At 68.4% G+C, this 40,374-nt stretch carries 40 protein-coding genes and 2 pseudogenes; 23 read left to right on the top strand and 19 right to left on the bottom strand.

All coding sequences use genetic code 11. The features are described from left to right. The 5 genes and pseudogenes from A9W96_RS19645 to A9W96_RS19625 all read right to left on the bottom strand — a co-directional run. Positions 1-181 (bottom strand): annotated as a pseudogene (locus A9W96_RS19645) (hypothetical protein); the annotation flags it as partial. Further along, positions 178-1,281, bottom strand: coding sequence for a 3-oxoacyl-[acyl-carrier-protein] synthase III C-terminal domain-containing protein (locus A9W96_RS19640; protein WP_082972493.1), 1,104 nt, complete (start codon positions 1,279-1,281; stop codon positions 178-180). The pseudogene A9W96_RS19645 and the gene A9W96_RS19640, both read right to left, overlap by 4 nt. Positions 1,282-1,378: 97 nt before the next feature. Beyond that, a complete protein-coding gene (locus A9W96_RS19635; protein ID WP_067142271.1) occupies positions 1,379-3,610 on the bottom strand; it encodes a molybdopterin-dependent oxidoreductase in 2,232 nt (743 codons plus the stop codon). 52 nt (positions 3,611-3,662) lie between these two features. Then, positions 3,663-4,088 carry a PPOX class F420-dependent oxidoreductase gene (locus tag A9W96_RS19630; protein WP_066866456.1) on the bottom strand — a complete coding sequence of 142 codons (426 nt, stop codon included), beginning with the start codon at positions 4,086-4,088 and terminating at the stop codon, positions 3,663-3,665. Between the two features lie 97 nt (positions 4,089-4,185). Then, entirely contained in the window at positions 4,186-4,419 is a 234-nt protein-coding gene (locus tag A9W96_RS19625) for a general stress protein CsbD (RefSeq protein WP_066866528.1), read from the bottom strand. Between the two features lie 148 nt (positions 4,420-4,567). On the opposite strand from A9W96_RS19625, the gene A9W96_RS19620 reads away from it, so the two are divergent. The 4 genes and pseudogenes from A9W96_RS19620 (at position 4,568) to A9W96_RS19605 (ending at position 8,065) form a co-directional block, all read left to right on the top strand. Beyond that, positions 4,568-5,008, top strand: a complete 441-nt coding sequence (locus A9W96_RS19620; RefSeq protein ID WP_066866527.1) for a nuclear transport factor 2 family protein — start codon at positions 4,568-4,570, stop codon at positions 5,006-5,008. 80 nt (positions 5,009-5,088) lie between these two features. After that, positions 5,089-5,517 (top strand): DoxX family protein, encoded by a 429-nt coding sequence (locus tag A9W96_RS19615; protein ID WP_067142269.1) that lies wholly within the window; start codon positions 5,089-5,091, stop codon positions 5,515-5,517. Between the two features lie 210 nt (positions 5,518-5,727). After that, a pseudogene (locus A9W96_RS19610) lies at positions 5,728-7,109 on the top strand (wax ester/triacylglycerol synthase family O-acyltransferase). A 74-nt stretch (positions 7,110-7,183) separates the two neighbouring features. Next, positions 7,184-8,065 carry an alpha/beta fold hydrolase gene (locus A9W96_RS19605; RefSeq protein WP_067142266.1) on the top strand — a complete coding sequence of 294 codons (882 nt, stop codon included), beginning with the start codon at positions 7,184-7,186 and terminating at the stop codon, positions 8,063-8,065. A 7-nt stretch (positions 8,066-8,072) separates the two neighbouring features. Here A9W96_RS19605 and A9W96_RS19600 read toward each other — a convergent pair whose 3' ends face one another. From A9W96_RS19600 to A9W96_RS19590, 3 genes are read right to left on the bottom strand one after another with little or no spacing between them, the layout of a single operon-like run. Beyond that, positions 8,073-8,918, bottom strand: coding sequence for a mycofactocin-coupled SDR family oxidoreductase (locus A9W96_RS19600; RefSeq protein ID WP_066869801.1), 846 nt, complete (start codon positions 8,916-8,918; stop codon positions 8,073-8,075). Further along, positions 8,915-9,718, bottom strand: coding sequence for a mycofactocin-coupled SDR family oxidoreductase (locus A9W96_RS19595; RefSeq protein WP_066869804.1), 804 nt, complete (start codon positions 9,716-9,718; stop codon positions 8,915-8,917). The genes A9W96_RS19600 and A9W96_RS19595 overlap by 4 nt, the downstream gene beginning before the upstream one ends. Continuing rightward, positions 9,715-11,340, bottom strand: coding sequence for an NAD(P)/FAD-dependent oxidoreductase (locus tag A9W96_RS19590; protein WP_067142262.1), 1,626 nt, complete (start codon positions 11,338-11,340; stop codon positions 9,715-9,717). Before A9W96_RS19590 ends, A9W96_RS19595 begins: the two co-directional genes overlap by 4 nt. Before the next feature lie 233 nt (positions 11,341-11,573). On the opposite strand from A9W96_RS19590, the gene A9W96_RS19585 reads away from it, so the two are divergent. Genes A9W96_RS19585 through A9W96_RS19575 form a run of 3 tightly spaced genes read left to right on the top strand, consistent with a single transcriptional unit; the run spans position 11,574 to position 15,138 of the window. Then, complete coding sequence (locus tag A9W96_RS19585) at positions 11,574-12,758, top strand: acyl-CoA dehydrogenase family protein (RefSeq protein ID WP_066869810.1); 1,185 nt, start codon at positions 11,574-11,576, stop codon at positions 12,756-12,758. A gap of 8 nt (positions 12,759-12,766) precedes the next feature. After that, positions 12,767-13,675, top strand: a complete 909-nt coding sequence (gene bphC / locus A9W96_RS19580; protein WP_066869813.1) for a biphenyl-2,3-diol 1,2-dioxygenase — start codon at positions 12,767-12,769, stop codon at positions 13,673-13,675. Then, on the top strand, positions 13,672-15,138 hold the full coding sequence (locus tag A9W96_RS19575; protein WP_067142259.1) for an FAD-dependent oxidoreductase: 1,467 nt from the start codon (positions 13,672-13,674) through the stop codon (positions 15,136-15,138). The genes bphC and A9W96_RS19575 overlap by 4 nt, the downstream gene beginning before the upstream one ends. Here A9W96_RS19575 and A9W96_RS19570 read toward each other — a convergent pair. The 6 genes from A9W96_RS19570 to A9W96_RS19545 all read right to left on the bottom strand — a co-directional run bounded on the left by A9W96_RS19570 (position 15,099) and on the right by A9W96_RS19545 (position 20,370). Then, positions 15,099-15,698: a DinB family protein gene (locus A9W96_RS19570; RefSeq protein ID WP_231999747.1), complete on the bottom strand. Its 600-nt coding sequence runs from the start codon at positions 15,696-15,698 to the stop codon at positions 15,099-15,101. The two genes, A9W96_RS19575 and A9W96_RS19570, sit on opposite strands and share 40 nt — an antisense overlap. A 17-nt stretch (positions 15,699-15,715) precedes the next feature. Further along, positions 15,716-16,906 carry an NAD(P)-binding protein gene (locus A9W96_RS19565; RefSeq protein ID WP_067142253.1) on the bottom strand — a complete coding sequence of 397 codons (1,191 nt, stop codon included), beginning with the start codon at positions 16,904-16,906 and terminating at the stop codon, positions 15,716-15,718. Further along, the gene (locus A9W96_RS19560) at positions 16,899-17,564 is read right to left on the bottom strand and encodes a TetR/AcrR family transcriptional regulator (protein ID WP_067142250.1); all 666 of its coding nucleotides are present in this window, start codon (positions 17,562-17,564) and stop codon (positions 16,899-16,901) included. The genes A9W96_RS19565 and A9W96_RS19560 overlap by 8 nt, the downstream gene beginning before the upstream one ends. Before the next feature lie 74 nt (positions 17,565-17,638). Beyond that, on the bottom strand, positions 17,639-18,271 hold the full coding sequence (locus tag A9W96_RS19555) for a TetR/AcrR family transcriptional regulator (protein ID WP_197499576.1): 633 nt from the start codon (positions 18,269-18,271) through the stop codon (positions 17,639-17,641). Positions 18,272-18,337: 66 nt separating this feature from the next. Next, positions 18,338-19,561 carry a zinc-binding dehydrogenase gene (locus tag A9W96_RS19550; RefSeq protein ID WP_231999746.1) on the bottom strand — a complete coding sequence of 408 codons (1,224 nt, stop codon included), beginning with the start codon at positions 19,559-19,561 and terminating at the stop codon, positions 18,338-18,340. Beyond that, positions 19,558-20,370 carry an SDR family oxidoreductase gene (locus tag A9W96_RS19545; protein WP_067142244.1) on the bottom strand — a complete coding sequence of 271 codons (813 nt, stop codon included), beginning with the start codon at positions 20,368-20,370 and terminating at the stop codon, positions 19,558-19,560. Before A9W96_RS19545 ends, A9W96_RS19550 begins: the two co-directional genes overlap by 4 nt. Before the next feature lie 202 nt (positions 20,371-20,572). On the opposite strand from A9W96_RS19545, the gene A9W96_RS19540 reads away from it, so the two are divergent. From A9W96_RS19540 to A9W96_RS19515, 6 genes are all read left to right on the top strand, one after another. Further along, a complete protein-coding gene (locus A9W96_RS19540; protein WP_231999745.1) occupies positions 20,573-21,490 on the top strand; it encodes an alpha/beta fold hydrolase in 918 nt (305 codons plus the stop codon). 138 nt (positions 21,491-21,628) lie between these two features. Continuing rightward, the gene (locus A9W96_RS19535; RefSeq protein WP_066869834.1) at positions 21,629-22,576 is read left to right on the top strand and encodes an alpha/beta hydrolase; all 948 of its coding nucleotides are present in this window, start codon (positions 21,629-21,631) and stop codon (positions 22,574-22,576) included. 128 nt (positions 22,577-22,704) lie between these two features. After that, entirely contained in the window at positions 22,705-23,517 is an 813-nt protein-coding gene (locus tag A9W96_RS19530) for an IclR family transcriptional regulator (RefSeq protein WP_067142238.1), read from the top strand. Then, positions 23,514-24,437: an alpha/beta hydrolase gene (locus A9W96_RS19525; RefSeq protein ID WP_067142235.1), complete on the top strand. Its 924-nt coding sequence runs from the start codon at positions 23,514-23,516 to the stop codon at positions 24,435-24,437. Before A9W96_RS19530 ends, A9W96_RS19525 begins: the two co-directional genes overlap by 4 nt. A gap of 85 nt (positions 24,438-24,522) precedes the next feature. After that, positions 24,523-24,870 carry a hypothetical protein gene (locus A9W96_RS19520; protein ID WP_066869844.1) on the top strand — a complete coding sequence of 116 codons (348 nt, stop codon included), beginning with the start codon at positions 24,523-24,525 and terminating at the stop codon, positions 24,868-24,870. Next, positions 24,863-25,489 (top strand): Dabb family protein, encoded by a 627-nt coding sequence (locus tag A9W96_RS19515; RefSeq protein ID WP_067142232.1) that lies wholly within the window; start codon positions 24,863-24,865, stop codon positions 25,487-25,489. Before A9W96_RS19520 ends, A9W96_RS19515 begins: the two co-directional genes overlap by 8 nt. On the opposite strand, the gene A9W96_RS19510 is transcribed toward A9W96_RS19515, so the two are convergent. Both A9W96_RS19510 and A9W96_RS19505 read right to left on the bottom strand, forming a co-directional pair. Next, a complete protein-coding gene (locus A9W96_RS19510; protein WP_066869851.1) occupies positions 25,486-26,373 on the bottom strand; it encodes an SDR family NAD(P)-dependent oxidoreductase in 888 nt (295 codons plus the stop codon). The two genes, A9W96_RS19515 and A9W96_RS19510, sit on opposite strands and share 4 nt — an antisense overlap. Then, positions 26,370-28,310 carry an NAD(P)/FAD-dependent oxidoreductase gene (locus tag A9W96_RS19505; protein ID WP_067142229.1) on the bottom strand — a complete coding sequence of 647 codons (1,941 nt, stop codon included), beginning with the start codon at positions 28,308-28,310 and terminating at the stop codon, positions 26,370-26,372. The genes A9W96_RS19510 and A9W96_RS19505 overlap by 4 nt, the downstream gene beginning before the upstream one ends. A gap of 93 nt (positions 28,311-28,403) precedes the next feature. On the opposite strand from A9W96_RS19505, the gene A9W96_RS19500 reads away from it, so the two are divergent. From A9W96_RS19500 to A9W96_RS19460, 9 genes are all read left to right on the top strand, one after another. Beyond that, positions 28,404-30,002: an acyl-CoA synthetase gene (locus A9W96_RS19500; protein ID WP_082972491.1), complete on the top strand. Its 1,599-nt coding sequence runs from the start codon at positions 28,404-28,406 to the stop codon at positions 30,000-30,002. 34 nt (positions 30,003-30,036) lie between these two features. After that, positions 30,037-31,182, top strand: a complete 1,146-nt coding sequence (locus A9W96_RS19495) for an acyl-CoA dehydrogenase family protein (RefSeq protein ID WP_067142226.1) — start codon at positions 30,037-30,039, stop codon at positions 31,180-31,182. Continuing rightward, the gene (locus tag A9W96_RS19490) at positions 31,179-32,204 is read left to right on the top strand and encodes an acyl-CoA dehydrogenase family protein (RefSeq protein ID WP_067142223.1); all 1,026 of its coding nucleotides are present in this window, start codon (positions 31,179-31,181) and stop codon (positions 32,202-32,204) included. The genes A9W96_RS19495 and A9W96_RS19490 overlap by 4 nt, the downstream gene beginning before the upstream one ends. Positions 32,205-32,274: 70 nt before the next feature. Further along, the gene (locus A9W96_RS19485) at positions 32,275-32,754 is read left to right on the top strand and encodes a nuclear transport factor 2 family protein (RefSeq protein WP_066869866.1); all 480 of its coding nucleotides are present in this window, start codon (positions 32,275-32,277) and stop codon (positions 32,752-32,754) included. A 2-nt stretch (positions 32,755-32,756) separates the two neighbouring features. Continuing rightward, positions 32,757-33,629, top strand: a complete 873-nt coding sequence (locus A9W96_RS19480; protein WP_067142219.1) for an SDR family oxidoreductase — start codon at positions 32,757-32,759, stop codon at positions 33,627-33,629. 12 nt (positions 33,630-33,641) lie between these two features. Continuing rightward, positions 33,642-34,625 carry an alpha/beta hydrolase gene (locus tag A9W96_RS19475; RefSeq protein WP_067142216.1) on the top strand — a complete coding sequence of 328 codons (984 nt, stop codon included), beginning with the start codon at positions 33,642-33,644 and terminating at the stop codon, positions 34,623-34,625. Positions 34,626-34,669: 44 nt separating this feature from the next. Further along, complete coding sequence (locus tag A9W96_RS19470) at positions 34,670-35,746, top strand: hypothetical protein (protein WP_067142213.1); 1,077 nt, start codon at positions 34,670-34,672, stop codon at positions 35,744-35,746. Positions 35,747-35,763: 17 nt separating this feature from the next. After that, a complete protein-coding gene (locus A9W96_RS19465; protein ID WP_067142210.1) occupies positions 35,764-36,546 on the top strand; it encodes an SDR family NAD(P)-dependent oxidoreductase in 783 nt (260 codons plus the stop codon). Between the two features lie 16 nt (positions 36,547-36,562). After that, entirely contained in the window at positions 36,563-36,991 is a 429-nt protein-coding gene (locus A9W96_RS19460) for a nuclear transport factor 2 family protein (protein WP_067142274.1), read from the top strand. A 16-nt stretch (positions 36,992-37,007) separates the two neighbouring features. On the opposite strand, the gene A9W96_RS19455 is transcribed toward A9W96_RS19460, so the two are convergent. Both A9W96_RS19455 and A9W96_RS19450 read right to left on the bottom strand, forming a co-directional pair. Further along, positions 37,008-37,289: a ferredoxin gene (locus A9W96_RS19455; RefSeq protein WP_067142207.1), complete on the bottom strand. Its 282-nt coding sequence runs from the start codon at positions 37,287-37,289 to the stop codon at positions 37,008-37,010. Further along, on the bottom strand, positions 37,289-38,410 hold the full coding sequence (locus tag A9W96_RS19450) for a Rieske 2Fe-2S domain-containing protein (protein ID WP_067142204.1): 1,122 nt from the start codon (positions 38,408-38,410) through the stop codon (positions 37,289-37,291). Before A9W96_RS19450 ends, A9W96_RS19455 begins: the two co-directional genes overlap by 1 nt. Before the next feature lie 101 nt (positions 38,411-38,511). Here A9W96_RS19450 and A9W96_RS19445 point away from each other — a divergent pair, with 101 nt between their 5' ends. Further along, positions 38,512-40,230, top strand: a complete 1,719-nt coding sequence (locus A9W96_RS19445) for a 3-ketosteroid-delta-1-dehydrogenase (RefSeq protein ID WP_082972489.1) — start codon at positions 38,512-38,514, stop codon at positions 40,228-40,230. 18 nt (positions 40,231-40,248) lie between these two features. On the opposite strand, the gene A9W96_RS33390 is transcribed toward A9W96_RS19445, so the two are convergent. Then, positions 40,249-40,374 (bottom strand): hypothetical protein (locus A9W96_RS33390; RefSeq protein ID WP_369830853.1); only part of this gene is annotated, 126 nt, incomplete at its 5' end.

Below are 40,374 nucleotides of genomic sequence, written 5' to 3'. Positions count from 1 at the left end.
GCGAAATCAGCAGCAGGGCATGCATGCTGACCATCGCCGGGTAGTGATCGCGCCCGAACTCCTTGCCGCCGTGCGACATTGACCACCTGGCGTTTCGCCGGGCGATCATCAACTCGACGAGACGTTCGGCGCCGATGGCCAGAATGAAAAGGTAGTAGTACATCGCGTTGCCCCCCGTCACCACTGCAGCAGCAGCAGCTCGAAGCAGAAGCCCGGGCCCATCGCCAGCATCACGCCGAAGGCGCCGTCGCGCGGCGGCTGCGCAACCGTGCGGCGCAGCACGTCCAGCACGGAGACCGACGATACGTTCCCGTTCTCCCGCATGGAGTTTCGACTGTGAGCCAGCGCGTCGGCCGGCAGGCCGAGCGCGTTCTCGATCGATTCGAGGACCTTCGGACCCCCGGGATGACAGACCCACGCCGAGATGTCGGCGACCGTCAGCCCGTGGCCGGCCAGGAACGCGTCGACCTCGTCGCGCAGGTAGTCGTCGGCCATTTTCGGGACCTCGCGCGACATCACCAGCTGGAAACCGCTCGAACCGACGTTCCAGCCCATCACGTCAACGGAATCCGGGATGACCCGGCTGCGGGTCGCCAGAATGTGCGGACCGGTAGCGCTGTCCCCCAACGGAATTCGGTCTCCCCCAGCCACGACGACCTCGGCGGCGCCGTCGCCGAACAGCGAGACGCCGATGAGGGCAGGAATCGAGGTGTCGTCGCGCTGCAAAGTGAGCGAGCACAATTCGACCGACAGCAGCACCGCCACGTGGCCGGGGTAACCGTGCAAGTAGTCGTGCACCCGCGCCATGCCGGCGGCGCCGGCCACGCAGCCGAGCCCGAACAGCGGGACGCGCTTGACGTCGGGCCGCAGCCCGATTCGCGTCATCAGTCGTGCGTCGATGGTGGGCACGGCGATTCCGGTGCTGGAGACCACCACGATGCAGTCGACCTCGTGAGCGGCCACGCCGGCGTCCTCGAGCGCCGAATTGACCGCCCGCTCACCGAGATTGACGGCGACTTCGAGGTAGGCGTCGTTGGCCTCGGTGAATCCGCTCAGGCGCGGATACCGCGCCAGCGGCAGCGCGAGGCTGCGCTGGTCGACGCCGGCGGTCTGGGCGAAGCGCACGAATGCCGGATCGGTGAACTCGGTGAGTTCGCGCGCCACCTCGTCTTGGTTGTAACGGTGCGGCGTGAAAGCCACCGCGGTACCGGCGATCCGGGGAGCGCCGCACCCTCGGCCCGCGTCCCGATGCGCGGAAGTGGAATACGTTGTTGTAGTCATGCCTATGCGGACGACGCCCACCCCGCATATGGTTCACCGGATCGGTGCCGGGGTGAGGTGAACCACAGCGCGACATCGCCCGTTAACCAGGAGACGGTCAGGTTGGCGCGGGCCGGAATCGCGCTTGACCGTCGATGATCGTGACCGGGATGCCGTTGAGCACACCGTTGCCGGAGGGCTCGTCGATGAACGTCGGCGGGGAGAGCACATTGGTGTTCACGCCGGGTGAGTTGTTGGCCACCGACATCCGGGTGCCCGGCTTGCCGTGCCCCCAGCCATGCGGCATCGAGACGACACCGGGCTTGATGGAGTCCGTGACCTCGACGGGCACCGTGATCTCACCGGCCTCCGATTTCACCGTCACGATGTCGCTGTCGGCGATGCCGCACCGGGCCGCGTCGTCGGGATGGATCAGCAACGTGCACCGGTCCTTTCCCTTCATCAGCGCCGGCACGTTGTGTAGCCAGGTGTTGTTCGATCGCAGGTGGCGGCGACTCACCAGGACGAGCGGTTCGGCGGGCCGCTGCATGCGGGCGGCCAGCCGCGGCAGGTCGTCGAGCAGGTATTGCGGGGCGAGACGGATCTTCTTGTCGGAGGTGGCGAGCAGGTCGGGCAGCTGCGGCACCATGGGTCCGAAGTCGATTCCGTTTGGGTTGGCCTTGAGCAGGTCCAGCGTGAGTCCACCCGGATTCTTGCCGTACCGGTCGCCGAACGGCCCCGTTCGCAGGGTGAGGTCCAGCATTCGCTCGGGTCCCCCGTGCTCGTAGAGCTTGCGGATCTGCGCCCCGTCGAGGCCGCGGGTGAAGGCCAGGTAGTCGAAGAAGCCGTCGTCGATCGCCGCGACGTCCACGTCCTCGGCCGGGGTGCCGGTACACAGGCCGGTCAGCCGGATCAAAATCTCCCACTCGTGCGGGCGATCGCCCGGAGCGAACACCGGGGCCGAATAATTCGCGATGCTGTGGATGGCGAAGAGCAGGATCAGATCGTCGTGGTGCGGCTGCTCGAGCGGGGACAGCCCGGGCAGGAGCACGTCGGCGTGCCGCGTCGTCTCGTTCAGCCAAAGATCAACGGAGATCATCGCTTCCAGCATCGGCAGCACTTCGTCGAGCTTGTCGCCGGCGGGGGTGGACAACACCGGATTGCCCGCCACCGTGATCAGCGCCTTGAGTTGCCCATCGCCCGGTGTGGCGATCTCCTCGGCCATGCACGACACCGGTGCCTGACCGAGCACCTCCTTGGCGCCGCGCACCCGGGTGTGCCAGCGACCGAATTCCGGTGCGCCGTCTTCCAATCCGGGCAGCGGTGCGGTGGTGATGGACCAGGCCGCCGGAGCGGGGAACATCGCCCCGCCCGGGGTGTCGAAATGGCCGGTGAGGATGTTGATGACGTCGACCAGCCAGCTGGCGAGGCTGCCGAACTCCTGGTTGCACAGGCCGATTCGGCCGTAGACCACCGATCTCTCCGTACCCGCGAGCTCGCGGGCCAGCCGGCGGATGCGGTCCTCACCGATGCCCGTGACGGCACTGACCCGCTCCGGCGCCCACTCCGCCGCGGCCGCCCGCATGGTGTCGACACCGTCGACATGGGGACCGGGATTGATCAGCCCCTCGTCGAAGAGCGTGTGCGCGACGGCCAGCAACAGCGCCGCGTCGGTTCCGGGCACGATGGGCAGCCACTCGTCGGCGCGCGCGGCGGTCAGGGTGCGCACGGGGTCGATCACAATCACCTTGCCGCGCTTGCGAATCCCATCGATCAGGCCCATCACGTTGGGTGCGGCCAACAGTGAACCCTGCGATGCCGCCGGGTTGGCGCCCATGATCACCAGCAGGTCGGTGCGTTCGATGTCGGGCACCGGGAAGTTCCACCACAGCCCGTACATCAGATGCGACGACAGGTTCTTCGGCCATTGGTCGACCGTCCCCGGCGAATAGGTGACCGGCATGCCCGACATCCCCATCAGCACGCCGGCATAGCGGGCCAGCGAGAACGAGTGCGCCAGCGGGTTGCCGGTGTAGGCGGTCACCGCGCCGATGCCGTACTTCTCGATCACCGGGGTCAGCAACTCGGTGCAACGGCGAAACGCCGCGTCCCAGCTGACTTCCCGCCACTGGCCGTCGACCTTGATCATCGGCGCGCGGATGCGGTCCGGATCGTCGTGCAGCGCCGCAAGCGAGGTGCCCTTTGGGCACAGATGCCCGCGGCTCCACACGTCGTCACGGTTGCCGCGAATGCCGGTGACGTGGCCGTCCTTGACGTCAATCGCCAAGCCGCACATGGCTTCACACAACGGACACGTGCGCAGGTGGGTACCGTCCTCGCCGGGTTTCATCCACCCACTGTATTCCGCTACCGCGGGTAGCGGAAGTGAAGAATGTGCGGGGTCAGGCCGTCCAGGGCCCGATGCCACCGACCCTGTCGATACGGATGTGGGTGAGGTAGCCGGGCGGCGCGTTGTCCGGTGGAAACTTCGCGTTCGGATCACCCAGCACCGGGTTGAGCTCCGTCAGCAGTTCGGGGGCGCCGCCCTCGGTGATCCGGGCGGTGCCCGCGATGGACAGGTAGGGCCGCATCCCCTGCCCCGCAGCGTCCAGCGACACGATCGTCACGGCCACCCGGGGATCCCTGCGCACGTTGCGGACCTTCTTGTGTTCCGAAAGGTGGGCGCTGACGAGTTCGTCACCGTCCGGTGTCGACCGCAGCGCCACCCAGACCACGCTCACCTGGGGGCTGCCATCCGGATTGATCGTGACCAGGGTCGCATCGGCGCCCTTGCCGATGAGGCCGCGCGCGGCATCGTTGAGCTTCATGCGTGGTTATACAGCCAGGCGCGGAATTTCATTCCCAATCGGCTGCTCACACGCGGCGGCCCGGCCACGCCTGTGACCGGGCCACCCTCAGACGTCGCTACTGTTCGGCTTTTTGCCGAGCCTCGTTGATATCGGCGGCCTTGCGGGCGCTCTCGGCCTCGGCCTCTTTCTGGGCCGCCTCACGCTGCGCGTCGGCCTTGTCCTGCTGGGCCTGGCCCTCGCGCCTCAGGTCGTCACGGCCGGCGACCGCGCCGGCGACTTCCTTGACCTTGCCCTTGATGCCCTCGACGATGCCCTCGACGGCCTCCGCGGGACCACTCTTGTCCGACATGCGTTCTCCCTCCATGGCGTGCACGCGCCCGTGTCGTGCAATCGACTCCCTTATTGCCCAACGGGCGGATTCTCGAAACTTCGGCCAGACCGTGCAATACGCCTACGCTGTTGACCCAGAAGGGTCGGCGGGGCGAGGAGTCGTGACGGTGCAGATGTGGGAACTGGTCGCCCGCGAGCGGATTCGGGATACCCTGGCGCGCTACAACTGGTCCGGCGACGCCGGCCGCCTCGACGACCTGGCGGCGACGTTCTGCGCCGACGGCGTCCTCGAGATCCGGGGTTTCGAGCCACTGCACGGGCGGTCGGACATCGCGGCCTTCCTGGGCGGCGTCACGGGCCGGATCGCCGTCGACACCGACGTCAAACCGATTGTGCGCCATAACGTCGCAAACGTGTTGTTCACCGAGGTGACACCCGACCGCGCCCGGGTCGACTGCTACTTCACCGTGGTCACCCACATCGGCCTGGACCACTACGGCCGGTACCGCGACATCCTGGTTCCCGACGGTGGCGCCTGGCTGATCAAGCACCGCAAGGTCTCGACCGACTGGGCGGCTCCCGACTCCGCAATGGCCCGCCGGCCCTAGCGGCACCGCGATCGCTGGCCCCGCGAAACCTGTTGTTCGCGTGACGTTTCCGCGCCACGACCACCGAGAAAGGATCGACCATGGGGACATCCGACACCGACCGGGCCGTGGCCGAACAGCTGGTTCGGCTGAGCATCGGGGCCAGCCTGTTCGGCCACGGCCTGGTCCGGTTGCCGAAGCTGGGCGCGTTTCACGCCCAGCTGATGAGTGAGTTCACGAAGTCGATGCTGCCCGCCGTCGCGGTCTCGGGATGCGGTTACGCGCTGCCGTTCGCGGAGCTGACCATCGGAGCGCTGTTGCTGGCCGGTGTGCTGACCCGGACGGCCGCCATCGCCGGCGCACTGGTGATGGTCGGTCTGGTCCTGGGCGCCACGTCGATCGAGCACTTCAACGTGATCGGCGACCAACTCGTGCACGCGCTCTTTCTCGTCGGCGTGATTGCGTTCCGCGGGCACAACCGCTACTCCGTCGACCACCTGCTCACCGCCCGCCAGTCGACCAGCGCATAATCTCCACGCCCGTCGGCGCGCCGGGCGCCCGCGGTGGCGATTTCGTTAAATGTCTTGACGAAATGTTTGCCCCAAGCCCCTCAACGGCTACAGCTAGAAGTCACACACCAAAAGATTGCGGTCTCCCGATTGAGCGCGCTTGCGGAGCTCCGGGAATGACCGTGGGTCAGGTGACCAGCGGTCATGGCCGCACAACCGAGACGAGCAACGATGCAACGACTCAGCGGATTGGACGCATTCTTTCTGCACCTGGAATCGCCGACGCAGCCTTTGAATGTTTGCTGCGTGCTGGAGTTGGACCCGTCGACGATGCCCGGCGGCTACACCTTTGATCGCTTCAGTGCGGCGCTGCGCGAGCGGCTTGATGCGGTGCCCGAATTCCGCCTCAAGCTGGCCGACAACCAACTGAACCTCGACCACCCCGTGTGGGTCGACGACGACCGGTTCGACACGGCTCGCCACCTGCACCGCGTGGCCCTGCCGTCGCCGGGAGGCCCGAAAGAATTAGCGGACATCTGCGGCCACATCGCGGCCTGCCGCTCGATCGCGACCGGCCGCTGTGGGAGATGTGGGTGATCGAAGGCCTGCACGGCACGGACGCACTGTCCGTCGTCCTCAAGGTCCACCACGCGGTGGTCGACGGCGTGGGCGGCGCCCACCTGCTCTCGCAGTTGTGCAGCGACGTGCCCGACGCCCCGCCGCCGGAACCGGCCGAGCGCGCCGGCGCGGCGAATCCACTACAGATCGCCGCGAGCGGGCTGATCGGGGCGGCGTTGCGGCCGTGGCGGCTGGCCCGAGTCCTGCCGGCCACGGCGCTGACCGTGGCGGAGACGGTGCTGCGCGCCCGCGGCGGCGGCCAGACGATGGCGGCCCCGTTCGCGGCGCCGCCGACCGCGTTCAACGGCTCGTTCACCCGGCGCCGCAACGTGGCGCTGACCAACGTGGACCTCGAGGACGTCAAAACCGTCAAAAACCGGTTCGGGGTCACCGTCAACGACGTCGTGACGGCGCTGTGCGCCGGGGCGTTACGGCAGTACTTCCAAGACCGCGACGCGCTGTCCGACGTCCCCCTGGTCGCGAGCGTGCCGGTGTCGGTGCGCGGCAAGTCCACCCGCACGGGCCGCAACCAGATGACCTGGATGCTCTGCCGCCTCGAAACCCACGTCGACGACCCCGTACAACGGCTGGCGAGCATCGCCGAGGGAAACGCCGCGGCGAAGGACCACTCCGCGGCGCTGGGCCCGACGCTGCTGCACGACTGGACGCAAGTGGCCGGGCAGACCCTGTTCGGTGCGGCCCGACGGCTGCTGCCGCGACTCCCCCTGCCCGAGAACCCGCCGCACAACCTGGTGCTGTCGAACGTCGCCGGCCCGCAAGAACAGCTCTACTTCCTGGGGTGCCGCCTCGACGCGATGTATCCGCTCGGCCCGATCATCGCCGGCGCCGCGCTGAACATCACGGTGATGTCGCTCAACGGCCGGCTGGGCATCGGCATCATCTCCTGCCCGGACCTGGTTCCGGACCTTTGGGACCTCGCCGATGCGTTTCCCGCCGCGCTCAAAGAGCTGCTGAGTTGCGGCGAGCCGGCCTGATCTGCCCGGTCTGATCCGCCCGGTCAGCGGAACCCCGTCCATCCTCGCCGCCGCGGCATGGCAGGGTGACATCCGTGGCAGACACTTCGGAACCGACGAGCGTCGCGGCGCACGACCTGCGCGAAATCAGCACTGACAAGGGCGCTTTGCGCTACTACGACACCGGCGGATCCCATTCGGGGCCGGCGCTGCTGTTCCTGCACGGCTCCGGCCCCGGTGTCACCGGCTGGCGCAACTTCCGCGGCGTGCTGCCCGCCTTCGCCGAGCGGTTCCGCTGCCTGATCCTGGAATTCCCCGGCTTCGGGGTCAGCGACGACTTCGGCGGCCACCCGATGGTCGCCGCCTTCGGCACGGTGGCGCCCTTCCTGGACGCGCTCGGCGTGGACAAGGTGCACATCGTCGGCAACTCGATGGGTGGTGGCGTCGGCATCAACTTCGCGACCCACAATCCGGACCGCGTCGGCCGGCTGGTGACCATCGGCGGGATCGGCACCAACATCTTCAGTCCCAGTCCCAGCGAAGGCATTCGGCTGCTGCAGGAATTCGTCGAGGACCCCACGCGGCAGCGGCTGGTCGACTGGCTCAAGTCGATGGTCTACGACCAGGCGCTGGTCACCGACGAGCTGATCGAGGAACGCTGGCAGCTGGCCACCGACGCGGACACCCTGGCCGCGGCGCGACGCATGTACGGCAAGGCGGCATTCGCCGGGATGAACGCCGCGCTGAACGCCTCCGACCGGCCGCTACCGTGGGCGACGATGCACAAGCTCACCGCGCCCACGCTGCTGACCTGGGGCCGCGACGACAGGGTGAGCCCGCCGGACATGGCGCTGATCCCGATGCGCACCATCCCCAACGCGGAGCTGCACATCTTCCCCAACTCCGGGCACTGGGCCATGATCGAGGCCAAGGCGGCGTTCGAAAGCACCGTGCTGGCTTTTCTTTCGCGCGGCTAGCCAGTTCTTATCGCTGGGTGGCTCCGGCGTCGACGGGCAGGACGATCGCGGTGATGTAACGGGCCTCGTCCGAGGCCAGAAACAGCGCGGCGTTGGCCACGTCCACCGCGTCCACCCAGGGCACCGCGAGCATGTTCATCGAGCGGGCCGCCTCGGCGAATTCCGCGCGGGTGGGTGGCCGGTCCAAGTCGGGCCGGAATGCGGCGCCCACCACGTCATTGTGGATCATGGGCGTGTCGACGTTGGTCGGGCTGATGCAGTTGACCCGAACGTTGTGCGGCGCAAGCTCATTGGCCAGGCTGCGCATCATACCGATCACGCCGTGCTTGGCGGCGGTGTAATGCGCGACGCCGACCAGCCCGCGCAGGCCCGCGATGGAACTCGTCAGGGTCATCGAACCCGCCCCGCGCGCGATCAGGTGCGGCGCGGTCGCGCGGCAGGTGTGCCATACCCCGGTCAGGTTGACGTCGAGCATTGTGCGCCAGGCGTTTTCGTCGAGCTCGACCGCCATGCCGCGGGAGGTGATGCCCGCGGTCGCGCAGACCGCGTCGAGGCCACCGAACCGCTCGGCCCCGCGGTCGGTGGCGGCCTGCACACCGGCGAGGTCTCGCACGTCGACGATCTCGGTGTGCGCGAGCCCGCCGGCATCGCGCACCAGCGACGCCGTGGTGTCGAGGTCGGCGGGGGTGCTGTGCGGGATACGCACGGTGTCGACCGGGCCACACACGTCGAGCGCCACGATGTTCGCACCCTCCTGCGCGAACCGCACCGCCTGCGCGCGGCCGATCCCGCGCGCCGCTCCGGTGACCAGGGCGACCTTGCCGTGCAGTCGCCCGCCGCGCGTGGCGCTCACGTCGTCTTCTGCGTCAGGCCTGCGTCGACCACCAGCTGCGTGCCGGTGACGTAGCGGGCCGCGTCCGAGGCCAAAAACAGCACGGCGTTGGCGATGTCGACGGGCTCGACCCACGGCACCGGCAGCAGGTTGCGCGCCTGCAGCACCTCGGCCGCGTCGGCCGCCGTCGGGTTGTCCAGGTCCGGCCGGAGCCGCCGAAAAGTGGCCTCGTTGAGCACCATTGGGGTGGCCACCGGGCCGGGGTGCACGGTGTTGACCCGGATGCCGCGCGGCCCGAGCTCGTTCGCGAGGGTGCGCGCCAATCCCACCACCGCGTGCTTGCTGGCGGTGTAGTGGGCGGTGTTGGGCAGGCCGCGCAGGCCGCTGGTGGAGCTGATGACGACCACCGAGCCGCCGCGATCACCCAGGTGCGGCACGCTCGCCCGGACGGTATGCCACACGCCGGTGAGGTTGATGTCGAGCGTGCGCTGCCAGACCTGGGGGTCCAGTTCCCACGACGGTGCGCCGGGCAGGTGGACCCCGGCGTTGGCGACGACGACGTCGAGCCGGCCCAACGCGGCCACGCCGGCGTCGATGGCGGCCGTCATCGCTTCGAGCTCGCTGACGTCGGCCAGGCCGGTTACGCACCGCCGGCCGCGGTCGTCGACTCGGCTTGCCGTAGCGCGCAACTCGTCGGCCGCCGCGGGCGCGTCGAGCGCGATCACGTCGGCACCCTCGTCGGCGAACCGCTCACAGTGCACCCGGCCGGTCCCCTTGGCCGCACCGGTGACCACCACAACCTTGTCCAGCAACCCCGTCATCGTTCGATTAGATCGAAGCCGCGATAGCCGGCGCCGGCGACCTCGGCGCAGATGTCGTTGTATGTCGCGAAGCCCCCGGTGAACAGCATGAAGCCGCGCGGCTTTCCCGGCACGTTGGCGCCCATGTACCAGGAGTTGGCCTTGGTGAACAGCGTGGTCTCGGCCCGGCGGGCGCATTCGGCGCCCCACTCGTCCACGCTGTCCACGGTGGCTTCCAGCGCGGCGTAACCGTGCCGGTCCAGGTGGGTGATGGCCTCGGCGATCCAGTTCACCTGGGCCTCGGCGTGCAGCACCATGTTCGCCAGCACGGCGGGTGCCCCCGGACCCGAGACCAAAAACAGGTTGGGGAAGCCGTCGACGCCCAGCCCCAGATAGGTGCGGGGTCCGTGCGCCCAATCGTCTCGCAGGGCGGTGCCGCGCCGGCCGACGATGTCGATCTTGCCCAGCGCCCCGGTCATCGCGTCGAAACCCGTTGCCAGCACGACCATGTCGACGTCGTAATGGGCTTCGGTGTTATCGGCCCCGGCGGTGTTGATGCCGGTGGCGTCGACGGATTCGATCGGGGTGGCCCGGACACTGATCAGCGACACGTTCGCCCGGTTGAAGGTCTGAAAATAGTTGCTGTCGGTGCAGATTCGTTTGGTGCCGATCGGGTGGTCGGTGGGAATCAGCAGGTCGGCGACCGCCGGATCGTCGATGACGGCCCGGACCTTCTCCTCGTAGAACCTGCGGGCCTCGTCGTTGGCCTCCAGGTCGGTCAGCTGGTCCGGGAACGTCTTGGAGAACAGCACGCCGCCTTGCTGCCAACGCTTTTCGAACGCCGCACGCCGCTCCTCGGCGGTGAACTGCATCGTCGGCCTGGGGGCGGTGATATGCGGCGAGCCACCGCCGCTGCGCCACGACAGCGCACGCCGCTGCGCGTAACCGGCCTTGATCTCGTCGAGCTCGGCGGCGGACAGGGGCCTGTTGCCGGCCGGGACGCTGTAGTTGGGGGTGCGCTGGAAGACGTAGAGGTGGGCGGCGGACTCGGCGATGACCGGAATCGACTGAATGCCGGAGGATCCCGTGCCGATGACCGCCACCCGTTTGCCGGTGAAGTCGACGGGCCGGTGCGGCCACCGCGCGGTGTGGTAAAGCTCGCCGGCGAAGGTGTCCAGGTCGGGGAAGTCCGGGGTCAGCGCGGCCGACAGCGGACCCGTCGCCATCACCACGAACCGCGCCGAAAAGCATTGTCCCGCATCGGTGGTGACCGTCCAGCGCAACGCCGCCTCGTCGAGGTGCGCCGACACCACGCGGGTGCGCAACGCGATGTCGCGGCGCAGGTCGAGCTTGTCGGCGACCCAGTTCAGGTACGCCAGGATCTCGGCCTGGGTGGCATACCGTTCGGTCCAGTTCCACTCCTGCTGGAGTTCGTCGGAGAACGAGTAGCAGTAGTCGACGCTCTCGACGTCGCAACGCGCTCCCGGATACCGGTTGTGGTACCAGGTGCCGCCCAGTTCGGGCGCGGCCTCCAGCACCCGCACCGACAGGCCCTGCCCGCGCAGTTTGTGCAGCGCGTACAGGCCGGCGAACCCCGCGCCAACCACGACGACGTCGAGGGACTGCGCGCCGGAATCATTCACAACGAGTCACCGTAGGGCCTCGGCCGGCGCGGCCCGCGCGGCCTCCCGGTCACCGGACGCTTGCGGCGAGTTTTCCCGGCCACCGGGCGTGGGTGGCCGGCGGCGAGGTTCGCGTCGAATTCCGACGCCCGTGGTGTCCGCTCATCGGGATTTCCTTTGGGACGGGCCTCGACTGCGGTAGACCATTACTTAGCCCCCACACGTGCTTAGCCCACACACGTAAGGACAACGATATGAGCGAGCGGGTACTCGACCGGGTAGTGGCCATGGCGGACCAGTTGCGCGACCAGGCCGCCGAAGCCGAACGCATCGGGCGGCTCACCGACGACACCGTCAAGCTGATGAAGGGCGCCGGCCTGATCCGGCTGCTGCAGACCAAGCAATATCAGGGCTTCGAGGTGCACCCGCGCGAGTTCGCCGAGACGACGATGGCCACCGCGGCACTGGATCCGGCGGCCGGCTGGATCGTGGGCGTCGTCGGCGTGCACCCCTACCAGTTGGCGTACGCGGACCCGAAAGTCGCCGCCGAGATCTGGGCCGACGACGTCGACACCTGGATGGCCTCCCCCTACGCGCCGCAGGGCGTGGCCAAACCCGTCGACGGCGGTTACGTCTTCAACGGGCGCTGGCAGTTCAGCTCGGGCACCGACCACTGCGACTGGATCATCCTGGGGGCAATGCTCGGCGACGAGAAGGGCATCCCGCTGATGCCACCGCAGATGCTGCACATGATCTTGCCCCGCAAGGACTACGAGATAGTCGACGATTCGTGGAACGTGGTGGGGCTGCGCGGGACCGGCTCCAAGGACGTCATCGTCAAGGACGCGTTTGTGCCCAGCTACCGGACCATGGACGCGACCAAGGTGATGGACGGCACCGCCCAGCGCGAGGCCGGCATGACCGAACCCCTCTACCTGATGCCGTGGTCGACGATGTTCCCGCTGGGCATCTCCGCGGCCACCATCGGGATCGCGGAGGGTGCACTCGCCGCGCATCTGGATTATCAGCGCGAACGGGTCGGCGCCACCGGCACCGCAATCAAGGACGACCCCTACGTCATGCACGCCATCGGCGAGGCGGCCGCCGACATCAACGCGGCGCGTCAGGAGCTGCTGGCCAACGCCGACCGCATCTACGACATGGTCGCGGCCGGCAAGGAGGTGTCCTTCGCCGATCGGGCGGCCGGGCGCCGCACGCAGGTGCGCGCGGTGTGGCGTGCGGTGTCGGCGGTCGACGAGATCTTCGCCCGCTCGGGCGGCAACGCGGCGCGGATGGACAAGCCGCTGCAACGATATTGGCGTGACGTGCACGTCGGCCAGATGCACGCCATCCATGTCCCGGGCACCACCTATCACGCGGCGGCGCTGAGCTCGATCGGCATCGACCCGCCCGAGGGTCCGCTGCGGGCCCTGATCTAGGAGCATTAGTGAGCGACCTGAAAAGCCTTGGCTACATCACCATTTCGACCAATGACATCGACCGCTGGCGGCAGTTCGCCTTCGGCGTGCTGGGGTTCGCCGAAGGTAAGGGCCCCGATCCTTCGGCGCTGTACCTGCGGATGGACGAGCGGGCGGCCCGGCTCATCGTGGTGCCCGGTGAGACCGACCGGGTGCTGACCGTCGGCTGGGAAGTGCGCGACCACCCGGCCCTGCAGCGCGTGCAGGCCACCCTCGACGGCGCAGGCGTCGCGTACAAGCAGCTGTCCCCCGACGACGCCGAGGCGCGCCGGGTCGAAGAGGTGATCACCTTCGAAGATCCCGCCGGCACCACGCTGGAGGTGTTCCACGGCGCGGTGCTCGACCACAGCCCGGTCGTCACGCCGTTCGGCGCGAAGTTCGTTACCGGTGATCAGGGCATGGGCCACGTGGTGGTGCCGGCCACCGACCCCAACGGGCTGTTCGACTTCTACACCGAGGTCCTCGGGTTCCGGGCCCGTGGCGCGTTCCGGGTGCCGTTGCCCAAAGAGTTTGGGCCCGTGCGGGTTCGGTTCCTCGGCATCAACGAGCGACACCACAGCCTGGCGATCGTGCCGGCCGCACACCAGCGCGACCCGCGCCTGGTCCACATCATGGTGGAGGTCGACACCCTCGACGCCGTCGGGCAGGCGCTGGACCGGGTCAACGCCGAGGGATTCCAGCTGTCGTCCACCCTGGGGCGACACACCAACGACAAGATGGTCTCGTTCTACGTCCGCGCACCCGGTGACTGGGACATCGAATTCGGCACCGACGGGATGCGGGTCGACGAAACCTATTACACCGCAGAGGAAATCACCGCCGACAGCTACTGGGGCCACCAGTGGGTCGGCGAAATGCCCGCGGCCATGCGGCTGTGACGCCCGACTCCGACGTGACGCCGGTCGCGGCGTCGAAGATCACCTCGTGGGACGCCGAGGCCGACGTCGTCATCGCCGGCTACGGGGTCGCCGGTGCGGCCGCGGCGGTGGAAGCGGCCCGGTCCGGCGCCGACGTCCTGGTGCTCGAGCGCACCGGCTCCTGGGGCGGGGCGGCGTCGATGGCCGGCGGCTTCATCTATCTCGGCGGCGGTACCCCGATCCAAACGGCTTGCGGTTTCCCCGATTCCGTCGACAACATGGCGGCATTCCTCAACGTCGCGATGGGCCCCGGCGCCGACGAGAACAGGATCGCCGACTACTGCGCGGGCAGCGTCGCCCACTTCGACTGGCTGGTCGGCTGCGGCGTGCCGTTCAAGGCGGAATTCTTCTCCGAGCCCGGCTGGGAACCGATGGGCGATCAGGGGCTGATGTACAGCGGCGGCGAAAATTCCTTTCCCTTCAACACCATCGCCACCCCCGCGCCGCGCGGGCACGTCCCGCAGATGCAGAACAAGAAGCAGGGCGAGGCCAGCGCCGGCTACATGCTGATGAAGCCCCTCGTCGAAACCGCCACTGCCGCAAGCGCACGCGCGCTGTACGACGTGCGGGTGCAGCGGCTGATCACCGAGTCCGACGGCCGAGTGGTCGGCATCCGGGCCCGCCGGTATGGCACCGAGATGAGCATCCGGGCGCGCAACGGCGTGGTGCTCGCGACGGGCAGCTTCGCCTACAACGACGCGATGGTGGCGCGCTACGCGCCGCGGATCGCCGGGCGCCCGGCTGCCTCGATCGAGCAGCATGACGGGCAGGCGATCCGGATGGCGCAGGCACTCGGCGCCGACCTGGCGCACATGGACGCCACCGAGGTCGCGATTTTCATCGACCCGCAGCAGCTGGTGCGCGGAATCCTGGTCAACGGACGGGGCCAGCGCTACGTCGCCGAGGACACCTACCCGGGCCGGATCGGCCAGCTCACCCTCTATCAGCAGGACAACGTCGCCTATCTCATCATCGACGGCGACGCGCAGGAGGAGGCGATGGCCTCGTGGTCGCCGAAGTTCATGCTGCGCCCGGCGACCTGGGTGGCCGACACCGTCGCCGACCTGGAATCCGAAATGGGGCTACCGCCGGGGACGCTGCAGGCGACCGTGGCCGCCTACAACGCGGGCGCCGCGCGCGGCGAGGATCCGCTGCTGCACAAGAAGCCGGAGTGGATCAAGCCGATCGGCTCCCCCGTCGGCGCGGTCGATCTGCGGGAGAACACCGGCGGTTTCACGCTGGGCGGGCTGGCCACCACGCTGGACGCCGAGGTGCTCCATGTCAGCGGCGCGCCCATCCCGGGCCTCTTCGCCGCCGGCCGGTGCACGGCCGGGCTGGCCGCCTGGGGCTACGCCAGCGGCGTCTCGCTGGGTGACGGCAGCTTCTACGGCCGGCGCGCCGGGCGCTCGGCCGCCAAAGGCTGAGTCTTCTGCGCCTGGCGGGCCGCGCGCTCGATACGTCCATGCAGCGCAGCCCAATACGGGCCGTCGACGTCGGGAAGGCCGGAGCGGCCCGGCTGTGACCCGGCTTGGTTGTCGACGAGTTCGCGAACGATGTCAGCGTGGCCCGCGTGGCGGGCGGTCTCGGCGAGCATGTGCACGAGGATTCGCCCGAGCGTCACCGAGCGCCGGTCTTCGGGCCAGCCGGGCGCGACACCGGGATGCTCGAGGTCAAGGGCCGCAATGGTGCGATCGGAGTGCGCGCACGCCCGCCGGTACAGATCGACGATGTCACCCCGGCTCTCGTCGGGCGCCGCCCACATGTCGACCGTGGGCTCCGCCGGGCGGCTCAGCCACAGCGGAGGACGCGGGAAAGGCCGGGCGAACACATCGCCGAAATAGCCGATCTCGCAGCCGGTCAGGTGCTTGACCAAGCCCAGCAGGTTGGTGCCGTGCGGGGTCATCGGTCTGCGGACGTCGTATTCGGACAGTCCATCGAGCTTCCAGACCACCGCCGCACGCGCGTCGCGCAGCTGTCGATGCAAGTCATCCTTGAGACCGATCACGGTGCGCTTCGGCCCGAGGACGCGCGCGTGCGCACCTTGGTCAGCGCGGCGGTGGCGGCCGCGGCGGCGGCAATGGCGCTGTTAATCGAGATTTCACCGCGCATGCCCGGCGCGGAGACCATGTCGCCGACCAGGAACACGCCGTCGCCGCGGTAGACGGCCGGCCGGTCGCGCCAGGTCTGGCCGGGCAGGTCCAGGGCGCCGGTGCGGCCCTTGGCGATGGCGGTGCGGTGAAAGGTGGTGCGCTCGCGCCAGTTCGGCAGCGCTTGGTCGGCGAGGCCTTCCAGTCGCCGGTGCGCGTCCGCGTGTGACTCGCCGGCGCGGACGGGCATCTGCAGTTGGTAGAGCGCCTCTTCGGCGGGCGCCACCGAATCGTCCTGCATGCTATAGCTCTCGTGGAAGCCGCCCTCGTCGAGATCGAAGATCAGATTGGTGTCCTTGCGGCCGGCCTTGACGGCGATGTCGAGCAGCGCGGCGTGTCCGCTTGTCCAACTGAGACTTTCGTCCCCCAGCAGGGAACGCGCCGCGGCGATGTCGGTGGCCACGATGACCGGGCCGCCAGCGGGCAAGGTGTCGATGCGCGCCGCGGTCTGCACCGCGACGCCGAGTTCCTTCGCGCGGTCGGCCATCCTGTCGATGACGGTTTGCCAGCCGCCACGAACCCAGCGCACCGCGGGCGGGTTGGGGCCGAGGACCCGTTGGAACAGCGTCCACACAAACGCCGCCGAAAGTTGGCCGGTGTCAGCGTGATAGGTGACGACGCTGATCGCGTTGGCCATCTGGGTGGCCGTCTTTTCGCCCCACCGCCCGCTGGCCCAGGTGTGGAAGTCGACGTCGACGGGCGCGGTGAGCCATTTGCGCGATTGCGGGCGCAGCATCGGTAGCGGCGGCAGCGCACGGATGCGCCCGTCGGCGCGAAAGTGCAGCAGTGCGGCCATGGCGACCGGACCGGGCCACCCGAGGCGTTTGACGAAGCCGCGCTTTTTCAGCCACTTGTAGTGCGGACCATCGGCGTAGAACACGTGCGCACCGTCGTGGGCGACATAGGGCGGCGGTGTGGCACGGCCGCGGCCACCCAGGCGATCGTGCGCTTCGTAAAGCCGCACCGGGACACCGGCTTCCGCGCATGCGATGGCGGCGGTCAGGCCGCCGAGACCACCGCCGATCACGCTGATGTGGCTACCCATCGTTGTTCCTTTCTTCGGGGTTGGGCGTCGGATCCGACCACTGCAGTCGGGCAGCGATCATTTCCGCGGTGGAACGCAGGTATCGCTCCTCGTCGATGGCGGCCGGGTGTTCACCGCCGAACGTGTCGCGGATCAGCCAGTAATGCGCGACCGCGCTGAGCACCACGACGGCGGCGGCGTCCCAGTCGTGTGCGCCGTGGTCCGGCCCGGCCAGTTCGGCCAACCCGCGGGAGATCACCGACAGCACCTGCAGGTACTCGTTGCGGCGGAACACCTCGAGGACCTCCGGGGAGGCCGAGGTGTCGCGCAACAGGATCCGGGTGACGTCGCGGTTGTGGTCCAGCCGGCCCAACCCCACCCGGCAGAGCAGCACGAGCCTGTCGACCAGCCCGGCACCGGAGGCCACCTGGTCGAGCAATTCCAGTACCGAGAAGCCGGGCTCGAAGAACGGCGCCCACTGGTCGCGATCGGCGAGGGTCTCGCCGATGGCCTCATAGAGCAGTTGGTCCTTGGAGCGAAAGTGCCGGTACAGCGCGCCCGAGCCCGGCGACAGCCCGGCGGCCTGTTCGATCTGGGCGATCGTGGTGGCCGCGAACCCGCGTTGCCCGAACAGGCGCAGCGCTTCGGCGATGATCCGCTGTCGCGACGTGACGGGCACCGCGCCTCCTAACAAGTAAGTGCTTACTTGCAGTAAAGCAGCAGCCGGCACCGGCCGCAAGACGCGGTCGCGAGTCAGGCGTGCGGCAGCCGGTCGAAAACGGCGAGGACCAGGACGTGGGTGGCGTTGATGAGTTGCGCCCGGCGGCGCCGGCGATCCTGCAGGAGCCAGAGCGTGGCGGCGGTGGTGATGGCGCCGATGATTTCCTCGGCGATGATGGCCCGCTGCGCCTTGGGCAGTGTGGTCTTGGTGAAGGCGGCGGCCGCCAAAGTCTCCACCGAGGCGGCGAACCGCTGGGTTTGCGCGGCCCAGGCGGCATCCACCGCGGGGCTTACGCCGAGGATCTCCAGCAGGGTGATCCGCGCCCGCCGCTGGTCGGCGTCGATGGCTTCGAAATAGCCTGTCAGCGCCGCCCGTAACTGAACGTCGAGGGTGTCCGCCGGCGCCTGGGCGACGGCGCTCACCATGGCCTGGTGTATTTCCTCGGCGCATCGCTGGTAACAGGCGAGCAACAGTGTCTCGCTGTCGGGAAACGATTCGTAGAAGTACCGCTTCGACAGCCCGGCGCTGGCGCAGACCTGGTCGACCGTCGCGGCGCGGTAGCCGACCGTGCCGAACACGTCGACGGCGGCCTCGATGAGGCGCGTGCGCCGCTGCTCGGCCCGTTGGCCGGGGGTGGATCCTCGATACGTTCGCGACGGCTGCACTACCCGATATTGACACACGCGGGTTCCCGATCCGGGTTGTTGAGGTGCTCGTTGGCGGCATGGTCATCAGGCCGTGAGGATGGCCTTGATGGCGTTTCCGTGGCAGTGCTCGCGCAGGGCGTCCGGAGCGTCGTCGAACGAGGCGGTGAGCGTGGTGACCAGCTCGGGTCGCAGCTTTCCCGCGGCCATGAGTTCGAGCACCGAAGGCATGACGGCGCGGACGTGACTGCGACCGATGTGCAACGTCACGTTGCGCACGTAGCAGGCGGCCAGGGGCACGCTGGCGCGCCGGTGCAGCGACCAGACGCAGGTGCAGATGCCGTCGGGCGCGGTGTGACGAAGTACCTGTCGGAGCCCGCTCGGGGTGCCGGTGGCGTCGACGGTCAGCGCGGCGGTCGGCCACTCGCGGGGGTGCCGCGGATCCAGCGCATGGAAACCCAGTTGCTCGGCGCGATCGCGGACGGCCGCACGGCCGTCGACGATGTGAATTCTGCGCGCGCCCAACGCCTGAGCGATCAGTCCGGTACACAGCACCGCGCTGGAGGTCATCGGCTCACGGCTGCCCATGCGGCCCACGATGAGCGTCTCGGCGTCGGGATCGGCGGCCAGCAGGCCGGGTAGGTGTGGCGCGACTTGCCGGTAGGCGTCGCAGACGTTGTCCCCCACCCCGGCCGCGGCGGCCGGCTCGACGCCGTCGGGCAAGGCCACGAGCATCGCATCGGCGAAGGGAACGGCCATCAGGTCGGCCAACGCGCCGCCCCAAAGGCCACCGGAGATGCCGAACCCGTACATTGACGCCGGGGGAACCGACAGGCAGCTGCCGGTGTGGCCACGCCGGCAGGCTGAGCAGCGCCCGCAGCTGATCTGGAACGGCACCACCACCCGGTCGCCGATCCGAACGGAGGTCACCTCGTCCCCCACGTCGACCACTTCGGCCACGCATTCGTGGCCGAGGTGCAGCGGCAGCGGAAATGGGGTGCGGCCCAGCATCATTGCCCGGTCCACGTCGCAGGTCGCCACGGCGATCGGTCGCACGATCGCGGCCTGCGGGCCGGGCAGGGCGGGGCTGGGCAGCGACCGCCAGCGCAGCGCGCCGCCGGGGTAGGCGACGAGCCCGCGCATGCGTTGCCGGCTCGCCCGGCGGCGCCCGCCGCTCCCCCGGCCCAGTTGCTTGATCCGCATCTTGGTGTCGCGGTGCAGCGGCAGGCGCGCGGCCGACAGCGCGTCGGGACTCAGCAGCCTGGCGTAGTGGCCCAGCGCCGTGCGGGCCCGAACGAGATCGGTGTTCATCCTTGGTCCTCCAAGACCTGCGCCAGCCGTGTGCGCAATTGACGTTCCAGTGGCGGGGTCGACAGCAGCGGCTTCGCCCAGCGGGCCATCGCCACCCAGCGGGGCATGGCAACCCGGGCAGCCCGCCGCTGCACCGCGTCGGCGAGCTTTTCCCCACAGTCATCCGCCGACAGCGTCCGCCTGAGCGGACGCGGAAGTGTGGCCAGCATGGCGGCGAAGCCGGCAGAATCGGACATGGCACGCCGGAATAGTGGGGTGTCGACCCACGACATATGGGCCGAGCCGACATCGACGCCGCGCCAAGCCATCTCGAGTCGCAATGCGTTGGCGAACTGCTCCGCACCTGCCTTGCTCGCCGTGTATGCGGCCAGACCTGGAGCAGCGACGAAGGACGCAACCGACGCGACCACCAGTACGTACCCTTTTGCGCTGACGAGTGCGGGCAATGCGGCGCCGACGGTGTTGAACAGGCCGATGAGATTGATGTCGACGACTTGGCGGAACTGCGCCGGCTGCATGTCGAGCACCGGCGTCCAGGAACCCACGCCGGCGTTGGCCACGACGGCATCAAGGCGACCGAACTGCCGAATGCCGGCATCGACCGCCATTCGCATGGCGTCGGGATCGCGAACATCGCCTTGCACAACCAGGCTTCGGCCGGGCCCGAATTCGCCTGCCAACGCTTGCAGTGCGGGCCCATCGACGTCCACGAGAAGAAGCCGTGCGCCACGGCGGTACAGCGCGCGCGCCGTGCTCGCGCCGATTCCGCTGCCGGCCCCGGTGACCAACACCGCCTTGTCGACAACCACGACGGGCCTCCTTCGGGAACGGAACGGTTCCAGTTTCGTATCAGGAACGGCGCCGTGTCAATATCTGCCAAACAGGTTGTTCGAACGCGGCTTTGCACCGCCATTTCGCATACGTGCGCGGAACGCGGTTGGCGTCCCGGCAGGACATGCATCCCACCGATTGGGCCATGCGCGCGTCGCACGGTTGATCGCCTCAGCCGCAGTGACGACAGTTGGTGGCGGCGGCGTTCAATCAATCAAACGTTCCGCCACTGGTTGTGCTCACCATGACGAAGGCGGCCCGCTGATGAGTGTTTTTCGCGTCGAAGCCGGCGACGGGGAGGCGGTACTGCTGCTGCATGGCTATCCCCAGAGCGCATCGTGCTGGCGTCACCAGATCCCGGCGTTGGCCCAAAGGCACCGCGTCGTCGCCGTCGACTGGCCGGGCTTCGGGCGCTCCGATCCGCCCGACACGCCCGCGACATATGAGAACGAGGTAGGACGGCTCGATTGTCTCGTCAATTCGCTGGGACTGCGGCAATTCAATCTGGTCGCTCACGACTACGGCGCGTTCCTCGGTTTGGGTTATGTGCTGCGCCACCCGCAAAAAGTCATGCGCCTGGCGGTGCTGAACTCACGCGCGCACAGCGTCTTTCGACCGATGTTCTATCGTTTCCTGCTTCAACAACGCTGGGCCGTGACTCATGCTCCCGGCGTCGTGCGCAACCTTCCGCTACGGCGGCTGCATCACGTTGCGTTGCGCCCGTATCGCCGGCTCGGGTGCTTCGACGACGCCCTCGAAGCCGAGTATCTGGCATGGATGGACACGCCGCCCGGGCGGCAAACGTTCGTTGATTTTTTCCGCGATTACCGGGTGCCCGCGGTGCCCGAATTGGCCGCCGGGTTGGAGCGGATCCAATGTCCGACGGCGATCATCTGGGGCGACAGGGATCGCACTATTCCCTTTGCGACCGGCCGAGAACTTGCGGAGCGAATTCCGGCGGCGACCCTGACCCGCATTGCCGGCGCGGACCACTTCGTCATGGAGGAGCGGCCCGACGAAGTCACGGCAGCGCTACTGGACCTGCTGGCCCGCCCCTGCCGGGCATCCCGGGATCCGGCTGCGACGGACCTATGGTAGCCGCTTGCATTACATACATACTGCATGTATCTTCGGGCGTACGTCATGGATTGGACTTACAGCGCAACCGCGGCGGGGATGTCCACGGTCTAATGCGTTGCAGCCCAGGCTATTCCCGTATGCCAAAGGAGCAAAGTCATGGCACCTAGCACCCAGCGCCATAAGGTGATGTTCCCCAGCGCCGACGGCCAATGCGCCGCCTGGCACTACCCGGGCGAGAACGGGGCGTGCGTGGTCATGGCTGCCGGGCTGGCCGTCACCAAGGAACCCGGGACCGATCGTCTGGCCAAGCGCTTCCAAGACGCCGGCTACCACGTGCTCGCCTTCGATTACCGTTGCCTCGGCGAAAGCAGCGGCACGTCAAGGCAACTAGTGCGTTTCCGCGACCAGTTGGCCGACTACCACGCCGCCGTGGACTTCGCCGCAACGCTGCCGGGCGTGGACCGCGACAAGTTGGCCATATGGGGGTTCTCGGCTTCCGGCGGGCACGCACTCGTCATAGCCGCACGTCATCCCCGCGTTGCCGCAGCGATAGCGCACGCACCCGCGGTCGACGGCCTCCATGCCATGCGTAACGCGTTGCGGTACATGACACCTCAGGCGTTCACCAGGTTGATCAGCCGCGCCACTGTCGACACCGTCGGTGGAATGTTTGGGCGCCAGCCCCTGCTCGTTCCGCTGGCCGGTGAGCGCGGCGCCGTGGCGGCGTTGACCACACCGGATTCGCGAAACTACGTCCGAGCGCTCAACCCCGGAAACCGCTACCCCGAATGGCGCCAAGCGGTGGCCGCGCGGTCGGCGGTACGCATCGGCTTCTACCGGCCCGGCCGATACGCCAAGCACATTCGGTGTCCGCTGCTCGTTGTCGCCTATAGCGATGACGGCGTGGCTCCGCCCGGACCGGCAATCCATGTGGCGCAACGGGCCTCCCGCGGCCAGCTCGCCCTGTTACCCGGTGGTCACTACGCGGCATTTCTCGACGGCGAGGAGGAGGCCGTGCAGGCCATGCTCTCCTTCCTGGCCCGCGCGTTGTCGCGCCCCGGGCTTACGCGCGATGCGGCGCCCCGTTCCATTCCGCGAACGTAAGCCCGCTGCGACTTTCGGCCCGGGTTTCCGCGGTGGGCTTACGCTCGCGGGCTCGAGGTATGTGACGCGGACCACCTTCATGTGGTAGACATATATTCCTAATAGGAATATGCCAGCCAGGAGGCTCAGTGTCAGCGCCCGCCGAAACCCCCACCGCGGTCATCGACCGCATCACGCTTGTCCTGGACGCATTCGACGGACCCGGGCGCCTCACGCTGGCCCAGATCGTCCGGCGCACCGGCCTGCCCCGCTCGTCGGCGCACCGAATGCTCGAACGCCTGGTGCAGCTGCGCTGGCTGCGCCGCAGCGGCCGCGATTACGAGCTGGGCATGCGCCTGGTCGAGTTGGGCTCGCTCGCCGTGCATCAGGACCGCCTGGTGCGCGCAGCCGCCCCGCTGCTGGGTGAATTGCACCGCGCGACCGGGTTGGTCGTGCATTTGGCGGTCCTCGACGGACCCGACGTCGTCTACCTCGACAAGATCGGCGATTCGCCGCTGGCGCCAATCCCCACCCGGGTCGGCGGCCGCCAGCCCGCGCACTGCACCGCCGTCGGCAAGGCGATGCTGGCGTACCGCGAGGGGGACGCCCCGGTGGACTTGCGGGTCCGCAGCACCAAGTACTCGATCGCCACCGGCGCGCAGCTGGCGGTCGAACTGTCCCGGGTGCGCGCGCACGGCGTCGCCTTCGAGCGCGAGGAATCTCTGCTCGGATTCGGTTGTGTGGCGGCGCCCATCGGCAATCCGGGTGAAGCCGTCGCGGCGGTGTCGGTGTGCGGTCCGATGAACCGGATGACGTTCGACCAGCGATTGATCGCCCCGGTCCGGATGACCGCGATGGGCATCTGGCGCCACGCCGAGGACGGCCCGCAGCGCGTCGCGCCCACCCTGCAACCCCTTCGTCCGCTGCGTCTCGCGCCGCGCCCCGCGTTGCAATACGCGTGAGGCTCGACCCGCAGATCGCCCCGATCATCGAGCAACTGGATAGTGGGTTCCCACCGGTTCACCAGATGAGCGGCGCCGAGGCCCGAGCGCTGATCCGGTCCAGGTTGGTGCCACCGGCGCGGCCCGAACCGGTCGCCGAGGTCACCGATCGCTCGATCGAGGGTCAGGGCGGCCCCATCCCCGTGCGCAGCTACCGACCCGAGGCGGCGGGGCCACTGCCCGTCGTCGTGTATGCGCACGGCGGCGGGTTCGTGTTTTGCGACCTGGACAGTCACGACGACCTGTGCCGAAGCCTCGCCAATCTTGTTCCCGCCGTGGTGGTTTCGGTTGGCTATCGGTTGGCCCCGGAGAACACCTGGCCGGCGGCGGCCGAAGTCGTGTACGCCGCGACGTGCTGGGCCTATGACAACGCCGCCGCGCTCGGATCCGATCCCGGGCGTCTGGTCGTGGGTGGCGACAGCGCCGGCGGCAATCTGGCCGCGGTGGCCACGGTCATCTCTCGCGACCGCGGCGGCCCGATGCCGGCAGCCCAGCTGCTGATCTACCCGGTGATCGCGGCCGATTTCGACACCGAGTCCTACCGGCTTTTCGGCCAGGGCTACTACAACCCGAAGCCGGCACTGCGGTGGTACTGGGATTGCTATGTGCCGTCGAGCGAAGACCGCGCGCATCCCTACGCCACACCGCTGAACGCCGACCTACGCGGACTACCGCCCGCCGTGCTGGTGGTCGCCGGCCACGACCCGCTGCGCGACGAAGGATTGGCCTTCGGCGCCGCGCTCGAGGCGGCCGGCGTCCCCACCCGGCAATTGCGGTACGAGGGCGGCATCCACGGGTTCATGACGATGCCGATGCTCGACCTCGCGCACCGGGCGCGCAACGAGGCCGCCGCAGCGCTGGCCGATCTGCTGCGGCAGTAACGCGCCGGCTTCGACGGTTGACCGGAGGTTCCCGGTGGTCGGGAGCCGGCCCCGCTGCGTCCCCCGGGTGTCATACGGTCGGCTCATGGCCGACGGCGAAGTCTTCGTGATCGACCGGGTAGTGACCCGGCCCGGATGCGCTCGCCGATTCGTCGACGCCTACCTCGCCGACTACGCCCCCGGCGCGCGGGCACGGGGGATGACGCTGCGCGACATCCTGGTGAGCCCGCCGATCTGGTTCGACGACGACGCCAACGTCATCACGGCGACCTGGACCCTGCCCAGCGCCCGGGCATGGTGGGAGATGACGTGGAAAGGCCGGCCGGATCCAACGCTGGGCGAATGGTGGTCGCGCATCGACGAATTGGTCACCGAGCGGTCCCGGACCTGCGCCGCGAGGGCCGACGACGTCGACGGGCTGTGCGATGTATAACCTCACGCGACTGATCGACGTCGCCGAGGCCGATCGCGACCGGATCCTCGAAGCGCTGCGCACGGCCGCCCGTGCGACGACGCCGCTGCGCTCGGTGGTGCAACCGACACTGCCCGGCTCGCGCAACGGAGGCGACATCCTGGTGCACCTGCGATTCGCGACCGAAGACCAATGTGACTGCGCAACAGAGGCTTTCGCTAGCGTGCTGGCCGATCCCGCGGTGGGTCGGGTCAACGGCGTCGACTACGGGGGCACGCCCACCCGCTGCGGCGAGCAGGGTGGCACGGTCTACCGGGCGCTGCTGCTGCGCGTGCAGCCGGACACACCCGATGCCACCCTCGCCCAATTCGAGCGCGAGCTGTCTTCGTTGCCGCGCTATCTACCGGTGATCCGTGCCTGGCAGCTGAGCCGGGTACGAGCGGCGCACGGAGCGTCTTGCTGGACACACGTGTTCGAGCAGGAGTTCGCCGACGTCGAGGCGGTGATGGGTCCTTACCTGATGCACCCTGTGCACTGGGCGGTGGTGGACCGCTGGTTCGACCCCGAGACCACCGACGTGATCGTCCGGGACCGGGTTTGTCACAGCTTCTGCCCCATCGCCGACCCGATTCTGATCTAGACCCCGGCGGGAAGGATGTTCGGATTGGCGGTCGCCGGCGGCTCTAACGGCGGCAACACCTGCGCGCCGTCCAGGCTGTGCACCGGTAGCCGCTGCGACCAGGGATAGTGCAGGCTGAACGCGACCAACCCCGTGCGGGTCGCGGCGGGCAAGTGGCACATCGCCAGCACGGTCTCGGCCAAATACTCGACCGGTTCGGTAGGGAACGAATCCGGGATCAGTTGCGCGGCACCGGGTGTGCGGACCGCCGTCGACGGTCCGACGCAATTCACGGCGATGTTGGCGTCCAGCAGCTCGGCGGCCACCCCCTGGGTGAACCGGTGCAGGGCGGCCTTCATCGAGGCGTAGACGACGTCACCAGACGTCTTGTTGTATTCCCGGTACGGCCGCACCGGGGCCACGCCGGTGACCGACCCGATGTTGACGACCCAGCCCGCTCCAAGCTTACGCATCTGCGGCACAACCGATTTCGTCAGTGCGAACGGAATGCGAAGGTAGTGGTCGACGGTGCGATCGAACGTTTCCAAGCTCATCTCCTCGACCACCGCATAGTCGGCGAAACCGGCGTTGTTGACCAGGATGTCGATGCGACCCGTGCGGTCCAGAACCGCATCGACCAAACCGTCACGCTGCCCGGCGTCCTCGAGGTCGGCCGCGACGGCAAACGCCGAGCCGCCGGCGGCCTCGATGGCCGCCACCGTTTCACCGATGGTGCCGGGCAGGGCGGTGGTGGAGGCGGCCCGGGTCGAGGGCGACGGCGAGTGCGATCGTGCGGTCACCGCCACCGTGGCACCCTCGGCGGCGAGGCGCTGTGCGATCGCGCGGCCTATACCGCGGCTACTGCCGGTCACCAAAGCCGTTTTGCCACAGAGCAAACCACTCATCGTAGCTCGAGATCCGCTTCGATCGGCGCACGGTGGTCGCGCCAGAAGTCGACGAGGCGGTATGGGAAGGCGGTCACGATCCGGCCTCCACCCGAACGATAGTAGGTGTGCGCCGACGGGGTGTGGCACCACACGGTGCCCGCCATGGCCGCATCGACGCTCGCGACGTAGCTCTCGTAGGCGCGCCGCGTCACCTCCACGGCGGAGGCCTGCCGCAGCGCCATCAACTGCAGGCATTCCATCACGTAATGCACCATCACCTCGACACCGAAGTTGTGGCCGGCGCCGTGTCCCGGGCTGTAGTTAGGGGCAGACGAGATGAACAAATTCGGGAATCCGGGCACCATCCCGCCCCGATAGGCCCGGGGGGCGTTGCCCCACTCGTCGGTCAGCTTTTTGCCCTCGCGGCCCCGGATATCCACGGTGGAAAGGAAATCCAGGTGGTAGCCGGTGGCGTAGACGATGACGTCCAGGTCGAGTTGCCGACCGTCGGCCGTGACGATTCCGGCCTCGTTGACCCGGGCCGGTTCGCCGGCCTCGACGTCCACGTGCTCGCGGGCCAGCGCCCCGTAGTAGCCGCCGGGATCGCGGATGATCCGTTTGCCGTAGGGGGCGAAGTCGGGCGTGACCTTGCGGGCGAGGTCGCTGTCCGCGCCGAACACGCGATCGATGTAATCCAGACACATCTGCAGCAACACGTCGTTGGCCGGCGAAATCGACAGGTGTTCGGCCGCCCACTGCGGATCATGCAGGATGACCGGATAGTTGTTGTCCGATGTTCCCCAGTAGGACTTGAGCCGAATCCAGTTGGCGTAGTACGGCAGTCGGGTGCACAGCCAGCGCTGGTGGGCGGGGACGTCGTCGGAGGCCCGCCGCCGCGGTGCGACCCAGTGCGGCTGGCGTTGGAACACCGTCAGGTGCGCGACCCGGTCCACGCAGGCATCGACGATCTGGACCGCGGTGCAACCGGCTCCGATGATCGCGACCCGCTTACCCGCGAGATCCAGCTCCGGGTCCCACTGCGCGGAATGGATGGAGACCCCCGAAAACGTCTCGCGCCCAGCCAGATCCGGCCAGCGCGGCCGATTGAGATAGCCGGCGGCCGGAATCACCACGTTCGCATAATCGACGTCGCATGTTCCGTCCGGCCCGACGGAGTGAATCTGCCATTGCCGGCGTCGCTCCTCCCACCGCAACGCTTCGACCACGGTGCCGAATCGGATGTGCTTGCGCAGGTCGTTCTTGTTCGCCACCGATACCAGGTAGGCCTGATATTCCGCACCCTGCGGGTAATAGCTCGACCAGTCGCCGTTGATGTCGCGCGACAGCGAGTAATACGCCGAGGGCGTATCCACCCCGATACCGGGATACCTGGTGGTGTACCAGGTGCCGCCCACCTCGTCGTTGCGCTCGATGATCTGGTACTCGATGCCGGCGTCCGCGCAGGCGAGCGCCGCGGTGATGCCGGCGATGCCCGCGCCGATGATGACGACCCGGAAACCCGCCGGAAGTTTCGCGGTGCGCGGAAGGACCGGTTGGGAGGGCTGGAATCCGCTCTGCTCGAGGAGCAGTCCGAGATACTCCGGGCCGACCTCTCCGCCCAGCGCGATGGGCGCCACGCGAGCGAACAGGTCGAGGTCGTCGGCGGGTAGCGCGCCCGCTCGGCGCGGTGCCCCCAGTGCGGTGACGATCTCGTCGATGAGCCGAGCGGCCGTCTCCGGATCGGTGGCGCCCGCCTGCTCCGGCGGGTTGGGCACATGGGTGATTTTCGGCCCGAACCGAGCGGCGACGGTCGGGTCCCCGGTCAGCTGCGCCAACACGGCGACGAGCACCCCTGGATCGGCCTGACGCAGGTTGGCCCGCAACTCGCCGACGTCGTGGGGATCGGAGCCCGCCAATCCGGCGTTCTCGGTCGTGACGGGGACACCAGTGCTCATGCCAGCGAGTATCAGTGCGGTCCAGCCCGCTTGGGAGGCCCCTGCCTACTCAGCGGGACGTGGACGACCCGGTTGCGGGCGTTGACGCTTACCGTGACCGGCATGCAGTCCGATGACCTCGACGTCATGATCGAACGGGCACGTAGCCACGGGCTCGGCGATATTCCCCGGCGATCGGCCCGCCGGCACCCGCACAAGATCGCGATCATCGACGACGACGTCGTGCTGACCTTCGCCGAATTCGACGGCCTGGTGGACCGGACCGCGGCGGCGTTGCACGACAGCGGTTTTGGGCCCGGGAGCCGATTAGGCCTCTTGTCCCGCAACTGCTGGCAGTACGCCGTGCTGGCGTTCGCGACGGCGCGCGCGGGAGTGGTCTTGGTCCCGATCAACTTCATGCTGACCGCCGAGGAGATCGCCTACATCCTCGAGCACAGTCAGGTCGGCGGCTTGGTCGTCGAAGCAGATCTGACGCCGACCGCCGAACAGGCGATCCGGCGCGGCGGAGTGGTCAGGGCCCGAGTCGCGCTGCTACCAAAGGGACACGAGGGCGTGCCCGGGTGGGCGGACTTCGCCCAGTGGCTGACGATCGACGCACCGGTCCCGAACCCGCACATCGACGACGACCAGCCCGTGCGGCTGATGTACACCAGCGGCACCGAATCGCGCCCCAAGGCCGCCATCCACACCAGCCGCAGCCTGATGTGGCAGTACGTCAGCACGATCGTCGCCGGCGAAATGTCGCACGACGACGTCGAAATCCATTCGCTGCCGCTGTATCACTGTGCTCAGCTGGACAACTTCCTGGCCACGGATGTCTACCTCGGCGCGACCAGCATCATCCTGCCGCGTCCCGATCCCGAAGCGGTGCTGCGCACGATCGAGCGCTACCGCGTCACCAACTATTTCGCTCCCCCGACCGTGTGGATCTCGCTGCTGCGCTCACCGGTCTTCGACCGGGTGGACCTGTCCAGCCTGCGCAAGGGCTACTACGGCGCCTCGGCGATGCCCGCGGAAATCCTGCGCGAGATCCGCGAGCGGCTGCCCAACCTGCGGCTGTGGAACTTCTACGGCCAGACCGAGATGGCCCCGCTGGCCTGCGCTTTGGGTCCCGACGAGCAGGATGCCCACGGCGGATCGGCCGGTCGGCCGGTGCTCAACGTGGAAACGGTGATCCTCGACGACGACGACAACCCCCTCCCCGCCGGGGTGGTCGGCGAGATCGCCCACCGCAGCCCGCATTTGACGTCGGGCTACCTCAACGACCCGGAACGCACCGCGGCGGCGTTCAAGGCCGGCTGGTTCCACTCCGGTGACCTCGGCTACTACGACGAACACGGACTGCTGCACGTCGTCGACCGCAAGAAGGACATGATCAAGACCGGTGGCGAGAACGTGGCCAGCCGCGAGGTCGAGGAAGTTTTGTACCGCCACAACGGAGTCCACGAGGTCGCCGTGTTCGGCCTGCCCCACCCGGTGTGGGTGGAGGCGGTGGCGGCCGCCGTCGTTCCGCGCGACGGCACCACCCTCACCGAGGACGAACTGTTGTCTCACTGCCGCGCGCACCTGGCCGGATTCAAGGCACCCAAACGTGTCTTCTTGGTGGATGCGCTGCCCAAGAACCCCAGCGGAAAACTGCTCAAACGGCTGCTGCGGGAGCGCTTCGGTGTCGAGCAGCACGCGTTCAGTTGATCTCGAAGCAGCGCTGCTCACTACAGTTGCCCACATGAGCTCACCTCTGCCGCGTCTGGTGCCACCCGCCAGCACCGACGCCGCTACGACCGAAGAGTTGCGCAACGAGGTGCGCGACTTCCTCGCCGATCAACTGGCGGCGGGCGCGTTCACCCCGTCGGTCGATGCCTGGCTGACGGGGTGGGACGAGACCTTCACCGCCGCGCTCGCCGGGCGTGGCTGGCTGGGCATGACGGTGCCGCCCGAATACGGCGGCCACGGGCGCTCTTTCATCGAGCGATTCGTCGTCACCGGGGAACTGCTCGCGGCGGGCGCGCCGGTGGCCGCGCACTGGATCGCCGACCGCCAGATCGTGCCCTCGCTGCTCAAATACGGCACCGAAGAACAGAAGCGAAAGTTCCTGCCCCGCATCGTGCGCGGCGAGTGCTACTTCGCCATCGGGATGAGTGAGCCGGACTCGGGCTCCGATCTGGCCAGCGTGCGCACCCGCGCGACCCGCGTCGCCGGCGGCTGGTCACTGACCGGCACGAAGGTCTGGACTTCGGGCGCCCACCTCGCGCACGCGTTCATCGTGCTGGCACGCACCGCGCCGGTGGACCCGGCGCATCGGCACGCCGGACTGAGCCAGTTCATCGTCGACCTGCGCGAGCCCGGCATCGAGATCCGGCCGATCGTATCGATGAACGGCGCCCACCACTTCAACGAAGTCGTCCTGGATTCGGCGTTCGTCCCCGACGCCATGGTGTTCGGTGAGATCGGCAACGGCTGGCAGCAGGTGACCTCCGAGCTCGCCTTCGAACGCAGCGGACCCGAGCGGTTCCTTTCCACGTTTGTCCTGCTGGCGGCCTGCGCGGATCGCATGGCGGCCAACACCATTCCCCGCGATCCGGACCTGGGGCGACTGGTGGCGCGCGTTGCCGGCCTGCATCAGATGTCCACCGCGGTGGCCGGTGCGCTGGAACGACACGAGCCCGCGGACCTACCCGCCGCCGTGGTCAAGGTGCTGGGCACCGTCACCGAAGGCGACATCGCGGAATTCGCGGATTCGCTGGACTCCCCCGATCCGCTGTACGCCCACCTGGCCCGCCAGTCCGTGGATCAGCGGCCCGGCTTCACGCTGCGCGGCGGCACCAACGAGATCCTGCGCGGCGTCATCGCGCGCGGATTGGGCATGCGATGAGCGCCGGGCCGCCGGTCGACGGGGCACTCGTCGACATGATGCGCGCGGTCTTCGCCGGTCATCGTGACAAGCATCCGCCCACCACACCGATCCGGCGGGATCCGGACCTGTGGCGGCACCTCGACGAGCTCGGCCTGGTACGCCTGACCGGTCCGGAGCAGCGCGGCGGCAGCGGGGCCGGCTGGTATGAAGCGGCCGAACTCCTGGCCGCGGCGGTTGAGCACGGTGTCCGAATCCCGTTGGCAGAACACGATTTATTAGCATGCTGGCTGCTGGAAACCAGCGGAATACCCACCGACGGCGCGGTTCGGACCGTGTGTGTGCTCGACAACCAGGGCGGCGCGACCGAGGTGCCGTGGGCCGCCTCGGCCGACCGGATCGTGGTCGTCTGGCGAGCCGAGGGTGGACGCCACGTCGCCGACGTCGCCGCCGGCCGACTCACGATCACCCCGGGCACCAACCTGATCGGCGAGCCTCGCGACACGGTGGTCGCCGACCCGGCGAGCCTGCGCGGCGTCCCCGTCACCGCGGCCGTGCTCACCCAGCTGCGGCTGAAAGGCGCCCTGGTGCGGTCCATCCAAGTCAGTGCCGCCTTGGACCGGATCCTGCAGATGTGCGTCGAGCACGTGAGGGCACGGGTCCAGTTCGGCCGCCCCCTGTCCAAATTCCAGGCCGTGCAGAACCTCATCGCCGATATCGCCGCGGAGGCCGCGCTCGCCCGAGCGGCGACCGAGGCCGCGCTGCACGCCGCGGTCGTCGGTGCATGGTCGACACCCAACCTGAATTTCCTTGTCGCCGCGGCGCGGTCGTGCGCCGGCCACGCGACGTCGGTGGTGGTGCGCAACGCCCACCAGGTACACGGTGCGATCGGCACCACCCGTGAGCACCGCCTGCACGAATTCACCCGGGCGGCGCTGGCCTGGCGTTCGGAGTTCGGCTCGCTGCGGTATTGGGACGAACAGGTCACCGACGCCGCGCTGTACGCGAGCGCCGGTGACCTGTGGGGCCTCATCACCGGCTGAACCCCACACCGTGTTCCACTGACCGGGCATCCGAGGTGTCGGCGAGGGCGTCCCGGAGTTGACTGACGCCATGAGCAACGACATCACGCTGCCGGAATTGCAGGAGTTCATCGCGTCCTTCTGGTACCACTACGACGAGGCCGACTACGACGCGCTGGCGGCGAGCTACGCCGAGGACGTGCGCTACCTGACCCGAAGCGATTCCGGCGCAAGCCCTTTCGAAGAACTGATGTCACCGGAGCTCACCGGTCGCGACGCGGTGCTGGAATGGCTGTCGGAGCACCGCAAGCAGAGCCCGTACCCGTTGCGCCACCACGCCACCAACCTGCACCGCACCGGCTCTGACGGGGATGTCACCCGCGCCCGGTTCTACATCTTCGTCAACCAGATCGCCGACTTCGTGCCGTTCGCGGTGTCCAGCGGGGTGGTCAACGTCGGCGTCCGGCGCGGCGCCGACGGGCTTCAGTTCAGCGAGATGGACGTGATTCTGGACGCCACCAACTCGGTGCTCCTCGCGGAACTGCACGCCGAAAGCCGCACCGGCTCATAGCAATGAACGCACAGCGGGCCTTCGGGGGCGGAATCGCGGTGATCACCGGTGCCGGATCCGGTATCGGCGCCGGCCTGGCCCGGTACGCCCGCCGGCTGGGCATGACGGTGGTGCTGGCCGACATCGACGGGAACGCCGTCGCCGCGCTGCGCGACGAACTGTCCGCGGGAGGCGGCGCGGCCCACGACGTCATCTGCGACGTGCGCGATCCCGGCGCCGTGCAGGACCTCGCCGACCGCACCTATCGCGACGTCGGTCCGGTGCGCCTGCTGGTGAACAACGCGGGCATCGAACAGTTCGGCTACCTGTGGGACACCCCGGTGACCAACTGGCAGCGCGTGATGGACGTCAACGTCAGCGGTGTCTTCTACGGCGTGCGCGCGTTTCTGCCCAAGATGATGGCCGCCGACGAACAGGCCTGGGTGTGGAACATCGCATCGGTGGGCGCGGTGGTGGCGATGCCGCTGCAGGCGCCCTACATCGTGAGCAAGCACGCGGTGCTGTCCTTGACCGAGTGCCTGCATCTCGAGGTGCAGGCCACCGGGCACGACCATCACATTCAGGTCCAGGCCGTGCTGCCCGGGCCGGTGCGCTCCAACATCTTCGAGTCCGCCGGCGGCGTCGATCCGGGGGCGGCCAGTGACGCGGCCGCCGCCGAAACCCACCGGTCGAGCATGCTCGGTATCAAGGCCGCGTCCATGGATCCGCTGGAGGCCGCCGAGGCGATCTTTCGGCAATCCGCGCAGGGCCGGTTCTACCTGCACACCCATCCGGACAGCGTCGGTGCGGCGATGGCCGAGCGGGCCAACGTACTTGCCGCGCAACGGCCCCCACGACTGCGAACCGAGACGCGGTTCAGCACCGAGGCGCCCTGACGTGACGACGACATGACCTGCTACGCACTGGATCCCGACGCGGCCGCCCGGGTCGCCTCGTTCGGCGAGATCGCTTCGATGCGGCAACGGGGTCTGGCGGCGGTGCGTGCCGGGCTGGAGTCCGCGCCGCTGCCCGAGACGATGCCCGAGATGGCCGGCGTCACCGAGACGCTCGCGCCGGGCGCCGCCGGTGGCATCCCCGTCCGGATCTACCGTCCCACAACGGTTTCCGACGCGCCGGTCTTGGTGTATCTGCACGGGGGCGGACTGGTGATGGGATCCAACCACTCGTTCGAGCCGCTGGCGCGTGAGCTCGCCGCGGCGTCAGCGGCCACCGTCGTGGCCGTGGACTATCGGCTGGCCCCGGAGGCAGCGCCGCCCGCGCAGTTCGACGACGCCTACGCCGCCACCGAGTGGGTGTCGCGCAACGCCGGCGAATTGCGCGTCGACGCCGACCGGCTCGCGGTGATCGGCGACAGTGCCGGTGGCTCGCTCGCGGCGGCGGTCGCCTTGGCCGCGCGCGATCGCCACGGACCGCCCATCTGCGCGCAGGCGCTGCTGTATCCCGGCTTGGACCGCGACATGACCGTTGCCTCAGCCACTTCGATGCCCGACGCGCCGCTGCTCACCCGCGACGACATCGACTACATGCACGAGCTGGTCGACGCCGGTGCCGGGCCGCCCACCGACCCGTATCTGGTCCCGGCGTATGCGGCCGACCTCTCGGGCCTACCGCCGGCGATCGTGGTCACCGGAGGCTGTGACCCCATCCGGGACTGGGGTGAGCGCTACGCGGACCGGCTCCGCGACGCCGGCGTGCAGACCACCGTCACTCGTTATCCCGGCATGTACCACGGCTTTCTGATGCGCTCGGACGCGACCGCGCGGGGCCGGCTGGCCGTCGCGGAGATTGGAGCGCTGCTGCGGGCCAAGTTCGCGAATCCGCTTCGGTTTGACGTCCCGATCACCGGACAGCGGTCCGCCGCATCGCGATAGCGCTGCGCACAATCAACCGACCCTGACCGTAAAGGAGACAGCTGATGCTCACCGACGAGCGCCGGATGGAGCTTTCCGACGTGTTGCGGCCGGCGGCGCCGCCCCGCGAGATCGACAACGTGTACACCGACGACCAGCGTGAGCGCCTACTCGACGTGGTGCGCACCGAAGGCCCCTGGCGACTGATCATCGCCCAGCACTTCGCGTCGGCCGACGAGTTGATGGCGACGATGAGCGGCATGTTTCCCGAAGGGTTCACCCCCTCGCTCGATTTGTTCCTGACGCCGACGTTCCGCGGTTACCTCGCCAACTGCGGCGCGGTGCTCTACCCGCAACTGCACGACTGCTTCTACAACGAGCGGTTCCTGGAGATGGCCAAGAGCTACTGGAACGCCGAATACGCCAAGCCACAGTTGATGCTGTTCAACATCAATGGCCCGTGCGCCAACCGCGATCCCGGCCACCTGGATTCGCCGAGCTTCCGCGGCGTGCGCCACGAAAACGCCCCGACATGGCTGACCAGCGTCATGGGTAAGTCGGGTCTGTTCGGCGACTACCTGATCAAGATGGCACAGGTCATCACCTGGTTCTCCCTCGACGCCGGCAGCGGCTTCACGTACTGGCCGCACGGACCGCTCAAAGCGCCGCAACGCATCCTGCCCCCGATCAACAACCGCGGCGTGGTGGTGCAAAACGAGATGATGGTGCACCGTGGTGAGGCGAATGGCCCTCTGGATCAACAGGTTCCGGCAGGCCTGGGCTTCGACACCGTGTTCGCCGGGGACCCCGCCAGCCGCGAGCATTGGTTGCTGAAGAACGGCGCGGACGTGATCGCCCGGCATCACACCGACGAACTCCGGTTCCTGGTGCACTGGTCGGCCGAAGTGTTCGCCGACTACGACGAGCTGAAAAAGAACATGGACGGTTCGGATGACCTGACCGTCGCGAAGGCCATCGACATCATGGTCGACGACCTCAAGACCAAGGGCGTCACGCTCGACATCCCCAGTGAACCGCTGCACGATCCGGCGTTCATCAGCGCGCTCAACGCCGCCTACGACCTGGGCGGCCCTGCCGTGTACCCGGAGGACGCCCCGGTCAGCGCCTTCCAGCCGGCATGACGAAAAGGGCCGCACTGATGGATCGTTTCGCCGATCGGCGGGTCATCGTCACGGGCGCCGGCTCCGGCATCGGGCAGGCCACGGTGGCGCGCCTGCTCGACGAGGGGGCCACCGTCGTGGCCTACGACATCGTCGCGGACGGGTTGACCCGCACGGCGGCCGCCGCCGACGACGCGGGCAGCGGCAATCGCCTCACCACCGCCGTTCTGGACATCTCGGTCGAGGAGGACGTCATCGCCGCCGTCGATACCGCGGTAGCCGACTTGGGCGGCCTCGAGGTACTGGTGAATGTCGCTGCCGTGCAGACCTGTTCGCACACTCATGAGACCACCCTGGCCGATTGGAACCGGACGCTAGCGGTCAATCTGACCGGCACGTTCCTGATGACGCGGCAGGCGCTACCGGCGCTGCTTGAATCCGGGCGCGGCGTGGTGGTGAACTTCACCTCCACCGCGGCATCGTTCGCCCATCCCTACATGGCCGCCTACGCCGCCAGCAAGGGCGGCATCCTGAGTTTCACGCACTCGCTGGCGCTGGAGTACTCCAAGCGGGGGCTGCGCGCGGTCAACATCCAACCGGGCGGCGTCTCGACGGCACTGGCCAACAGCACGCTGGACAAGATGCCCCAGGGGTATGACCTCGGCCTGTGGGCCAAGCAAACTCCGCTGCTGCACGGCAAAGACAGCGAAATACTCGGCGACGCAAGCGCGGTGGCGTCGGTGATCGCGATGGTGGCCTCCGACGACGGTGCGTTCATCACCGGCACGGAGATTCGCGTCGACGGCGGCGCGCACGCCTGACATGGTTGCTGATCGATTGCAGGACCTATGCGACGAGCGCGACGTGCAACGCGCGCTGATCCGGTTCGCCCGGGCCATGGACGACCGCGATTGGGCGCTCATGGCCGAAATCCTGGCCGAGGATGCGCAAGGGGATCTCGGGACGGGACGGCTACAAGGACGCGCGGCGATCATCGGATTGATTCGCGAGTTCCTCGACAAGTGCGGCCCCACCCAACATTTCTTGGGCAACGTCATCGTCGACGTCACAGGAGACACCGCGGCCAGTCGCGCCTATGTCCGCGATGTGCACCTGGACGCGACGGCTGATTCGACGACGCGGTTCTACACCATCGGCGACTACCACGACACGTGGCGGCGCCGCCCGGACGGATCGTGGTGTTTGACGAAACGGATCAAGGCCAACCGCGCTTACGTCGGAACACTCGACGTGTTCGGTGCGTGACGGCCGCCGCCGACACTCAGGCGTCGACGATCGCCAATTCTCCCGTAGCCACCGCGAACTGGATCGACTCCCGCAGCGCGTCACAGGCCAGGAACGGCCCGCGGTGATGGCCGGCCAGGCGGTCGGCGTCGCGGCGCTCGATGCAGCGCGCCGAAGCACCCGCGTCCCACTGCACGCTGGTCTGGTTCCAGCTGCTCTTGCGGGCCAGCACCCGCGCACCGCAGTTGCGGCACGTCACCGCCGCCATCGGCATCTCGTCGAGTCGATTGTCCTCGCGCAGAAACGGTTCCGCAGACATCAGGCCTGGGCCGCCATGTTGGCCTCGACCTCTTTCATCCACGCCTCGTAGGGGCGGGTGGTGTCGAGCTCGAACTCGAAGCGGTCCACCATGTCTGGCTGCACGTCGGCGGCGTCGACGTAGAACTGCTGATACCAACGGCGCAGCTGATAGACCGGACCGTCCTCTTCGACCAGCAGCGGGTTGTCGATGCGGGCCTTGTGCCGCCAGATTTCGACGTCCTGCTCGAAGCCGAGCTTGACGTAGTCGCCAAGGGTGATCGCGGTCTGCATGGCCTGATCGTCGGGCAGCGTGTCCGACTTCTTGACGATGATGCCGTATTGCAGCACAAAGGAATTCGAGTCGATCGGATAGTGGCAGTTGATCAGGATGGTCTTGGCGTCGCCATGCTCGTAGTGATAGGTCAGGTCGTCGATCATGAACGAGGGGCCATAGTAGGACGCCACGGACGTCGTGCCCAGCATCTGCGATCCGGTGCCACCCATGTCGGGCCGGCTTCCGCCGTTCATGTACTGCGTGGCCACATGGCCCTCGAAGATGTTCTTGAAGTACGTCGGCAACGAGCCGTGAATGTAGAAGAAATGCGCCATATCGACGACGTTGTCGATGATCTCGCGGCAATTGCTCCCCACCACCGTGGTGTACCAGTGCCAGTCGGTCCACTGGTCGCTGGTGGCGCCCTCGATGCGCGGGATCGTCACCTCCGGCGGCGGCGGTTTGCGCTCCGGGTCGTTCCAGACGAACAACATGCCGTCCTGCTCCAGCGTGGTCCAGGCTTGCGTGCGGGCCAGTTTCGGGGTGCGCCGGCTGTAGGGCACCTGCTTGCAGCGCCCGTCGCCGCCCCACCGCCAGTCGTGGAACGGGCAGGCGAGCTCGTCGCCCTTGACCTCGCCCTGGGACAGGTCGCCGCCCATGTGCCGGCAATAGCTGTCGAGCACGTTGATGGTGCCGTCTGCGCTGCGGAAGACGACGAGTTTCTGCCCGAAGGCGTTGATCGCGTGCGGCTTGCCGTCCCCGAAATCCCTCAGCAGGCCCAGGCAGTGCCAGCCGCGGGCGAACCGCGTCGGGGCGGCCTGCGCTTCGATCAGGCGGACTTCGTCGGCCTCGGTTTGCGACGTCATAGGGCTGATTAAACTCGCCGCGGCCCGCCCGCGGGACCCCTTGTTCCACTGATCAGGATGGCTCGTCCCGCCGGGCGAGGTTGCGACCTACCGTTGCGGGCGTGAGGACGCACAGCGCGACGATTCCTGCCGGGCTTACCGTGGCCGACACCTGCGTCGACCTGCTCGTCGTCGGCTCCGGCACGGGCATGGCCGCGGCGCTGGCCGCCCACGAGTTGGGGCTGTCGGTGCTGATCGTGGAGAAATCCTCGTACGTGGGCGGCTCGACCGCCCGTTCGGGTGGCGCGCTGTGGCTGCCGGCCAGCCCGGTGCTGACGCAGGCGAACGCCGGCGACACCGCCGAGCGCGCCGGCGCCTACCTGGACGCGGTGGTCGCGGGGTCCGCGCCCCCGCAGCGGTCCGCCGCGTTCGTCGCGCACGTGGCGGCGACCGTGGACATGCTGCGCCGCACCACTCCGCTGCGGCTGTTCTGGGCCCGCGACTATTCCGACTACCACCCCGAGGAACCGGGCGGCAGCGCCGCCGGCCGCACGTGCGAATGCCGCCCCTTCGACACCTCGCAGCTCGGCGACTACCGCACCCGGCTGGAGCCCGGCCTGATGGAGGTCACCGTCCCGATGCCGACGACGGGCGCCGACTACCGCTGGATGAACCTGGTGGCTCGCATGCCGCGCAAGGGAATTCCCACCTACGGCAAGCGACTGGCGCAGGGCGTGGGCGGCCGCCTGCTGGGCCGGCGCTACGCCGCGGGCGGACAGGGCCTGATGGCCGGGTTGTTCACCGGGGTGCTGCGCGCCGGCATCCCGGTGTGGACCGGCACCGCGCTGGCGCGCCTCGCCCGCGAGGGCGACCGCGTGACCGGCGCCGTCGTCGAGCACGACGGGCGCGAGGTGACGATCACCGCGCGGCGCGGCGTGGTGCTGGCGACCGGCGGTTTCGACCACAGCATGGACATGCGCTGGAAATTCCAATCGGAATCGTTGGGCGCCAACCTCAGCCTCGGCGCCGCCGCCAACACCGGCGACGGGATCCGCGCGGGACAGGAAATCGGCGCCGGCATCGACCTGATGGACCAGGCGTGGTGGTTCCCCGCGGTCGCGCCGCTGCCCGGCAAGGCGCCGGCGGTGATGCTGGCCGAGCGATCGCTGCCGGGCTGCCTGATCGTGGATCAGCATGGGCGCCGGTTCGCCAACGAGGCGACGGACTACATGTCGTTCGGGCAGCGATTGCTGCAGCTGGAGCGCTCGGGCAGCCCGGTGGAGGCGATGTGGATCGTCTTCGACCAGCAATACCGCAACAGTTACGTCTTTGCCGCCGAACTCTTTCCGCGGATGCGCATCCCGCAGACGTGGTATGACGCCGGCATCGCGGTGCGCGCGGACAACCTCACCGACCTGGGCGCCCGGATGGGTGTTGAGGTGTCGGAGTTCTTTGCGACCATGACCCGCTTCAACCAAAACGCCGCTGCCGGTGCGGATCCCGACTTCGGCCGCGGTCGCAGCGCCTACGACCGCTACTACGGCGACCCGACCGTGAAGCCGAACCCGAACCTGCGGCCGTTGGTCAACGGCCCGTTCTACGCGGTGAAGATGGTGCTGTCCGATCTGGGCACCTGTGGTGGACTGAAGACCGATGAGCGGGCGCGGGTAGTGCGCGAGGACGGCGCGGCGATCGCCGGGTTGTATGCCATCGGCAATACCGCCGCCAACGCGTTCGGCACGACGTACCCGGGCGCCGGCGCGACGATCGCGCAGGGGCTGGTGTATGGCTACATCGCAGCCAGGGAGGCGGCTAGGGCGGCAGGTGGCCACCAGGTCTAGTCGGATCGTGTGCGGCGGTCATTCCGACCCCGGGCTGGCGTCCTCGTCGTCGTCTCCGTCGCGCAGCAGTTTTTCGGGGTGGTGGAAGGTGTTGGTGCGGGGTTGGCCGGTGTCGAGGTGTGGGGGTGGGATCCATTGGGTGTC

The organism is Mycobacterium sp. 1245852.3 (assembly GCF_001669335.1).
Taxonomy (GTDB): Bacteria; Actinomycetota; Actinomycetes; order Mycobacteriales; family Mycobacteriaceae; genus Mycobacterium; species Mycobacterium europaeum_A.
The sequence above is the reverse complement of the archived record's forward strand: the minus strand, read 5'-3'. Positions and strand labels throughout refer to the sequence as shown.

What these genes read in the sequence shown, in the direction of transcription:
- A9W96_RS19510 (WP_066869851.1), bottom strand. Translation starts at nt 26,373, where the DNA reads ATGAGTGGTTTGCTCTGTGGCAAAACGGCTTTGGTGACCGGCAGTAGC.
- A9W96_RS19490 (WP_067142223.1), top strand. Translation starts at nt 31,179, where the DNA reads ATGAGCGCCGGGCCGCCGGTCGACGGGGCACTCGTCGACATGATGCGC.
- A9W96_RS19625 (WP_066866528.1), bottom strand. Translation starts at nt 4,419, where the DNA reads ATGTCGGACAAGAGTGGTCCCGCGGAGGCCGTCGAGGGCATCGTCGAG.
- A9W96_RS19535 (WP_066869834.1), top strand. Translation starts at nt 21,629, where the DNA reads ATGGCACCTAGCACCCAGCGCCATAAGGTGATGTTCCCCAGCGCCGAC.
- A9W96_RS19520 (WP_066869844.1), top strand. Translation starts at nt 24,523, where the DNA reads ATGGCCGACGGCGAAGTCTTCGTGATCGACCGGGTAGTGACCCGGCCC.
- A9W96_RS19595 (WP_066869804.1), bottom strand. Translation starts at nt 9,718, where the DNA reads ATGACGGGGTTGCTGGACAAGGTTGTGGTGGTCACCGGTGCGGCCAAG.
- A9W96_RS19480 (WP_067142219.1), top strand. Translation starts at nt 32,757, where the DNA reads ATGAACGCACAGCGGGCCTTCGGGGGCGGAATCGCGGTGATCACCGGT.
- A9W96_RS19455 (WP_067142207.1), bottom strand. Translation starts at nt 37,289, where the DNA reads ATGTCTGCGGAACCGTTTCTGCGCGAGGACAATCGACTCGACGAGATG.
- A9W96_RS19505 (WP_067142229.1), bottom strand. Translation starts at nt 28,310, where the DNA reads ATGAGCACTGGTGTCCCCGTCACGACCGAGAACGCCGGATTGGCGGGC.
- A9W96_RS19465 (WP_067142210.1), top strand. Translation starts at nt 35,764, where the DNA reads ATGGATCGTTTCGCCGATCGGCGGGTCATCGTCACGGGCGCCGGCTCC.
- A9W96_RS19485 (WP_066869866.1), top strand. Translation starts at nt 32,275, where the DNA reads ATGAGCAACGACATCACGCTGCCGGAATTGCAGGAGTTCATCGCGTCC.
- A9W96_RS19470 (WP_067142213.1), top strand. Translation starts at nt 34,670, where the DNA reads ATGCTCACCGACGAGCGCCGGATGGAGCTTTCCGACGTGTTGCGGCCG.
- A9W96_RS19475 (WP_067142216.1), top strand. Translation starts at nt 33,642, where the DNA reads ATGACCTGCTACGCACTGGATCCCGACGCGGCCGCCCGGGTCGCCTCG.
- A9W96_RS19630 (WP_066866456.1), bottom strand. Translation starts at nt 4,088, where the DNA reads ATGAAGCTCAACGATGCCGCGCGCGGCCTCATCGGCAAGGGCGCCGAT.
- A9W96_RS19515 (WP_067142232.1), top strand. Translation starts at nt 24,863, where the DNA reads ATGTATAACCTCACGCGACTGATCGACGTCGCCGAGGCCGATCGCGAC.
- A9W96_RS19450 (WP_067142204.1), bottom strand. Translation starts at nt 38,410, where the DNA reads ATGACGTCGCAAACCGAGGCCGACGAAGTCCGCCTGATCGAAGCGCAG.
- A9W96_RS19640 (WP_082972493.1), bottom strand. Translation starts at nt 1,281, where the DNA reads ATGACTACAACAACGTATTCCACTTCCGCGCATCGGGACGCGGGCCGA.
- A9W96_RS19615 (WP_067142269.1), top strand. Translation starts at nt 5,089, where the DNA reads ATGGGGACATCCGACACCGACCGGGCCGTGGCCGAACAGCTGGTTCGG.
- A9W96_RS19585 (WP_066869810.1), top strand. Translation starts at nt 11,574, where the DNA reads ATGAGCGAGCGGGTACTCGACCGGGTAGTGGCCATGGCGGACCAGTTG.
- A9W96_RS19565 (WP_067142253.1), bottom strand. Translation starts at nt 16,906, where the DNA reads ATGGGTAGCCACATCAGCGTGATCGGCGGTGGTCTCGGCGGCCTGACC.
- A9W96_RS19635 (WP_067142271.1), bottom strand. Translation starts at nt 3,610, where the DNA reads ATGAAACCCGGCGAGGACGGTACCCACCTGCGCACGTGTCCGTTGTGT.
- A9W96_RS19495 (WP_067142226.1), top strand. Translation starts at nt 30,037, where the DNA reads ATGAGCTCACCTCTGCCGCGTCTGGTGCCACCCGCCAGCACCGACGCC.
- A9W96_RS19550 (WP_231999746.1), bottom strand. Translation starts at nt 19,561, where the DNA reads ATGAACACCGATCTCGTTCGGGCCCGCACGGCGCTGGGCCACTACGCC.